We start from the raw sequence: 57,429 nt of genomic DNA, 5'->3' as shown, positions 1-57,429 counted from the left end.
ACCACGCAGTTTGTTTACGACCAGTGTAGCGAGTGCTTCCCCTTCGAGATCTTCAGAAATGATCACAAGCGGACGGCCACCCTGCGCAACTTTTTCAAGAATGTGCAGGATATCCTTCATAGCACCGATCTTCTTGTCGTAGATCAGGATATAGGGATTCTGCAATTCTGCCTCCATTTTCTCGCTGTTTGTAACGAAATAGGGAGAGATATATCCGCGGTCGAATTGCATACCTTCAACCACTTCAACTGTAGTGTCAGTTCCTTTTGCTTCTTCAACGGTGATAACCCCGTCTTTGCCCACTTTAGCCATTGCCTCAGCAATCAGCTTTCCGATCTCGGGATCGTTATTGGCAGAGATTGTAGCTACAGCTTCGATCTTCTTGGTATCGTTACCGATTTTCTGGCTTTGTGCCTGAAGCGCTTCAACCACTTTTTCTACTGCCTTGTCAATACCACGTTTCAGGTCCATCGGATTGGCACCTGCTGCTACGTTCTTGAGTCCTTCAGTGATGATTGCCTGAGCCAGAACAGTAGCTGTTGTAGTACCGTCACCGGCAACGTCAGCAGTTTTGCTCGCAACTTCTTTCACCATCTGGGCACCCATATTCTCGATCGGGTCTTCCAGTTCGATTTCTTTAGCTACGGTAACACCGTCCTTGGTTACAGCAGGTGCTCCGAATTTCTTTTCGATCACCACGTTACGGCCTTTGGGTCCGAGGGTTACTTTAACCGCGTTGGCCAAAGTGTCCACCCCTTTCTTCATCCGGTTCCTGGCTTCGATGTCGAAATAAATCTGTTTTGCCATTGTATAGCTGTTTTGTAGTTGTTGTTAGGAAAAATTAAACGATTGCGAGGATGTCGCTCTCCCGCATGATCAGGTAGTCGCCGCCCTCGAGCTGAAGCTCAGTTCCGGCATATTTGCCATAAAGTACGGTGTCGCCCACTTTCACAAGTGTCGGCTCATCTTTCTTGCCAGGACCGGCGGCTACTACTGTGCCACGTTGCGGCTTTTCTTTGGCAGTATCGGGAATGATGATGCCTCCCGCAGTTTTCTCTTCGGCAGGTGCAGGTTTCACCACCACCCTGTCGTGCAAAGGAGTAATGTTTAACTTCTTGGCCATATTGATTGGTTTTAATTAATGAAAAATGATCAGGAGCTTGAGCTCCGAAGGCTCGCAAAGCTAAACGAAATACATGCCAATCCAATATTTCAGCCTTTTTAAGGTCATTTTTTCAGTCGGAATGCGTATTAAGACCCATTCGGCTCCCGACAACAAGCCGAAATGTCAATTTTTCAGCCAGTGACTACCATTGTTCGGCCATTTTGTACCAAACCTGCTCCCAGAGGTTTTAACTACCGTCCTTTTGGCTACCCCCCTGAAATCCTGTAGCTTTGCCGACTCAACAAAGTTCTTGGAGGCATGCTCAGCAGACGAATCATCCGGGTCAAAGTAATGCAAACGCTCTATTCTCTTGACGCTTTGGACCAGGCCGTGAAACCCGGAGAACCCACTAAATTATTGAACAAACAGTTTGACAACACCCGTCAACTGCTGTCTTATATCCTTTTTTTCCTGACGGAAGTACTCCGTTACGCCGAAACCGATGCCAAAAACCGGGCAGCTAAACACCTGCCGTCTGCAGAAGATCTTAGTGTAAACATCAAAATCGCCGGAAACACCCTTCTCTGGAAAATGCTGGAGGATATCTCCCTCCAGGGTGCTATCCGGGATGGATTAGTAGATCGTTACCTGGATAAGGAATTGGTGCGAAAGCTCTACCTCGAACTCGTCGCTACACCTGTTTACCAGCATTATATTCATCAGGAAGGCCGTGATCAAAAGACGGAAAATGAGATTGTAGAATATATATATGCAAACCTGATGATCTCCAATGAGGCTTTTACCAGCCACCTGGAAGAACATTTCAACAACTGGGACGACGACTGCGAAATGGTCAACCAGCTGGTGCAACAATACCTGAATAAGCCCGGGTCCTTTGATTTTTCCAAAATCCTCAGCAGTGAAAAATCCCAGTTTGCAAAGGAACTGCTGCTTACAGTGCTTGACAAAAAAGAGGAAACCCTCGACCTGATCAAACCCAAATTGAAGAACTGGGATCCGGAACGCATTGCTACCCTGGATATGATCCTGATGCAAATGGGCGTATGCGAATTCCTCTATTTTGAAACGATTCCACCCAAGGTCACGATCAATGAGTATATCGACCTTGCAAAAGAATACAGTACGAACCAAAGCGGCCAGTTCGTAAATGGCATCCTGGACAATATTCACAAGGACCTGCAGCGCGACGACCGGCTGCATAAAGTGAGTTATAAAAAATAAGGCATGACTGGTAAATTATTAGTTGCTATAATGGCGTTTGCAGTTATGGCCTGCCAAAACGGCCCGGACACCAAGGCAAATACACTCCCGAACAGCCCCAAAGCCGATGCGGGGATGGCGGTGACCGACACACAGGACAGTTCAAAATTTACCCGGATCGAATGGCTGGATAAAGATCTGAACCTCGGTCAAATTACTGAAGGAACGGATCAGCCGGTTGCTTTCCGCTTCCGCAATACCGGCGATAAGCCCCTGATCATTGCTTCGGTGCGGCCAGGCTGCGGATGCACGGTAGCTGAACCACCGAAAGAACCTATCATGCCAGGAAAAGAGGGGGTGATCAAAGGCACGTTCCAGTCCGGTGGCCGGGTGGGTGTCAACAATAAGTCTATTGTCGTCAATGCCAATACCTTTGGTGGCACTTCCCATGAATTGCATTTCAAGGTGGTAGTAGTAGAGCCCTGATAATCATTTTTTCAAACCATAACAACATGAATCATCTCGTATTTCTTCAGGCCCCCGCAGGCGGTGCCGGCAGCACTTACTCTCTTCTGCTGCTGGGTGGCATGATCCTCGTTTTCTGGCTGTTCATGATCCGTCCCCAGGCTAAAAAAGCCAAGCAAGCCAAACAATTCCAGGACAATATGCAGAAGGGTGACCGGATCGTTACCATCGCCGGTATCCACGGAAAAGTGAATAAGGTAAATGAAGACGGTACCATCGAAATGGAAGTTAGTCCGGGTTCTTACATGAAAATTGAGCGTTCTGCCGTGTCGCTGGAATGGACACAAAACGTGAACAAAGCAGCCGCCAACATTGCGGATAAAAAATAATGCTACGTTTAGGGATAACCGGCGGTATCGGCAGTGGTAAATCAATCGTGGCAAGGGTTTTTAGTACCCTTGGCATTCCGGTTTATCATGCAGATACTGCCGCTAAAACATTAATATCAGCTGACCCTGCCCTTCGTACAGCCATCATTGGATTATTAGGTGAAGCTGCCTACCAGAACAACCTTCCCAATAAAGCTTTCATTGCTACCAAAATTTTCGGCGACCAGGCGCTCCTGGCGGCCTATAATGCTATTGTTCATCCCGCTGTGATTGCCTTTGGCGAAAACTGGTTTGACCAGCAGGAGAAAGCCGGCCATCCCTATGCCATCAAGGAAGCGGCACTGTTTTTTGAAACCGGCAGCACTTCCGGCCTTGACAAAATCATTGGTGTTTTTGCTCCAGATTCATTGCGATTGCACCGTGCCATGAAAAGAGATGGCGTAACAAAAGAAGAGGTAATCCGGCGGATGTCAAACCAGCTGGATGAATCGCTGAAAATGAAGTTGTGCGATTATGTTATTACCAATGACGACCAGCACCTGGTTACGCCGCAGGTGCTCCGTCTTCACATGCAATTTCTCAACAAATCTCCGCAGGTTTATTCTGAAAACTGATACAACCAGCCATCACTGGAACTATCAGAAAACGGGTTGATTACTTCATTTCCATTTCCCTGGGTTGTTGCGAGAACGGCGTACTTGCCTGGTTTGGTTTCCAAAATCCTGAATCCAATATCTGATGCATTGGTGCCCAGATTTCGCGCCCATAAAATATCGCCGTCGGCATTTAACTTGAGGACAAATACATCCTCTCCCCCCCTTGCACTACTATTTGGTGTGACAGGACCCGTTACCCTACCTGTCATCAGAAAATTGCCATCACTGCAATGAGTCATTGCAATGCAACTGCCGCTGTTCGGCGGTAAAGTCTTCATCCAGATAATTTGTCCTTCTGAATTTGCTTTCGCGTACCATACAGAGCCATTTCTCTCGAAACCGCCGGCCAATAAAAACGTCCCGTCCGGCAAATATTCTATTGACGTTCCCGCATAGGCTCCTGGCAAAGTTCTATGCCACAACAATTTGCCATCACGGCTGACTTTAACCAAAGTAAGGCCGGTATAGTCTGTTCTATAACCAATTGCTACATACCCATCCGGTGCTGCAGCCAGGTCCAGAATAATTGACATATCAAGAATTTCAATTGCCCACACACTGTCACCCTCACCGGTCAGTTTACAAACATATTTTCCGCCTCCATATGCCTTTTGGCCAATACCGGTATAGGTATTATTTCCTTCTGAAAACACATCTGTATTAAAAAAACGAATCGAAGGTGCCGGGTAACCAGCTACCAATTGGCCATCAATAGTAAATTCCAGAATTTTTTGAATATTTCCTTCACAGCCATGAACTAAAATGTTTCCGTTGTCCTTCCTGTAGATACAGGGCAACAGGAACGCTATTGCCTTTGAGTTGTCTCTAAAAGTTTTCTGCCACAGAATTTTACCGTCCTTATCCGTCCGCAATATCCAATTTGAACTGATGTACCCCCTATCATTGAAATTCAGTCCCGTAAGATCGTCATCCGTACTTTCAGTTACTCCCGCTATAATAAATCCACCATCGTCCATCGGTACGAAATTGTAAAAATCATCAAACCCCGAACCTCCATATGAATTCCGGACAATATCTTTCTCCATTCGTGGTTGTACAACGTCAGCATATACAGATTTATCAAACGAGTCGTCCAGCGAATACACCTTAACTCTGGCAATACGGTCAGCATTCCCTGTATTCATTTCAAGCACCTTAAACCCAATGGAATCGTGATCCTCCCCAAAATAAAATCCCTCAAGTTGTAACCATTTTTTGTCTTCCTCGGCCAACATTACCTGCCAGGCAACATTCGAGCGTACAGCCATGTAGACAATTGACGACCGGTTGGATTTTGAAATAGCAACATTATCGGCTTCCAGAAAATTTGGGTTATCAACATCGCGCCTGCAGGAAAGGAAAGCAAGCATGACAAGAACTAGGCATAAAAGCTTGTTCATAGGTATATAAGGTTTTGTGTCAGATGTAGTTTAACGAAAATAAGCAGGCTGCAAGTATACTCCCCGAAAGAATTTACCGCGCCGGCCGGAAACTAAAAAGCCGTCCCAAAAAGTCGGGACGGCTTCACTATGTCGGCTGACAGTTATTTCAATTTTGCCAGTACAGCTTTGATCCTGGCCATGCCCTCCTCAATCTTAGACAGGCTGTTGGTATAAGCAATGCGGATGCATTTGTCTTCACCGAATGCCTTACCGGTAACAGTCGTTACATAGGCATTCTCCAGGATATAGAAACAAAGTTCATCTGCCCCATTGATCGTGGTAGTACCATCAGACTTACCGAAGTAAGCCGAAACATCAGGAAACACGTAAAACGCGCCGTCAGGTTCATTGCAGGTAACACCAGGAAGCTCAGCCAGCAGCTTCATGATCGCCTTCTTCCTTTGTTCAAACTCCTTCACCATCTCAATACTTGGAGTAAGATCAGTTGTCAGTGCAGTGATGGCTGCCCTTTGCGTTACCGCATTGGCGCCGCTGGTGATCTGCCCCTGGATCTTCTCACAGGCTTTCACGATTTCCGGAGACCCGGCAATATAACCCAGGCGATAACCGGTCATGGCAAAACCTTTGCTCAGCCCGTTGATAATCACCACCCTGTCTTTGATATCGGCAAACTGCGCAATGCTTTCATGCTTGCCGTTGTAGTTGATATATTCATAGATCTCATCACTCATGATGTAAACCTGCGGGTGACGGCGGAAAACTTCAGCCAGTGAGGCCAGTTCTTCCTTCGTATAAACAGCCCCGGTAGGATTGGAAGGCGACGAAAACATAAAAAGTTTTGTTTTCGGCGTGATGGCAGCTTCCACTTCCGCAGCTTTTACCTTATATCCCGAAGCAGCACTGGTACGGATCATCACAGGGCTACCCTCCGACATCTTTACGATCTCAGAATAGGAAACCCAGTAAGGTGTCGGGATCACCACTTCATCGTCTTTGTCGATCAGGGCCATGATGAGGTTTGCAATACTCTGTTTGGCACCTGTGGAAACCAGGATATTTTCAGGCTTATAATCCAGGTTGTTGTCACGTTTGAGCTTGGTACATATCGCTTCACGCAGATCGGGATAACCGGCTACCGGAGGATAATGACTCCAGTTTTCTTCCACGGCCTTCTTGGCCGCTTCCTTAATGTGTTGTGGAGTATCGAAATCGGGCTCACCAAGGCTGAGGTCGATCACATCAAATCCTTTTGCCCGCAATTCCCGGCCCATTTTGGCCATCCGGAGTGTTTCCGGTTCACTGAATCGTTGAAGACGCGCAGATAGAGACATTTTAATTGATTCTGATAATTGGTTCTAAAATCGTTTGCTTGACAATCGGTAAAAATAGGTCATTTCGGCTGTAACACCAGCTTCACCTGCGGTGATTTCGCACCCGTCCCTCCTGTTTCTCCGATACCAACAAACGTGTACATCTGTTTGGACTGGAAGGTAAGCGTATCCCGAAAGAGGATCGTACTGTCGCGGGAAAGCAATTGAAGCCAATATTCTTTTGGCTGTATGGTGGCATTGTAGGCACCGTTGATGTTGTTGGAAGTGTTGGAAAAGCCGAGCCAAACCTGCTTGCTCGCCACCCTGGTCGTATCGTTGCGGGTTGCGTTCAGAGGCCGGATGAGCCACAGCGTCAGGCTGTCAGACCCGGCAACACAATTGATAAACCGCCCTTTGCCCACGCTGTCATTGGGTTGCGGATCATCATTCAGTATTAAAATGGGGGCAACACCATTCACTGCCGTGTCATAATGGATCATGGTATAGTACTTCCCCGGTGACCAGGCCAGAAATTTATTATCGGCCACAATGCTTTCTCCCACTTTCCAGGTAGTGGTACGAACCCCCGGCCCCGTCGGCAGATAGGCATTTTCTGCCGTTCCGCTGGCTTCTCCAAAGGATACCGGTACCTCGTTCAGCGGCTGATCGTCAAGCAATAATGAAATAGGCTCACTGTCCAGCGCAGCGTTGATCAGCGCAATGCGGGCCTTCGGACCTTCTGTGGTTTCATCTTTCTGACAGGCAGCCATGAAAACGAGTGCAAAAACAAGGGCAAAAGAAAAATTCCTCATCATAATCAATAAAATATACCGTAACCGCCGCAAAGGTACCGGTTTAAAGGTCACGTCCGCAGCTATACCATATGACAAAAAGTTTACATAACCGCTGCAAAACCCCTGTAATCAGTGCCTGCCGGGGGTCTTTGGGTACTGGCTGTTACACATATTATAAACTTCCATACCATTGCGGAAAACCCTTACCCTGCCAATATTTCATCCGAAATACTATATTTGCCACTCTTTAAAAAATAACAAAAAACGAAACAAGAACGCGATGAGAAGTCTGGTAAGCATTTTTGCTGCTATCCTGATCCTGATTTCCTTGTACCAGCTTTCCTTCACCTGGTTTGTGAACAAACACGAAAAAGCCATAGAAGAAAAGGCCCGGAAGTATGTGTCTGCCATCCCTACACCCGAGCAAAAGTATCCCGGAAACAACGAATTGCAGGCTGCCTATCGGGATAGCCTGGCCGAAATTAAAAAAGACCGCGTGAGACAGCTGCAGGACAGCACACGCAACGAAAAAATTACCTGGTGGGGACACACTTACCAAAAAGCCAAAGAAAGCGAACTGCTGCTGGGTCTCGACCTGCAGGGCGGTATCAACGTTACAATGGATGTAGCGCTCGATGGACTAATCCGCGGCCTCAGCAATAATCCCCAGGATGCCAACCTGAAAAAGGCAATCGAGGAAGCACTGAAGCGTAAGGTAAACTCTGACGCTGACTTCATTACTTTGTTCTCCCAGTCGTTCAGAGATGTAAACCCGGGTGCCAAAATGGCTCCCCTGTTTGCCAACAGCTCCCGTAACAAACTGAAGATTGATGCCAGCGACGAGTCTGTCATTGCATACATCCGTGATCAGGCGAATGCTGCCATGAAACAGACCTATGACGTACTAACCAAAAGGATCGACAAGTTTGGTGTAGCACAACCGAATATCAGCCTTGACGAAAACAAAGGCATCATCACGGTTGAACTGGCCGGCGCTACCGATCCCGAGCGTGTGCGGAAATACCTTCAGTCATCAGCCAACCTTCAGTTCTTCGAAGTTTATAATATCGGTGAACTCGATAAGAGCCTTGAAGCAGCTGACAAAGAACTGGCCCTGTTGCTGAAAGGTGGCGATACTTCAAAAGCTGCTGTTATCGACACGACCAAATCTGCAGCAGCTGGAGACACTACCAATAAGTCACTTGCTGATGTGCTCAAAGGAAACAAAGACACCAGCAAAACTGCTATGGCGGCCAAGTCAGCAGAAGAAGTGCGTAAGGATCACCCGCTCCTTGCTTCTATCTCTTTCGTAACGCCACAGGATGCCAACAAAGACGGCCGTCCTGAATTTGCACCATATCTTGGTTTCGTTCCTACAAAAGATACCAACCTGGTATCCTCTTACCTGCATAATCCTGCCGTAACCAACAATATGCCCGGGGATGTGAAATTCCTGTACGGCATGCCGGAAAAAGACAAAGACGGAAAAGAACTTGACTTCGTACCGCTGTATGCTATCAAAAAGCAGCAGGGAACAGAAAAAGCCAAGCTTGAAGGTGAATATATCACAGACGCATTCCAGGATTTCAACTCCCTTACCAACCAGGTCACTGTTAACATGGTGATGAACAAACAGGGTGAGAAGATCTGGGCCAAAATGACCGGTGACAACGTTGGCCGTGCGATTGCCATCGTACTGGATGATATTGTTTATTCTGCTCCGAACGTTAACGAGCCCATTACCGGCGGCAATTCCCAGATCAGTGGTTCATTCTCCGTTCAGGAAGGTCAGGATCTGAGCAATATCCTGAAGAGCGGTAAACTGGATGCTCCTGCGAAAATCGTTCAGGAAACAGTGGTTGGACCAACCCTTGGTCAGGAAGCTGTGAAAGGCGGTACACTTGCCTTCATCATCGCTTTTGCAATCATTTTCGTCCTGATGCTGGTTTATTACAACACAGCAGGATGGGTGGCCAATATCGCTCTTATTCTTAACCTCCTCTTCACCATTGGTGTACTGAGTGCGCTGAATGCCACGCTGACTGCTCCGGGTATCGCAGGTCTCGTTCTGACCATCGGTATGGCGGTTGATACCAACGTAATCATTTTTGAAAGAATTAAAGACGAACTTACCCGCGGTAAGAGTTACCAGCAGGCCGTGAATGACGGTTACCGCAGGTCGCTGGCGCCGGTACTGGATGGTCACATCACTACCCTCCTTACCGCGATCATCCTGTTCTACTTCGGGCTTGGTCCGGTTCTTGGTTTTGCCACAACGCAGATCCTGGGTATCCTGCTCAGCCTTTTCTGCGGTATCCTGGTAAGCCGGTTGATTACAGATTTCTACACCAACAAGAACCGCCACTTCAATTATTTCACCAACCTCAGCCGCAGCATCTTCAAACATGCGAAATACAATTTCGTACAGTATCGCAAGGTGACTTACATTATCTCCGGAGTTGTACTGTTGCTGGGTATTGCAGCCATTTTCAACGGCTTCAATGAAGGTGTGGAATTCAGCGGTGGCCGTTCCTATATCGTTAAATTCCCGAACGCCGTTAAGCAGCAGGAAGTAGGTGATGCGCTGGATAAAGTTTTTGGCAAGTACCCCGTAATCAAAACCTATGGCGGTCCAACTCAGCTGGATATTACTACCGATTACATGGTTGAGCAAACCAGCCCGGAAGCCGATGCAAAAGTTCAGGCGACCCTGTTTGAGGGACTGAAACCATTCCTGCCAGCCAACACTACACCCGAAGTATTCAATACCAAGTACAAGCAGGCGAGCAAACGCGTTGACCCTACCATCTCCGATGACCTGAAAGCAGGCGCCAAATGGGCAACATTCTGGTCACTGCTCGCGATCGCCCTGTATATCTTCATTCGCTTCCGCGACTGGAGATACTCCCTGGGAACCATTGTGGCGTTGTTGCACGACGTTTTGGTAACCCTTGCTGTTTTCTCATTCTTCAAGAACATCGTTCCCTTCCCCCTGGAGATAGACCAGCACTTTATTGCTGCGATCCTGACAGTGATCGGCTTCTCCATGAATGATACGGTGATTGTATTTGACAGGGTGCGTGAGAACAGCCACCTGATGAAAGGAGCAAGCAAAGCCGAAATCATCAACAAATCAATCAATGATACCCTGACCCGTACGATCATGACCTCCGTTACCGTATTCCTGACCATCCTGGTATTGTTCCTGGTGGGCGGAGAAGTAACAAAAGGGTTCGCATTCGCGATGCTGATCGGTGTATTTACAGGTTGTTACTCTTCCATCTTTGTTGCTGCCCCCATCCTCGTGGATTTCGCCAAAGACCGCCCGCTGGGTGAGTCCAAAATCGAAACTGCCACCAGCAGCACAACCAACAACACTGCTGTAGCAAAAGGATAATTTCCAGCCTATTCCAATAGAAAGAGCCCGATCAATGATCGGGCTCTTATAATTTCTGACTAACCTATAGGTTCAAACGGCAAAGCTGGTTCCGCAACCGCAGGTCTTGCTCGCGTTCGGATTCCGGAACGTAAAACCGCGGGAATTGAGGCCATCCTGCCAGTCGATTTCCATTCCCATCAGGTAAATACCATGTGATTTGTTCATGATACAAGGCACACCATCTACCTCAAACCGGTCGTCGGACTCCTGCGGCGCATCAAAACCCAGGATATAACTGAGCCCGGAACAACCGCCTCCCTTCACACCCACCCTGAGCTGCTGACTGGCATCAAACCCCGGGGCCGCCATTAAATTTCTGATCTCTTCTATTGCACCGGGAGTGAAAGAAACCGGCGCCTGAACCAAAGTTTCCATTGAATACATTTTTACAAAAATACTAAAAACATCAAACCGCTATATTTGTTGGCAAATCGCCCTAAAAAAATGGATACTACCACGATGCTCCTGATTGCTTTTGGCCTGCTGGTGATCATAGCCGGACTTTATTTCTTTTTCTACATGAAGGATAAAAAGACCGAAAACAAGGCAGCAGGCGCTGCCCCTGACCAATTGAATGCCAAACAACTGAAACTCCAGGCCTATGAAAGACTGGTGATACTTGCCGAAAGAATTGCATTGCCCAACCTGATCAGCCGGAGCAATGAACCCGGGCTGAACCTGCGCGACATGCAGGCGCTGCTCACACAAACGATCCGCCAGGAGTATGATTATAACCTTTCGCAGCAGATTTATGTTTCCAATGAAGCCTGGGAAGCCGTCCGCAGTCTCAAGGAACAGAATATCCATATCATCAATCAGATTGCGTCTATCATGCCGCCTGAAACTACCGGCCCTGAACTGAACAGGAAGATTGTAGAATTCATCATGAATCAACCACAGGGATCCATGCATTCCTTGGTACAGGAAGCCCTGAGCCATGAAGCGCGGAAACTGATGGCCTAAATAAAGGCCCATGTCTGAAAAAAAGATTTTCACCGATAGCGGCATAGAGATCAAAAAGATCTATCATGCCAGCGACGTTCCCCTGCACGTGCCGGATGAACCCGATGCCGGTCATTTTCCGTTTACCCGCGGGGTCCAGGAAGACATGTACCGCGGCAAAACCTGGACGATGCGCCAGTATGCGGGATTCAGCACCGCCGAGGCATCCAACCAACGATACCGTTACCTGCTGTCACAAGGGGTTATGGGCCTGAGCGTGGCTTTCGATCTTCCCACACAGATTGGTTACGACAGTGACCACGCGCTTGCCGAAGGAGAGGTAGGGAAGGTTGGCGTTGCCATTGACAGTATCATGGACATGCATGCCCTTTTTGACGGCATCAACCTGGAAACGGTCAGCACCTCAATGACCATCAATGCTACAGGTTTCATACTGCTGGGACTATACGTCGCCATGGCGAAAGAACAGGGTGCCAACCTGTCGAAACTTTCCGGCACTATACAAAACGACATCCTGAAAGAATACGCGGCACGTGGTACTTTTATCTACCCGCCCAAAGCATCCATGCGGATCATTACCGATGTCTTTGAGTGGTGCAGTAATGAAGTACCCAAATGGAACACCATCTCTATTTCGGGTTACCATATCCGCGAGGCGGGTTCCACAGCAGTTCAGGAACTTGCATTTACCCTGAGTAACGGGAAAGCCTATGTACAGGCAGCGCTTGAAAAAGGACTCGATATCAATACACTCGGAAAACGGTTGTCATTTTTCTTTAACGCCCATAATAACCTGTTTGAAGAAGTTGCAAAATTCAGGGCGGCACGGCGCATGTGGGCACAAATCATGCAATCGATGGGGGCCACTGATCCACGCGCAATGATGCTGCGCTTCCATAGCCAGACCGGAGGCAGCACACTAACCGCCCAGCAACCCATGAATAATATCAGCCGTGTTACGGTGCAGTCACTCGCAGCAGTTCTAGGAGGTACGCAGTCACTGCACACCAATGGCTTCGATGAAGCACTGAGTCTTCCTACTGAAGATGCAGCCCGCATTGCCCTGAGAACCCAGCAGGTGATAGCATTCGAAAGCGGGGTTGCAGACACGATTGATCCATTGGCAGGATCTTATTTCGTCGAAGCGTTGACAAACGAAGTGGAACAGCAGGCCTGGGACCTTATCGCGAAAATTGACGCTATGGGTGGAAGCGTATCAGCCCTGGAGGAAGGTTTTATCCAGGAAGAGATCGCCCGTAGTGCCTTTGCCTATCAGCGCCAGATTGAGACCGGAGACAAGATAGTGGTAGGCGTTAATCGTTTTAAGATCGAAGGGAAGGAAGACATTCCTGTTTTTAAAGTGGATGACAGTATCCGCCAGGTACAGATCCAAAAACTTGCTGAATTAAGGAAGCAAAGAGATCCGGCCCAGGTAGACCGTGTTCTCCAGGAACTTAACGACAAAGCAGCCGGAGGGGAAAACCTCATGCCGACAGTTATTGAAGCAATTGAGAAAAAATGTACACTCGGAGAAATCGCTGACGAGTTGCGGGGAGTATTCGGGGAGCACCACCAGGGATAGTTTTACCGGATAATTCCGTCAACTACCAGCATCACCCCATTATCAGCAACGATAGGATTACCAATTACCTTTATCCCATTCAAATTGACAGGCCTGCCGTTAACGCTGACCAGTTTTGATGAGTCAAGAGAAGCTATAGTATGCTTTCCCTGTAAAATATGACCGGAAAGCACGGCAGAAAGTTTTTCAAGACCACTTTTGTTTGCGGTCAAAGCCAGCAGCGTATCCTGGCCCAATGCAGCAATTGCTTCATTGCTCGGAGCCAGCACGGTAATCATCTTTTTTCCTCCGAGATACTTGCCCACTTTCGGTACCTTATTCAGTAACCCTTCAAATGCCACCAGTTCTGCGTGGTTGCCCAGCTTACCCAAAAGGTTGCTGTTTGTTTCCAAAGATCGAAGGGAGGGCTGACAACCGGTCACCATCATGATCATCAACAACAACCCGCCCACGAATTTTCGCATATCCTTTTTATTAATTCCCTAATTTACTGCAACAATCCCCAAGCATGAAATTTACCGCAAGCCTGTTGGTCCTGTTGCTGGGAAGCGCTGTACAGGTTACTGTTGCGCAATCAACCATTAACCAGCAGATTCAAACAAAAGCAACCGCGATGCTGCCTAAACTGATAGAATGGCGCAGGTACATCCACCAGCATCCGGAGTTGTCGAACCGCGAGGTCAACACCATGACTATGGTGGCTGATCACCTTCGGTCTTTGGGAATTGAAGTACAAACCAAAGTTGCCCTTACCGGTGTTATCGGACTGCTGAAAGGTGATAAGCCCGGCCCCGTTATTGCGCTGAGAGCAGATATGGATGCCCTGCCGGTTGAAGAACGCAACACACTTCCGTTTAAATCCACAGTAAAAGCTGATTACCTGGGACAGGAAGTTCCGGTAATGCACGCCTGCGGCCACGACAGTCATGTGGCAATTCTCATGGCCACTGCCGAAGTTCTTGCGTCCATGAAAAAAGAGATCAGGGGAACTGTCAAATTCATCTTCCAGCCGGCAGAAGAAGGCCCTCCGGGAACAGAAGAAGGCGGTGCTCCGTTGATGGTAAAGGAAGGCGTGATGGACAATCCGAAAGTGGATGCGATCTTCGGACTTCATATTTCCAGTGCCCTCGAAACCGGTAATCTCCGGTATAAACCAGGCGCATTCATGGCATCTTCAGATTGGTTTACGATTCGGATCAAAGGCAAACAGGCACATGGCTCAGCACCCTGGAACAGCATTGATCCCATTGTAATCGGTACACAAATTATCAATGGCCTGCAGACCATTGTAAGCCGGCAGGAGAATATTGTAAGGGCTCCCGTAGTGATCACCGTGGGCAAATTTCACAGTGGCGTACGCAACAATATCATCCCTGAAGAAGCTGTGCTCGAAGGCACGATCCGCACGCTGGATGCCCAGATGCAACGTGAGGTGCATGAACGCCTGAAGAAGACCGCAGAAAAGATTGCTGAAGCTTCTGGTGCTACTGTAGAGGTTTCCATAGATAACAAAACATTGGTAACCTACAATGATTCAACCTTGACACGCCTGATGATTCCTTCGCTGGTCAGGGCGGCCGGAAAAGACAAAGTTGCTGCCCAGAACTGGACTACCGGATCGGAAGATTTTTCTTTTTTCGGAACGAAGGCACCAGCACTATTCTTCAACCTGGGGGGTATGCCAAAAGGAATGGATCCTTCCAAAGCCGGTGGGCATCATACACCGGATTTTTATATCGATGACAGTCAACTGGATGTTGGTGTAAAAGCCTTCTGCCAGTTGGTATTCGACTATCCCACAGTGGTACAGGAAGCGTCCGGCCAGCAATCCAGGAAAGGATTCTGACTGGCCGGCACGCCGCTATGATCAGGATTTTTTCTGCTCTTTCGCCCAGGCATCTTTCAGTGTGACTGTCCTGTTGAACACCAGGTTTTCCTCGCTGCTGTCTTTGTCCAGCACAAAATATCCCTTGCGGAGAAACTGGTAACGCTCGTCAAATTTGCTTTGCAGCAATGCCGGCTCAGCGTAGGCGTGACTGATGGTCTCCAGGGAATCCGGATTGATGAAATCCTTGAAATCGCCTTCTTCATTCCCCGGATCTTCCACGCGGAACAGCCGGTCATAAAGCCTCACTTCAGCACTGACTGCATGAGGTACGCTCACCCAGTGCAAAGTTCCTTTCACATTAATACCTGATGTATCCGATCCACTCCTGCTTTCAGGAATGTAACTGCAGTGAAGGGCAGTGATTTTTCCGGAAGGATCTTTCACTACCTCGTCGCAACGAATAATATAGGCACTTTTCAATCGAACCATCTGTCCCGGAGCCAGCCGGAAGAATTTTTTTGGCGGTTGCTCCAGGAAATCCTCACGCTCGATATACAATTCACGGCTGAAGGGGACATCTCGTACTGCACCTTCCGCAGCTTCCGGATTCTCTTCGCTGGACATATGCTCCACCTTGCCTTCCGGATAATTGGTTATGATCACTTTCAGAGGATCAAAAACAACCATCCTGCGCAACGCGATTTTATTGAGATGCTCTCGCACACAGAACTCCAGAAGCGACACATCATCAAGATTGTCTCGCTTGGCAATGCCTATCCTGTCACAATAATTCCTGATGCTTTCCGGCGTATAGCCGCGACGGCGCATGGCAGAAATTGTTGGCATCCTCGGATCATCCCACCCTGTAACATGTTTCTCGGTGACCAGCTGGAGCAGTTTACGTTTGCTGGTGACGGTATAGCTGAGGTTGCGACGGGCAAACTCATATTGATGGGACGGATAAATGCCCAGCATTTCAATCAACCAGTCATACAACTCACGGTGCGGCACAAATTCCAGTGTACAGAGGGAATGGGTAATATGCTCAATGGAATCACTCTGCCCATGGGCAAAATCATACATCGGGTAGATGCACCATTCGTTACCCGTACGGTGATGATGGGCATGTTTGATGCGGTAAAGAATCGGATCCCGCATCAGCATATTGGGATGCGCCATGTCGATTTTGGCACGAAGCGTCTTACTGCCATCGGGGAACTCCCCTGCTTTCATCCTGCGGAAAAGATCCAGGTTCTCGTCGATCGAGCGCGACCTGAAAGGGCTGTTCACACCCGGATGGGTAGGTGTACCTTTTAATTCGGCAATCGCTTCCGACGTTGAATCATCCACATAAGCCAGGTCCTTCCGGATCAACAATTCGGCAAACTCAAACAATTGTCCGAAATAGTCCGATGCATACAATTCATTTTTCCAGGTAAATCCCAGCCAGCGGATATCTCCCTTAATGCTTTCCACATACTCCGTATCCTCCGTCACCGGATTGGTATCGTCGAACCTGAGATTAGTATAACCAGGGTATTTCGCTGTCAGTCCGAAATTCAGGCAGATGCTCGACGCATGCCCGATATGCAGGTACCCGTTAGGTTCCGGGGGAAACCGGGTTACAATCTGCTTATATTTACCCGACTCCAGGTCGGATTCAATGATCTCTTCAATAAAATTGAGGCTTTTCTCTTCTTCCTTCTTGATTTCCGTCATATTGGGTAAAATCCTTTGAGGGACGAATTTACTATCTTTTCAAAAATTTCCCCCTTAACAGCTTCTCCAATAACTGGTCTTTCTCCTGCCTGCTTACAGGAACCGGGTGCCCTTTTAACCGCAATTCATTCCCCTCAATGCTGTCTACCTTATCAAGGGCCACCAGGTAAGACTTGTGAGTACGCGCAAACTGATCGGCAGGCAGGAATTCCTCAACAGACCGGAACGTCAGATATGTAATGTATTTCCCATCTGTTGTATGAATGACAACATAGTTTTGAAGTGCTTCTACAAACAGGATGGCATCAAACCGGATCCTTACCAGTTTATTATCCGCTTTTACGAAGAATCCGTCAGTTGCCGCCTGTGCAGGGCTGCCACTATTTTCCTGGCGCCAGTCATAATATTCCTTAGCCCTTAAGGCTGACTGAAGAAAGCGTTCAAACGATACAGGTTTTACCAGATAATCGAGGGCATGCAGTTCAAATCCTTCCAGGGCATACTGCGGGTAAGCCGTTACCAGGATGACCGGTGGCACTTGTTTTAGGCTGCGCAGAAAGTCCAGACCGGTGATCCTTGGCATCTGGATATCCAGGAAGATCAGCTTCACCTCCCCTGATTCCAATGCCTCCATCGCCTTCAGGGCCTGATCGTAAACACCTATCAGCCGCAGGAAATCGACTTCTGCAATATATTCCGCCAGACCTTGCCTGGCGAGCGGTTCGTCATCTATCACGATACAGTTGATCATACCGGGATTTCCATTTGAATTCTGAAACGATCTGGCTGGTCGTCAACCAGCAACCTGTGTTTACCGGGATACAATAGCTGCAACCGTCGCTGTACGTTCGCAAGACCAATACCTCCCGCCGACCCGTTTGCAGCAATCGCCTCACGGGTATTCTCCACTGTGAACAACAGATTCCCGTCACGGCAGGAAAGATCCAGTGAAATTTCATTCAGCTGTTCCGGTCCGAAATGCGACAGATGTTTAAAAGCATTTTCCACCAGTGGCAGCAACAGGAAGGGTTCCAGTTTATAACCCGTCAGGCCGGGTGATTTGTGAAAGGCAATCCTGTTGTTTTCATTTAATCGAAGCCGTTGCAAGGCAATATAATCTTCCAGGTAGGCGATCTCCTGCTCGATCGATATCCGGTCTTCACCAGTTCCGTATAATTGAAAACGGAGCATATCAGAAAAAGTGTGCAGCGCTTTCCTGGCGTCGGTATTGTCTTTATTGATCAGGAAATACACTGCATTCAGCGAATTGAAAAGGAAATGAGGATTGATCTGGGATTTCAGAAAATGTAACTCAGCTTCCGCTTTTTCACGGGCAAGATCCGCCATGCGTTTTTGCATACGGTTATGATCAAACCAGAGCTTTAAGGCGGCACCTGCCGTCACCAGGAAAAAATGCGGCAGGAAATTGTCATAAATCCTTGCCTTCAGATTTCCGGCAATGTCAAATACATCCGGATGATGCATCAATACACCGATGGCCTTCATTTTAAACAGGCTGCTCGCCACAATCATTCCCAGGTAAGACAGAAAAAACAGCAGGTATTTCTTCCTGTAAAGCAGTTTGGGAAGCAGCAGGTAGTTGGTGATGTAGACCATAATGGCCAGGTCTGCAACCTTCAGAAGCGTGATGCGGAATGCCAGGCCCGGGCTGGAAAAATCTTCGTAACGCAAAAAGTACCAGACAGCAAGCAATAATAGCCAGCCCGACAGATGCAGGGCAACCTGTTTTTTATTTATCGTTCCCGGAAACATGCCCGAATTAAAGGTACGAATTGCAGGTCGCAAACAATATTCCACAACCGGCACTGAATGCTTGACCAACTGCAGCAATATCCATTCGTCAACAAATACCCTCCGGGCGTGTAAACAATTTTCCCGGCCGCCCGGGATCTGCCAGCTTTGAGAAAAATTAACCGCCATGATCAGATATATTGCCATCCCCGCAGCCATTGTAGGCTTTATCTCCTGGTTATTCCTGCTGCCGGTCAGAGATCAGCAGGCGGCTACGAATGAGCCCGATCCCCGGGACAAGAAGGTAGGTGGCCGCTGTGAAGGATGTGATGCTATTTATGAATGCCCTTTACCTTTCCGGCTATTGGATGCGATTGATACACTTCCGGATTTTCAATCCGCAGGGCCCAGGCTTCTGGTCACCGGCCGGGTAGTTCATGCCGACCGCCAGACACCGGCTCCGGGTATAGTCATTTATATCTATCACACCAATCAACAGGGTGTTTATCCCAATGCCGGAAAAAGAAAGGGAGAAGGCAGCCGGCATGGTGATTTACGGGGTTGGGTACGGACGGACAACCAGGGGCACTATTCATTTTACACGCTGAAGCCTGCACCCTATCCTGAAAGCAATAATCCGGCACATATTCATATCACCATTAAGGAGCCGGGGTTAACTGCTTACTGGATAGACGAATTTCTCTTTACTGGTGACCCTTATTTACCAGGCCCGGACAGCAGGGAAAGAACCCTGCCAAAAGGTGGCAATGGCATCATCACCCTGTCAGGCAAAGATGGTATGCTGCTGGCAAAAAGAGATATTGTACTGGGTGAAAATATTGACGGATATCCGAATAAATAGCTCTACCGGGTACCAAAGAGCATACTGCCGATGCGCAACATATTGCTTCCTTCTTCCAATGCGAGCCGGTAGTCGCCGCTCATGCCCATTGACAAAATGGGGCCTGCAGGATATCGCAACGAAAGTTCTTTCAGGGTACGGAATTCTTTTCGCACCACCGACTCATCATCACTGAATGATGCCATTCCCATCAGGCCGCTGATCTCAACATGCGCAAACATTTCCGGCCGCTCCCTGACCTGCTGCAGGCATGCTGACAGTTCCGTTTCATCCATACCAAATTTGGTGTCTTCGGCTGCTATGTGCACCTGCAAAAGGCATTTTATTTTTTTGCTCAGTTTTGCCGCCTGCCTGTTCACTTCTTCCAGCAAACGCAAACTGTCAATCCCATGAATCAGGTAAACAAATGGTGCGATCAGCTTCACCTTGTTCGATTGCAGGTGACCGATAAAATGCCACCGTATATCCGGTGACAATAACCCATGTTTGCTAACCAGTTCCTGCACATAGTTCTCACCAAAATCGCGCTGACCGGCATCAAAAAGTTCCTGTATGAGTTCAACCGGTTTGGTTTTGCTCACAGCAACCAGTTGTGCGTCGTTTTTATTACAGGCTTCGCGGATCAGATGGTAGGCTTCAAGATCAATAGGCATGAAACAAAGCTATAGCATAACTTTAGAACATGTTGCATATCCTTTACATCATCGCCATTACAGTTGAAGCTATGACAGCCGCCATTTCTGCAGGCCGCAGGGAAATGGATTGGGTTGGCGTCTGCATTATCGCCTGGGTTACTGCCCTTGGCGGTGGCACCATCAGAAATATTATCCTTGGGCACTACCCGATGAGTTGGGTCGAGCATCCGGAGTACCTGTACATCACCGCGGGAGGTGCCATATTCGCTGGTATCATCGCCGGATATATGAAAAAGCTGCGTTTCATTTTTTTATTGCTGGATGCCATCGGCCTGGTTGTCTTTACCATCATCGGATGCCGGCTGGCGCAGGAAATGCAATTGCCTGTAACAATCGTGCTGCTCAGTGGTATGATCACGGGCTGCGCAGGCGGCGTGTTAAGGGATGTGTTGTGTAACGATATTCCGCTGCTGTTCAGAAAGGAGCTTTATGCCAGCGCATCCATACTTACCGGCGCTGTATACCTGTTACTTGAACATGTTGAAGTGAGCAGCCATGTCGCCACCATCACTGCCTGCCTTGCAGGTCTGGCGCTCCGCCTGCTGGCGATCCGCTATGAATGGCAGATGCCGCGTTTTGTGTATCACGAAGAGTGGGAGTAGGAAAGTTTGGAGTTTGGGGGTTGCTTTGCCAGCCGAAACTTTAGGGAAGGTAGGGGTTTGAGGGTAATTGCAACCATCACTCAACCCTTCAGGACGAAGGGGATTTTTTCCAGTACGTTTTCTGCTTAATCCCAGCACGTTTGCAGTATATTTCCAGCACAGTTCCAGCATCTTTCCAGCATCTTTCCAGCATCTTTCCAGCATGTTTCCAGCATCTTTCCAGCATGTTTCCAGCATCTTTCCAGCTTCTTCACGGCCTCTTCACGGCTTCTTCATAGCTTATTTCCGGCATCAACTACAAACCCAACTTCAAACCTCAAACCCCAAACCTCAAACCTCACTTCTCTAACTACTTCAACACACCACGACCAATCACGATGCGTTGCACTTCAGACGTACCTTCATAAATCTGGGTGATCTTAGCATCCCGCATCAGCCGCTCAACGTGGTATTCTTTCACATAACCATAGCCTCCATGAACCTGAACAGCTTCGGTAGACACCCACATGGCAGCTTCTGAAGCAAATACTTTTGCCATTGAACTGCTCAGCGTATAATCCATACCGTTATCTTTTTCCCATGCAGCTTTGAGGCAAAGCAAGCGGGCCGCCTCAACTCTTGTGGCCATATCCGCCAGCTTAAACTGGATGGCCTGATGGTTCATAATTTCCTTACCGAAGGCCTTCCTTTGCTTCGCATACTGCAAAGACAATTCAAGTGCGCCACTGGCAATTCCCAGCGCCTGAGAGGCAATACCTATCCTTCCACCCGCCAGTGTTTTCATGGCGAACTTAAAGCCGAAGCCCTCCTCTCCTATGCGGTTTTCTTTAGGAACCCTTACGTCATTGAAGGAAATACTATGTGTATCGCTGCCGCGTATTCCCATTTTATTCTCTTTGGCGCCAACGGTTACCCCCGGCCAGTTTTTTTCAACGATGAACACATTGATACCATGTGACCCCATGCTCCTGTCAGTCTGGGCGATCACCAGGTATACGGAAGCACTGGAACCATTGGTTATCCAGTTTTTAATACCATTCAGCAGGTAATAATCGCCTTTATCTTCGGCTGTAGTCCGCTGTGAGGTTGCATCACTTCCCGCTTCAGGTTCGCTTAATAAAAAAGCTCCGATATACAACTGGCCATCTTTCTTGCCCCTGGCCAGCGGTGCCAGGTATTGCTGTTTCTGTGCTTCTGACCCGTATTGATCAAGCCCCCAGCAAACCAGGCTGTTGTTCACACTCATACAAACACTCACACTCGCGTCCACCTTGCTGATTTCCTCCATTGCCAGTACATAACTCATCGTATCCAGGCCGCTGCCTCCATATAACGGGTCCACCATCATCCCCATAAATCCAAGATCTGCCAGCTGGCTGATCTGCTCCAGGGGAAATTTTTGATGTTCATCCCGGTCAATAACCCCCGGCAAACACTGCTGCTGTGCAAAATCACGGGCCGCACGCTGGATCATGAGTTGTTCTTCATTCAATTGGAACTGCATGGTAAAGGATTGAGTGGGCAAAAATAATAGATTTATAACCACACTAACAATTGTTAGCAAAATTTCGCCGATTAATTGGTTGCATTCGTAACTATCTCATAATCAACTGTTGCAATTCAGTTATTTCTGGCTAGTTTGTGTAAAATACAAAGTATGGATACTGTTCTGGACAAATCTTTCTGGGATGGCCTGTACCGCAATAACGAAACCAAATGGGATCTCGGAACGGTCTCCGGCCCTATTCAGTCGTACATCGACCAGCTTACTGATAAATCTCTCCGGATCCTCATTCCAGGCTGCGGCAACGCCTATGAAGCCGGATACTTTCTTGAACGGGGATTTGAAAATGTAACGGTGGTGGACATCTCTGAATTGGCCGTGAATGCCGTCAGATCCAGGCTGAAGCAATATTTGGGTAATTCTCTTACGGTGATCAATGATGACTTTTTCTCACTGACCGGCCAATATGACCTGGTAGTTGAGCAGACATTTTTCTGTGCGCTCAACCCGCAATTACGGCCTGATTATGTGCGCAAAATGGCTTCTCTGCTCCCGCCCGGAGGCAAATTGGCAGGAGTTCTTTTTAATTGTGAATTCGAAGCTGAAGGCCCGCCTTTTGGAGGTAATCAGGCAGCATACGAAGAGCTCTTCTGCCCGGCGTTCAAAATCCTGACTATGGCACCCTGTTTCAATTCCATTCTGCCGCGGCAGGGTAACGAGTTGTTTATCCGGCTGACCAGTAAGGCTTAATCTACATTACACTGGGCTCCTGCTGGCTAAGGCAATGAAATGACCCCAGTCCCCAGATGATTTCAGTGGAATCGATGCCCACCACCTTACGGTCGGGAAAACAACCCTGGATGATTGACAGCGCCCTGTCATCTTTGGCACTTCGGAAAGTAGGAACGATCACAGCGTTATTGGCAATGTAAAAATTGGCGTAGGAAGCAGGTAACCGCTGATCCTCATAAACAACAGCATCCGGCATCGGAAGCTCAACAATGTTGAGCTGTTTACCATTCAGCAGCCGCATCTTCTTCAGTTGCCGAAGATTGATTTCAAGCAGTTCATGATTTTCATCCTGCTTATCCGGTTCAATTACAGTAAGCACGGTGTCTTCATTAACAAACCGGACGGTATCGTCAATATGTCCATCGGTATCATCGCCCACGATTCCTTCATCAATCCAGAGTACCTGCTCCATGCCATAATAGTCGAAAAGGAACTGTTCGATCTCCCGTTGGCTCAGGTGGGGATTCCTGTTGGGATTCAGCAGGCAGGCTGTAGAGGTCAGTACTGTACCTGCACCATTGAATTCTACAGATCCTCCCTCCATCACGATTCCCGGGTTATAAACAGGATATCCGTAATGGTTGGCGATCAGGGTAGGAATCACATCGTCCAGGTCAAACGGAGGATATTTTCCACCCCAGGCATTGTATCCCCAGTCAACCACTACTTTGGGAACTGCAGCTGTCGGATTGATCAGAAAAGCCGGACCGTGATCACGGCACCAGGCATCATTCGTCGGATGATAAAAAAAAGAAACCCTCGACAAATCAGCACCAGCGGCACGAAGAAAGGTCTTCGCCACCTGTTCCATGTGCTGATCTGCTACATTGATGCATACCCGTTCACTGGCTGCCAGTACAGCAATGAATTGAGCATAATAGGGGTAAATGGTCTGTATTTTGCCGGGCCATGATGCTTCTTTGTGTGGCCAGCTCAGCCAGGTAGCATCATGCGGTGCAAATTCTGCCGGAAAATAATAGCCGGCAGCTTTGGGCGTACTCATTCGTCAATGTATCTTTTGGTAATGGGCTGATAGGAGTCGATCCTGCGGTCACGAAGAAACGGCCAGTGGGTCCGGTAACGGTCAGTCTTATTCAGATCAAGTTCCAGTACTTTCACTTCTTCCTCGTCATGTGACGCTTTATACAGCAGGCTGCCAAACGGGTTGGCTACAAATGACCCGCCCCAGAACTGCATAGCGCCGTCCTGCTCAAGCCCAACGCGGTTAACGCTCACCACATGTACGCCATTGGCAACGGCATGGCTGCGTTGAATGGTTTGCCACGCATTATACTGCTCCGTATTGGTGGCTTCGTCCTGCGATGTTGCCCATCCGATAGCCGTTGGATAGAAAAGTATTTCGGCACCCATCAGGGCAGTTATCCGTGACGCTTCGGGATACCATTGATCCCAGCAGATCAACACACCGATAGTGGCGAATTTGGTTTTAAACACCTTATAACCAAGATCCCCGGGCGTAAAGTAGAATTTCTCATAATACGCAGGGTCATCAGGAATATGCATCTTTCGATACTTGCCCAGGTAACTGCCATCGGCATCCAGTATCGCGGTAGTGTTATGATAAATTCCCTGGGTACGTTTTTCAAAGAGAGACGCAATAATTACTACACCAAGCTCCTTTGCCACCCCAGCAAGACTTTCCGTCGAAGGACCTGGTATGGGTTCCGCCAGCTTGAAATTGTCATAATCCTCTACATCACAGAAATACAGGGAGGTAAACAGTTCCTGCAGGCAAACGATCTGGGCACCTGCAGCAGCTGCCTCACGCACTTTTGCGATCGCCTTCCGGAGATTATCTTCTTTGGAGGCCGTGCAACTCATCTGCACCAGCCCCACCCGTACAGTTGACATGTTTGACGTGGTTTAATCAGGCCCTGCCCATTTGTTTCAGAAAGGATACATGCGAGGCAATGGCATATCGCGTCTTCGCATACTCAATATAGGGAATGCCATATTCCTCACAGGCTTTGCGGATAATCTTGCTGATGGCAGGATAATGCACATGCGAGATTTTGGGAAACAGGTGATGCTCGATCTGAAAGTTCAACCCCCCGACCAGCCAGCAGACCAGTTTGTTATTGGTAGCAAAGTTGGCTGTGGTTTTTAACTGATGGATAGCCCATTCGTCTTCGAGACGGCCGCTGTTTTCGTCAGGCACCGGAAATGAAGTATGTTCAACCGTATGTGCGAGCTGGAACACAATGCTCAATACGAATCCTGCAAATGTGGTAAAGATCACGAAACCGATCAGCCAATCCACAAAGCCCAGCATATAAATAGGCAACCCCACATACAGGAACAGGTTCAGCACCTTGAAGAACCAGAAATTGACATGGTCCCAGAGTTTCATTTTTTTCAGGGGCATGCTGCCAATCCTGCTGGTAAAATATTTAGTGTAATCCAGCACGAAGATCCACATGATATACAACAGTGAATACAGGAACCAGAAATACAGGTGCTGGTACTTGTGCAGGCGATATTTCTTCTGGGTGGAACTCATGCGCATCCAGGGCTGAATATCAATATCATCATCCACGCCGTCAACATTGGTATAGGCATGGTGGATCACATTGTGCTTTACATTCCACATAAAGCTGCTGCCACCCAGCACGTTGAGTGAAAACGCCGCCAGTCCGTTGATCCACTTGTACTTGCTGAAGCTGCCATGGGCGCCGTCATGCATCACATTGAAACCGATGGCCGCCACGATGCCACCCAGGAGGACACATTCCAGAACAGCCAGCCAGGTGACCGGTGTAAAGAATACCAGGTGAACATACACGCCGATAAAAGCTACGAGAAGGATGGCCGCCTTGCTGTACAAGGTCAGGTTACCAGTCATAGCAGCGCCTTTTTCTTCAAAATAAAGGCTGATTCTCTTTTTTAGCTCCGTGTGGAAGGATTGCGCAGTTTGCGCAAACTTAGGTGTGGCCATAAGAAATAATGGGTTCAGTTTTACGACACGCAAAATTAAGGGATTCCCGCATCGCGTGATGCCATTGCCCAGAAATTAACATTCAGGTTTCAACCTGGATAAGTGCATCCAAACTGCTGATTCCTAATGATTTCTGTGAATTATACCCCTCCCCGTATTTAACACCGATACGTTTACCAAGCATCCTTGCCCTGGCTACCACACTATCCCGGAAATCGGGGGTGGAAATATAGGTCTGCGGGCCGCCGTTATCCCCATTTGACTGGTAGAACTGGGTGGTATAAGCCTCTACCGACAGCATTTTCTGTTCAAAAACCTCCGAAATATCAATGATCAGGTCGGGCTCATGCAGCTTATCCTGGATGTAATGAAGTATGTATTTGGGCCGCCAACGCTCCTGCGGCTGCCCGGTTTCGTCTTCCGTCACAATTTTTACCAGGCCGGCAAGAAAAGCCGAATCGGCTATAAGTTTACCCGCCCGCCCATGATCCGGGTGCCGGTCATCCAGTGAATTGGCCAGGATGATATCCGGCTGGTATTTGCGGATGGCCCTGATCAGTAGCAGCTGATGCGCCTCATCATTGGCAAAAAACCCATCCCGCATTTTCAGGTTTTCCCTCACCGTTACACCCATGATCGCCGCAGCAGTGGCCGCTTCCGTATAACGGGTCTCCACCGTTCCCCGCGTTCCCAGCTCGCCCTGGGTAAGATCAAGTATACCCGCCTTTTTACCCCTTTTGATCTCCTTGATTATGGTGCCAGAACAGCCAAGTTCTACATCATCAGGATGTACGCCAATGGCCAGTATATCCAGTTTCATGCTATGGTTTGGGTGCAAATGTACTGGGTTTATTATCCTACCTTTGCGCAAATTTTAGATATGATAACATTTGAAGAGCTGGGACTTGATGAGCGATTGGTTAAAGCGACGACAGCACTGGGCTTTGTTAACCCCACCCCAATTCAGGAGAAGGCGATCCCCATCCTGTTAAACGGAACTACCGATATAGTCGGACTGGCGCAAACCGGTACCGGTAAAACTGCAGCTTTCGGGCTGCCCCTCCTCCACCTGATCCAGGCTACCAATAAAACCCCACAGGCACTCATTGTGTGCCCTACACGGGAGTTGTGTATGCAGATTGTGAAGGAAATCGAATTGTTCAAGAAATTCCTTACCGGCATCCAGGTGGTTGCTGTATATGGGGGAACATCTATAAGTGCACAAATCCGCGATATCAAACGCGGCGTTCAGATCGTGGTGGCTACCCCCGGTCGCCTGATTGATCTCATCGAACGGAAAGCCGTAAACCTGGAACAGATTAAATATGTCGTGCTCGATGAAGCCGATGAAATGCTGAATATGGGTTTCCAGGATGACATTGAATTCATCCTCGGAAACACTCCCAACCGCGAAAGCACCTGGCTGTTCAGCGCCACCATGCCTCCTGAAATCAGGAAAGTGAGTAAAAAATACATGCGTGACCCTAAAGAGGTTCAGGTAGGCAAGGTGAATACTACAAACAAAAACATCGATCACCAGTATTATGTGACCAGCGCCCAGCACCGGTATGAAACCCTGAAACGCCTGATTGATTTCAACCCCGGCATGTATGGTATCATCTTTACTAAAACCAAGGCCGACGCACAGGAAATTGCCGAAAAACTCACCCGTGAAGGATACGATATTGATGCACTGCATGGCGATCTGACACAGGTGCAACGGGACAGGGTAATGGGACAGTTCCGTAACAAAACTCTGCAACTGCTCATCGCCACTGATGTTGCTGCCCGCGGTATCGATGTATCGGGCATCACCCATGTCATCAACTATGAACTGCCCGATGATATCGAAGTATATACACACCGTAGTGGCCGGACCGGGCGGGCAGGAAACACCGGTATCTGTATGTCTATTGTTCACAGCAGGGAAATGTACCGGCTCCGCCAGATCGAAAAGATTGCACAGACCACCCTCAACAAACTTGAGATTCCTACCGGCAAGGATGTATGCCGCAAACAGTTTTTCAGCTTTATGGACAAACTGCTGCAGACAGATATCAGTCATGGTAATTATGAAACCTATGTACCCATGCTGACAGAAAAGTTTGCCGATGTCAGCAAAGAAGAAATTCTGCAAAAAGTAATGGCAGCAGAATTCGATCGTTTCCTGAAATATTATGACAACGCTGAAGACCTGAATATCCGGGAAGATAAAAAGCAACGCGGCGCCACAAGAGACCGCGACCTGGGCAGGGATCAGGGTCGGGTCAGGGACCAGCGCAACGGAAGGTATGACGCACCCTCCTCTGGCAACCTCACCAAACTTTTTGTCAACCTTGGTACAAAGGACGGCTTCTACAAAGCCAGCTTCCTCCAGTTCATTCTCGACATGAGCGATCTCCGGAAAGAAGTACTTGGACGGATTGATATGAAAGAAATGAACAGCTGGATCGAAATCGAGAAAGGTTCAGCCAACAAAATGATAAAAGCGATCGACGGTAAAAGTTATAAAGGCAGGAAGATCAGGATGAATGACGCTAACCGCTAGGGGTTTGGTCATGTCAGCGGTGCAGCGTAGTTTCGTCCCGCTTATTCGAACCGATCATTATTTAAATTGAATACAATATGGCATACGATGTTCTGGTGATAGGCAGTGGACCTGGCGGCTATGTAGCTGCTATCCGCGCATCACAGCTGGGATTCAAAACAGCTATCATTGAAAAAGAAAGCCTGGGTGGAATTTGTCTGAACTGGGGTTGTATCCCCACCAAGGCACTACTGAAAAGTGCACAGGTGATGGAATATATCAAGCATGCAGGCAATTATGGTCTGGAAGCAACTGGTTCTGCCAACTTTGAAGCCGTTATCAAACGCAGCCGTGGTGTAGCCGATAAAATGAGCAAGGGTGTCCAGTTCCTGATGAAAAAGAACAAGATCGATGTGATCATGGGCTTTGGTGCCATCAGGGGAAAAGGCAAAGTTGAAGTAACAAAAGCAGACAACAGCAAAGAGACTGTTGAAGCCAAACATATCATTATCGCTACAGGCGGCCGCAGCCGCGAACTGCCAAGCCTGAAACAGGATGGCAAAAAAGTGATTGGATATCGCGAAGCGATGTCATTGCCTTCCCAGCCGAAAAGCATGATCGTGGTAGGCAGTGGTGCTATCGGTGTGGAATTTGCCTATTTCTACAACGCACTGGGTACGAAAGTGACGGTTGTTGAATTCATGCCGCGCGTTGTACCAGTTGAAGATGACGACATCTCCAAAGAGCTGGAGAAACAATACAAGAAGCAGGGTATTGAGATCATGACCAATGCCAATGTGGAAAGTGTTGATACCAGTGGAAACGGTGTAAAAGCCAAAGTGAAAACTGCCAGTGGTGATGTTGTTCTGGAAGCAGATATCCTGTTAAGTGCTGTTGGTGTTTCTGCCAATATCGAAGGTATCGGACTGGAAGAAAACGGTATTAAGACTGATAAGGGACGCATTGTGGTGGATAAGTTCTATCAGACCAGTGTTCCGGGATTTTATGCCATCGGTGATTGCGTACCTGGCCAGGCCCTTGCCCACGTTGCTTCGAAAGAAGGTATCATCTGTGTGGAGAACATTGCCTACGCTGAAAAGAAGTACGGACATCAACCGGAATCTCTCGACTACAACAACGTTCCGGGCTGTACTTACTGTACGCCGGAAATTGCGTCAGTCGGTTTCACAGAGAAAGCTGCAAAAGATGCCGGTTACGAAATCAAAGTCGGAAAATTCCCGCTTAGCGCATCCGGCAAAGCCTCCGCTGCCGGCGCTACTGAAGGTTTCGTGAAAGTTATCTTTGACGCCAAATACGGTGAGTGGCTGGGTACTCACATGATCGGCTACAATGTAACGGAAATTATAGCTGAAACTGTCGTTGGCCGCAAACTTGAAACTACCTACCATGAGGTGCTGAACAGCATTCATCCCCACCCCACTATCAGCGAAAGCGTTAAAGACGCTATCGAAGTGGCCTACGGTGAAGCAATCCATCTCTAGTGATACATTGATTTTTCTACAAAGCTGTACCTTAACGGTACAGCTTTTTTTATTGGTATAACTGCACCCCTATAGTTTGGTGAAAATCAGCGGCCTTACACCGGGCTGATCGCCCTTCACTACATACTGTCCCTTTTGCAACCTGGAAACATCGAGCTGTGCAGTTCCACCTTTCATTTGAGCAACCATTACCGGCTGCCCCATCATGTTGAAGATGGTAAGATCTTTAAGCGCTGCCTGATCCTTTCCGGTAATGGTGATCTTCAAAACATCGTTTGCGGGAACGGGATATGCTTTCATCCCGATAGTAGCCACCACGGGCTGCACTTTATCAGCCTGCCATCCCGGTTCGATTGGCGTCCCATCGTTCACCAGCCCTCCTGACGAAAGCAGGGGATGGCGGAGCTGGCCAGGTTCAAACAGCGAACGCATCCGCGCCACCTGCCCCCGGGTAAATAAACTCATGCAATGGTCGTTGGTGCGATCCATATAGTTCATATACATATCTCCGGTAGTATTTCCTTCACAGGAAAAAATCTGCCCCTGTGGACACCCAAGATGGTAACTCTTTTGTTTTGGCGTATCGTCGATGCCATCATCACCACAATAAGAATCGCCCCAGATATGCTTAAGTCCCAGCCAATGGCCTGCTTCATGTACCGCAATCCTGCCCATGTTATGTTCAGGGTTATTGATACCGTTGCCGAAAACCGAACGGTTCAGCACGATGCCGTCCAATTCGGCAGCATCATCAGGAGAACTCGTATACCCGGATATACCCCCGATGAGGTTGCCAACCCATATATTCAGGTAATGATCTCTTGGCCAGGCATCGTCTCCACCTTTATTGCTGAACTTGATCCGGTTATCTGTACTGAAAACCCCGATGCCGGTTGCTTTGTAAACAATACCGCTGGTGGAATTTCCACCCGGATCTGTTTTGGCCAGCTGAAAGCTTATTGATGCATTTCCGGCAACCTGTTTGAAATAATCCGGCAGCTGGGCTAGCTCCACATTCTCCGCATTAAAATCGCGGTTCAGCGCTTCGATCTGATCGTGTACCCGTTCTTCCGTAACACGGGAAGTTGCATCCGAATACAGGATGTGTACTACAACAGGAATAGTGATGGAACTTCTTTTCTCCTGGGCCGGCAATGCAGGAGCCAGGCCGATCAGGCAGATAAGTGATAAGAAAATGATCCGTCGCATTAAAGGTCGATTTAAGTGGACGGTCATTCATAGCGTGGATCGTTTCTTCCGGGTACGAAAGAATGCTATGCCTTGCAAAGGATATTGCAATAAAAGGGAACACAATCAACGGTCAACAATAAACTTAGACGGGAAATCGGCAGGTGGGAAAGGATTTGGACGGCGCAGTTTTCATCCGGTAAGTGACTGTAAAAAAAGGCGAATTTCTTTAGATTTCAAAGCGTTATAACAATAATTTTTTGTGGCAAATTGTACATTTGGCCCAATTGAACCACATGAAATCACTCATTTCCATCTCATTCGGCTTACTGGTTGCCGTCGTGATGACGGGTTGCAATAACACCGGGAACACTGATTCTGCAGCAACCTCCACGACGGAAACCGGTGGCGCCCCGGCTCCGGCCAGCCTTCAGTACACCGTCACTAAAGTATACCCGCATGATACTTTATCCTATACCCAGGGTTTACTGGTTTTCGAAGGCCAATTGATGGAATCTACCGGTGGTAGCCCTGAATACAACCCCTATCATTCCTGGGTCGGCAAGGTAGACCTGGCGACCGGTAAAGTGTCCCAGAAAGTGCCGCTAGACAGTGTTTACTTCGGTGAAGGCATTACCATACTCAATGGTAAACTGTATCAGCTCACCTGGAAAGGTCGCAAAGGCTTTGTATATGATGCGAAAACCCTGAAACGGATTCAGGAATTCCCGTTAAAAACTGAAGGCTGGGGAATTACCAATGACAGCACCAACCTGATTGTTTCAGACGGCAGCAGTAACCTCTATTTTCTCAATCCAACTGATTTCAGCACCCGGAGAATCGTCAGTGTGACCGACAACAACGGTCCTGTCAACAATATCAATGAACTGGAATTTATCCATGGATTCATCTATGCCAATAAATACCAGAGTGATTATATTCTGAAAATTGATCCCGCAAACGGACAGGTTGCAGGCATCGCAAACCTCAGCGGTTTGCTCTCCAATCATACCAAAGAAAACACCCGCCAGCAGAAATATACTGATGGTGAAGCTGTCCTGAATGGCATTGCCTTCGACGCTGGTACAGGGAAAATATATGTTACGGGCAAACTGTGGCCGAACCTATTTGAAATCTCATTCCAATAACACCTACAAACTGCAGATGTAAATAACGGAGCTGGCTTTCTCCGGACTTTTCCAGGCAGCAACGTCCGAAATCATTCCGTTCCAGGCTGCGGGAAAATATCTCGTTTTACCGTGCTGGTATTTTTCGCTGAGCATAGCGATATAAAATGGGTCAAACCACATCGGCTGCATCCTGTTCAAACGAAACCCATTCCGCTGCAGTAATTGCTTAACAGCTGCAGGCGAAAAATGGTAAAGGTGTCGCGGAACATCATATGCGGCCCAATCGCTGCCATAATGTGCAGCATCAGCAGACTGCCAGTTCGGTAATGCGAGAAACAGGCGTCCGCCGGGTTTCAGGAGGGTCTTGAACCGCCCCATGTAAGCCTGAAGGTCATGTACGTGCTCCAACACATGCCAAAGCGTAATGGCGTCAAAGCCGGCGGGTTCCAGCTGATACAGCTTATCGGGAACCTCCAGCCTGATACCATAGTTTGCTTCCGCTACTGCCCTGGCACCGGGATCGGGCTCAAGTCCCGTTACCGACCAGCCGGCTGATTTCATCACATTTGCAAAGGCTCCGGTTCCCGCACCAATGTCCAGCAAAGTACCGGTTTTCCGCCTGCATTCCCTTTCAATCAGTTTGCGCTTGGACTGCAACGTGATCTTCCGCACCTGGTGATAAAGGCGGTTGACGACTCCCGTACGGGTATCGCTATGGGAAATATAATTTTCAGTCTGATAATACTGGCCTATTGTAAACTGATCAGGAATATCCTGGGTAAACCGAAGGGAACAAACACCACATTCCCAGATACTGAAAACTTTTCGTGAAACAGACCGGTCGATGGCTTCCAGAACGGGTTGAATGGAAGAAGCCCCGCAAACCGGGCAGGCATTTCGATGTATAACAGACATGTTCAGGCGCTGAAAATCATTGTTTAGTGGCAGGCATTTCAATTACGGGCGTTGTTTGGCTGTTCCCCATGGACGATATCCGCATACCATTGCGGAAAAACTGGAAGAAGCAGATGCTCAGCGCAACTGCAGCAATAATGATCGCATAGGTCCACCAGGATTCTCTTTCAACATGGGTGGAAGACAGCAATTCAGGCATTTCTGAAGTTACCCGCTCCTGGTCACCCACAAGGAGCTGGTGTGATATGTTATCACGGATCACGCGCACTGCTGCTACTGGCCGGTTTGCCGGAATTATCTGGGGAGCTGCCTCAAAATAGATCTCACCATTATCATCAGCATAGAATTTCCCCAACCCTTCCCAACTCGCATCCTCATGATTCCGGATTTTGGCACGCAGCGAATAAGCATACTCATTGTACCAGCGAATTACCTCAAAATCGGGCAATTGCATTTTGGAAGACAGGTATCCGAAGAACTCCTTATCAGGGGCATCAAAATATTTGTCAAAACGAAAGGCAAATCCCGGAGGAAGTAACTGACGGTTGACAAAATCCGTCCGTGCGGGCACCCGGTCCATATGGAGCGTCCCCATTCCCGGAATACTGATATTCCTGTGCTGGAACAGGTACTGGTTGAGAATGTCCATGCCGCGAAGGTAGGGTTTTACTTGGGCAGCCGCAAAATCACACCGCCCAGCACCTGGAAACCATACACTTCATATTGGTTCCAGCGCTGATAACGATTGTTGAACACATTATTCATCTGGAAGAATAGGTCCAGGTTCGGCAACACTTTGAATTCAAGACCCGCATTCAGGTCAAATGCCTTGTCGCCTTTGAATGCTTCACCGTCTTTGGTCCTGTAAGCGGGTCCATCCCATGCATATAGGTCAGCTTTCAGGAACAGGTCTTTCATGATCCTCCAGCGCAGGTTTCCATTGATTTCCATGGGAAGCAATCCCCAGGCCCGGGTCTGGCCTTCCACCCTGGTGAAATTGGTATAGGTGATGCCGGCTTTAAAATTGAAGGCTTCACCCAGCATATAGCCGATTTCCCCGTGTAGTTGAAGCATCGTGATTTCCGGAGAATATACAGTCTGAAATGTTTTGCCATCCACCTGGTCATTCACAAACAGATTCTCGTTGAAATGCTTCGCAAAGGCCACTTTGGCACTGTAGGTGAAATGATTGGCCAGGGACCCTTTGAAACCTGCATAAAACTCCGTAACCCTGGTGTTCATGAGTGTATCCGGCTGATAGATCCAGGGATTGATGCCTGCAAATCGCTGATAACTGCCCCGGTTAAAGTAGCCAATCCATCCGGCCTGCAGGGTAAAGCGCTGGTCATTGGTGATGAACTCAGCCATGATATTGGGCAGCAGGTGGAAAATCTTATTGTCCCATGATGGCAGTATTCCCACCTGGAGAAATACATTCGGTGTCTTCAGGAGTAATGCCGGATCCACGAGAAAGAGATTGTTCTTCACGTCCTGTTTTCCGGGCGGAGAATACCTGGTAATGTCCGCCGTAACACCAAGGTTAAAGCCGAAACTTTTACCAAAAGTCTTCTGCAATGGCAATCTCACCACGACATTGTTTTCTGTTCCTTTCTGCCAGTAGTTCTTTCCGGAAAAAGAACTGATGGCAACACTTGGCTGATAACTCAGGCCATATGCGGTAGGCGCTGTATTTCTTAATGTAAATACCCCGTCAACCGTCTGAAAAGTCTGTTTCAGTTCAGACTTGGTGAATTTCAGGGTATCGGGACTAAACCCATAGAAAAAATAATCCTGTCCCTTAAAGCCAACCTTAACATTCAATTCATGCTTTTCACCCAGCCCGATATTTCCGCGAAGCTGAACATCAGCAAGATTGTTTTTCTGAAAATCCAGCCTTCCTTTTGCGCGGTACAGTTCAGCATATATACCTACATTATTTCTCGCATCTCCGAGAGAGAACGCTCCCTGGATATAAGGCAGGTGAACATTGCCGATCCCGACTTTCAGGTACTGGCTGTTCTGCCAGGGCAATACAGAATCCACCTGCAGGGCAACAGGACTCAGGGTGCCCGGTAAAAAAGGAATGGTTACATGCTGTTCCGGAATCTTGTACTGCAGATTCGGCCTGATGGAATCCGGTGAAGGAAGCGAAGCAGCAAACTGCTGTTTGACTGCTTCCCGCAGAACGGGTTTAAAAGTAGAGGTGATCTCAATTGCTTTCTTCTTTGTCGAATCCTGGGCGGTCAATGCTTGCACCGCCAGCAGTCCGGCAACTAAAACAGGTATATATCTTGATGTACGCATGAATTCCAGTTCGTGGGTTGGTTCAGTTTTTTGTTCCGGCTTGTTGTTTTTCCGCAGTACTTACCTCATTCAGCTTTCGCTGCGCTTCCTCCTTGATTTCAGCAATGTCTGAATTCTCCAGTACGCTCTGGTAGGTAGCTTTGGCATTAAACAGGTCACCCTGTTTCATGTAGATGTCACCCAGTAACAGGTAAGATCGGGTAACCCATAATTCGTAAGAACCATTCTTATTAACGACCTCAAATGCGCTTTTTTCTGCCTCCTTGAATTTCCCCTGCTGGAACAGGCACCAGGCGATTCCATACCGCGCTTCTGCACTCATTTCCCCTTTGCTCGTTCCTGCGGCTGCTTTGAAATAACTGATGGCAAGATCGTATTGACCAGCATCCTGGGCTGCTCTCGCAAGTACCATATTGGCCAGTAGTTTGTCATCAACGCCCGCACCTTTCGCATCCATCAGCTCCTTCGCATTCGGCGTCGCGTCAGCCCATTTGTTCAGCTGGTACTGGCTACGCAACAACCCGCGCATTGCCTCGAGTTTATTTTCCTCGGTCGTTGAGAACTCTTTCAAACGGCTGTACAGTTCAGCGGACTTGTCATAATTCTTCAGATCAAAAAAGTTGAGTCTTGCTGCCTGCAACAATGACTTCTCTCCAAATTTGTTGGGTACCCGGGCTGCAACTGCCTCATAACCTGCAGCGGCATTTGTCCAGTCCTTCCGGCTCATATAAATCTCGGCCTTGTAATAATTTGCCTCCACTGCATAACGGCCTTCCGGGTACTTTGACAAATAAGCATCATAGCGCTGCAACGCATTATTGAAATTGCCATTGCTCAATTGCAACTCCGCTTCCGCATATGCCAGGGAGTCCTGTTGCGCACTGGAGATATCACGTCCCATTTTTTTGGAGAAAGCAACATACTCGCTGCTTTTTCCTTCCTCAAGGTATATGGCGCGGGCATTGTCCAGCGCCTCATCTGCTTCAGGTGAATGCGGATAAAGCTGGAGCAGCTCATTGAACTGTTTTAATGCCTCCGCATTATTGTCGAGATTAAAATAAGCAATACCCGCACTCAGGTATGCTTTTGGCTTGTATCCCCCACTGCCGGGGTCACGCACAATGGCGTTCAGGAAAGGCAATGCCTCCCTGAATTTTTCATCTGCCAGGTAAGTGTTCGCGATCTCCATATTGGCGTCCGGAATCAATGACGACTGACCATATTGCTTCTGAAGCTGCTGGAGCAACCTTATCTTTTCAGCTGGTTTGCTGATACCTGCGATCATCGCTTTCTGGAAACCGGCATAATCACTGGCCGGCCAGGCATTCAGGATGATCTGGTCATAATAAAACCCTGCTTTCGGATAGTTCCGCTGCATATAGTAACAATCCGCCACACGTGCATACGCATCCTGTTCAACAGATCCTGTTCTTGGTGTTGGTTTGCCGGCAACCTTCTCAAATTCACCCATTGCCTGCTGGTATTGTTCTTTCTTCAGATAGGCATAGCCTAAATTATAGTGAGCATGCGCCGGATTTACCTCACTGTTCACTTTTGGGGCAGCGAGATATTCGCTGTAATACCGGATGGCATCATCAAAACGGTTGCTGCGGAAGGCAATCTCACCTTTCCAGAAATAGGCAAGTGGCAAAACCTGCTGGTTATAGGAAGCCTTAATCGTCCGGTCAAGCAAAGCATCGGCCTCCGGCAGCCTGCCATCATTCACCAGCTCTGTTGCCCGGCCATACAGGATCGCCGGAAAGAACTGCTTTGCCTGCTCAGAAGGATTTTTGATACCATCCAGCAACACCAGCGCGTCTTTGTAATTGCTGGTCCTGGCCATTACACCGATCAGCAATTCTCTTGCTTCTGCCTGATTTGCTCCGTTCGGATACTTTTCCAGGTACTGTTGCAATTCCGTCAGGGCAATATCAGTAAACCCCAGTTCGTAGGAAAGTTTCCCGTAATTGAACTTCGATACCTCCTGTTGCGCAGGATTACTGCTGTTGATGGAACAGAACAAAAATGCATTCCGGGCATTTGCTTTCTGACCTGTTTTAAGATAAGCATCACCCAGCAGGTACATGGCATTCTGTGCGAGAGAATCTTCTTTTCCGCTCAGTTGCTTGAAACCGGCGATCGCCTTAGTATAATTTCCTGTCTGATAATAGCTGTGGGCCAGCTCATAAAGATCCTGCCGCTGTGGAGTTTTAGATTTCGATGCATAATTCTCCAGGTATGGAAGGGCTTTTGCAGCATCACCTTTTTCAAACCAGGCATGCCCGATCAACCGCTGCAATTCCAGTTGATAATATCCGGACCCCTTCTTCTGGTTTGTCTCAGCATATTGCAACGCCTTGTCCTTATCCCCGGTTATATAGTAAATGGTTGCAATATAATAGGGCACCACGTCGCGGTAAACCGGATCATTTTCAACTTCTTTAAAGGCGTTCAGCGCTTCCCTGTATTGCTTGTCCCGGAACGCTATAAACCCGTAATAATAGTTTGCAGCTGCATAGTCAGCGCTGCCTTTTGTCTGGCGCACCGCATCAAGTAACGGTTTGGCCTGTTCGAAACGCTGCAGGTTGAAATAACTGTATCCCTGGTGAAACTTCAGGGAAGCCACCTCCTCATTGCTGAGATGCTCAACCGAAGTTTTCTCGTAATACCTGACTGCTTCATAGTAGTTCTGGTGACGGAAATAATACTCACCAAGATAAAAGCTCATCAGCTCTACCCTGCTCTGGTTGTCATCCAGCGCTACAAATTCATTGGCTTCTTCAAGAACACCCTTTTCATTTTCACGCAGGCCGCAGACCAGGGTATAATACCTGATCTCCGCATAGTCAAGCGCGTGACTGGTCCGGTCAACGGGCCTTAACTGCGCGTACAGCTCTTTGAAGATCGGATAGGCCAGGCTGTATTCCTCATGCTGATAAAATTCTTTGGCAAGTTTGAAACCCTGCTTCGGGTCGGTGAAAATGGCCGTCTGCTGGGCGCGAAGTCCTTGCAGGGTAGCCAAACAAATGAGCGTACAAACGACTCTGTTCACTGGTGCTGATTTTACTTTCAAAGGTCCTTTTGAAACGGAGTAAAGTTTTTAATTATTTTCTGTGCTACCAAATAACGTTCCAAACAACTGTGGATAATTGAAATGATTAACAATTCTTTGCATTCATGTACTAATTTTGAAAAAAATCTGTGCATGAAAAAACTGCTTTCCACCAGCTACCAGGAATGGGCTTTTGATACCGCAATGTTTTTGATCAGAATTTGCGCCGGAGGTTTAATGCTGGCCAACCATGGCTTTCAGAAACTGGTTAAGTTTTCCAGCCTGCAGCACAAATTCGGAGACCCTCTCCATATCGGCACAAGGAACTCTTTGCTGCTGGTACTGTTTGCCGAGGTGTTCTGCTCCCTCCTGATCATTGCGGGACTGTTCACCCGCCTGGCCGCCATTCCCCTGGTGATCGCCATGCTGGTGGCATTTTTCATCGCACACAACCACAATTTTGAACAGGGGGAAATGGCCGCACTCTATCTCACTGCATTTACTGCAATTCTCCTTTGCGGACCCGGTCGTGCCAGCATCGACAGGATGACAGGAAGATAAACGCTCAATACCGGAAGTATGTATGTAACGGAAACAACAGTCAGGGTCCGCTACGCGGAAACAGACCAGATGAATGTCGTCTACCACGGCAACTACGCGCAGTATTTTGAAGTAGCTCGGGTCGAAGGCATCCGCGCCCTAGGCCTTTCCTACAAAGACATTGAAGCCATGGGGATCCTGATGCCATTGGTTGAACTGCATACCAAATTTCTTCGGCCTGCGCATTATGACGACCTGCTGACCATTCGCACCACGCTGAAGGAACTTCCCACAGACCATCGCATTGAATACCACCACGAAGTGTTCAATGAAACCGGAAAGCTTCTCACGATCGGGCGGGTAGTGCTGTATTTTATCCTTGCCGGCACCCGCGAAAAGACGGGTATGCCGCCCGCCCTGCTGGAAAAAATCGCACCTTACTTCAGCTGATCCAGCAATTCAAACATTTTCCTGACGATCTGCGAAGAACTGCAGGAATAATTGTTGGCAACCACCGCCAACACATATTCCCTGCCGTTAGCCGAACGGTGATATCCGGCAAAAGCCCTCGATCCGCTGATGGATCCGCTTTTCAACCGCATGCCGTTATACACGGGCATCGACGCATAGAAACCCGGAAACCAGGGTTGCTTAGCAGCATAAAGCAAGGCACTCACCAGGCTGCGGCACGTGATCCTGTTTTGGGGAGAAAGGCCGCTGCCATCGATCACCATGATGGCATGCTGATCGATACCCTGTTGCTGCCAGAAATTTCTGAGTACCTCCACTCCCGATGCAGTCGATGCTGTATGTCCTGCTTTCCCGGCGATAGCCTTCAGCAATGCTTCACCATACAGGTTGATGCTCTTCCGGAGAAACCAGTAATTGAGGCTGTCCAGCGGCGGACTTCTATACGTCCATAGTGTTGTTTGCTGGTCCGATGCAGGACCCCCCTCCTGCAATACAGGAACGCCGTTCCTGTTCAGCTGTTGCCGTAGCTCGGCAAGAAACTGCCTTTCCGGATCAGGCAATGAACCGGAAACTTCAAACCCTTTCTCGCGAACCGGAATGGTACCGGATACCCAACCGGAATCTGCCCCTGGTGCGAGATAGATTATTGAATTATCACCGGACCCTGCTGCACCCGACAATACTTCATTCCTGACTCCGAATCCCTCCAGGAATGCCGGCCTGGTACTGATGACTTTTGTTTGTTCTCCAATTTTATCCGGAGATTCAAATACCAGGTCGAATTGATTCTCCCGCCAGTTGAGGGCATATGCACCGGCGCCGTAATAATTGCCGATATCCTGCCAGATCCAACCATCGGGAATGGAATTCTCCCACCGGATATGCATTATGCGCAGCTTCCCGGTGACCCGCACGATCCCCGCTTTCTTAACGGCTGCAACAAGGCTGTCCAGTATCACCTCAGGCCTGCTGCCTGCGTAACGCCAGCTGCCGAAAGAAGGATCACCGGAAGGCATCAGCACAAGATCACCCGACAACACACCATCCCTGATATTTCCTGTATAACCCCATTTCGTTTCAAACTGATATTGCCTGCCCAGCAAAGCATACGCAGCAATACTCGTAAAGATCTTTTGGGTGCTTGCTGCAGGCAGACCAAGATCACCCTGCCTTTCTGTTAAAATTTTTCCGGTATTCGCATCTGCCACTACAACTGACCAGCCGGCATAACGCAATGCCGTATCGTGTGAAAAAACATCAATGGCCTTTTGCCAGCCGGCAGGCATCCCCGTCTGAGCAGCTCCTGTTAATGTCAGACTTGTGAACACCAGCAACAAGATGTACGCGCATAAAAGCTTCATCTGTGAAATATAATTCATTTGCGATTACCTTTAGTACTTCACGGATATTTATGGAAATCATTACCAGCAGTATTATTACCATCGGAGATGAATTGCTTATCGGGCAGGTTGTAGATACCAATAGCGCCTGGATGGCGCAGGAGCTGAATCAGGTAGGCATTTCCGTTAGCCGCCGTGTCGCCGTGGGTGACGATTGGCAGGCCATCTGGAATGCAATCGATCAGGAGATGGCCGGAAGCCATATAGTACTGGTGACCGGTGGATTGGGTCCAACAGCAGACGACATCACAAAACCCCTGCTCAATGAATATTTCGGAGGAAAACTGGTGTTGAACCAAAAGGTGTTGGAGCATGTGCGCTACCTGTTTGATAAAGTCTACAAACGACCGATGATTCCACGGAATGAAAAACAGGCAGAAGTTCCGGATACCTGCACGGTGATTCATAATGCGAATGGCACCGCACCGGGAATGTGGTTCGAAAAGAACGGTCGGATCCTTGTCAGCATGCCGGGCGTTCCATTCGAAATGAAAGGCATGATGAAAGATAGCGTCATTCCGGAACTGGTCGGCCGGTACAAACTTCCATTGATCCTGCACCGGACAATGCTCACTGCCGGCATTGGCGAATCATTCCTGGCAGACCGGATCAGCGCATTCGAAAATGCATTGCCCTCCCATGTCAAACTGGCCTACCTGCCACATTACGGCATGGTTCGGCTTCGCCTGAGCGCAACTGGTTTCAACAGGGAAGAACTGATCATGCAGATGGATAGCCTGTTTGAAACCTTGCAGGAACAACTGGCTGATGTGGTCGCTACCAGCAGGGATGAACCGATGGAAGCGGCCGTCGCGCGGTTATTGCTGGAGCGGAACGCTACACTCGCTACGGCAGAAAGTTGTACCGGTGGATATATTGCCCACCTGATCACTTCACGGGCCGGTTCCAGCCAATATTTCAACGGTTCCGTGATCAGCTATGCCAATGCTGTTAAAACTGACCTCCTGGGCGTTCCTGAAGCGACACTTCAAAGTGATGGTGCAGTAAGTGAAGCTACCGTAACGCAAATGGTGAAAGGTGCCCTGGCCTCCTTCAAAAGTGATTATGCCATTGCAACAAGTGGCATTATGGGTCCGGGAGGGGGCTCTGAAGAAAAGCCCGTCGGAACAGTGTGGATCGCAGCGGGGAATAAAAACGGCGTCAGGGCCATGCGGTTCCAGTTCCGTTTTGACCGGATGAGAAATATAGAGCTGGCTTCCTTCAATGCACTTAATTTTCTGCGCAAATTCATGCTGGATCAGTCTTTCCATCCAAAAAACTAACAGTCATTAACATTAGGCCTGAATCCTTACCTTTGGCCACAAATCAAAAGACATTATGGCGATTGTTGACCTGGTTATGCCGAAAATGGGAGAAAGCATCATGGAGGCGACCATCCTGAAATGGTTAAAGAATCCGGGAGACGTTGTAAAACTGGAAGAAAGCGTTCTGGAAATTGCAACAGACAAGGTGGACAGCGAAGTTCCCAGCACTGCTGCAGGCATCCTCGAGGAGCAGCTTTTTTCCGTGGATGCTGTTGTTCCTGTAGGCGCTGTCATCGCAAGGATCAGGACTGCTGTCGGGGAAAACACAGGCAGTACTTCCCCTGTTACATCGCCCCAACCGGCCAAAGATCCTTCACCTGTCTACACCCAACCAGCTGAATCGTCCAATATGTCTGCAACAACAGCTTTACCCGCTTCCCCAGGTGCACCCGCTGCGCTCTCCGGAAATGGTAACCGGTTTTATAGCCCTTTGGTGCTGAACATCGCGAACAGTGAAGGCGTATCCATGAGTGAACTGGAGCATATTACCGGAACCGGCAATGAAGGCAGGGTTACCAAAAAAGATATCCTGCAATTCGTGGAAAACCGGAAATCAGGTCTGCCCTCTCCTGTTACAGCGCCAACACCGGCAACAACCGTCCCTGCCGTTACGCCCCCCCCTGCACCGGTTGAAAAAGCCGATACCAGTCTGACACCTGCCCCATCAGTAACTGGCACTGCCACTACCGGCAACGTTGAAATAATCGAAATGGACAGAATGCGCCGGCTGATCGCTGACCATATGGTGAAGTCCAAACACGTGAGTCCCCATGTGACCAGTTTTTCAGAAGCAGACGTGACCAACCTCGTGCTGTGGCGTGACCGTGTGAAAGACAAGTTCTTCAAACAGGAAGGTACCAAAATCACTTTCACCCCACTCTTCATTGAAGCCATTGTACGCTGCATCAAGAAATACCCCCTTGTAAACAGCAGCCTTGACGGTAACCAGATCATTATTAAGAAAGATATCAATATCGGTATGGCAACTGCACTGCCTACCGGCAACCTTATCGTTCCGGTGATTAAAAACGCTGACCAGCTCAATCTTGTGGGACTTGCCCGCCAGGTGAACAACCTGGCAGATAGCGCCAGGAACAATAAACTGAAGCCGGAAGATACCCAGGGTGGAACTTTTACCCTTACCAATGTCGGAACTTTCGGAAGCCTTATGGGCACTCCTATCATTAATCAGCCCCAGGTAGCCATTCTCGCCGTGGGCGCGATCAAGAAAAGGCCTGTGGTGATTGAAACAGCGCAGGGCGATTCCATAGCGATCCGGCACATGATGTACCTCAGCATGAGCTACGACCACCGGATCGTTGACGGCAGCCTTGGTGCCACCTTCCTGTCGGCAGTAGCCCGTGAACTGGAACAGTTCGATCCCGAAAAACAGTTCTGAAACCTGTTACTCTGAAGGTGCGCCGTAGTGCTGATGGATCAGCTGAAAGCGCTTTCCTCTTCGCTTTACAATGAAGAGATTATCATAGGAAGTTTCCGGCAAATCGGTAAGTTTTGCACCGGGCACGAGGCCATTTACAATATCATCAACGGTGTTGCTATGGCCTACGATGAGCACATTGTCCTTAATGGATCTGATCTTGTTGAGAAAAGCCGTATCTACCTTGTCATATTCCTGGATGGGAAGACCGAAATTGGTAGCAACGGGTTGCGCAGTAGCCTTGGTTCGTATGGTTCGCGTGCTGAAAACCTGGCCGATCCGCTCATCTTTCAGGCGCCCGAGCAATGCCATCGCCCGGTCTGTACCCGCCTCGCTCAAAGCCGGATCTTTTGCCGTCTGAGCATCAGCATTTTGCGTTACAGCCTTCTCCCCGTGGCGAACAATATAATATTTGTGCGTGCAGCCCGTTATCATAACGACGAGTGCAAATACAACCAACCGGCTAAGCATACGAAAGGTTTTATACAATTTCAGTAAATTATAGTAAAATTCTTTCGCCATGAAAACTTTGTCCCAAACCTGGTTCGCTGAAGGTTTCATCGATTTCGAATTAAAGAAATATACACTCCTCGCCTACCTCCAGGAAATCAACAAATATTTTGACCAGAATATGCTCTATCCGCAGCTGGCAGACATTATTTTCCATTACAACAACATCATCAAACTGCGCGACAACAAAAAGATCATGCAGGATCAGTTTCCTAAAAAACTGACCGGGATCCAGATCGAAAACCTGCAGTTGTTGTATGAACAGATGATCGCTGACGATGAAATAATGGAAGAACTGGAAAGCATTATTCATTTTGCAGAAAAAGCCATCAAGGTATCCATCCGGAATGGAACGGAGATCTATGAAACGGTCGAGAACAGTATTCATATCGAACCGGTCGGCCTCGTGCCGCTGGATAACAAGGAAGGGTATTTTTTCCTGGCCTCCGGGCAGACCAAAACCACGTTGGTATATTATTACCGGCTAAGCTTTTTTGAAAAATATGATGAACAGTTCCGCGCCATCCGAACCACTTTCCTGACCCGCTGGCAGCGAAGCATTGCCAACAGTTATGAAAACATGAAGGTGTCCCTTATCCGGGAAAAAAAGGAATTGCCGAACCCTGCAGTGTACACCATAAACGCCGAACTGGCCTTCCCGGTGGAAGAAACGTTGTTGCCTATTGCCAAACGCTGCCTGGTCCGTTATATATCATAAACCCCAGTCAACGCCCTTTTTCATCGCCGGAATGCCACGCTCCATCCATGCCGGAGCCGGTTTACCTTTCAGGTAATGATCAAAGAACTGTGACATCCGGATGGTCCAGTCTTTTCGGTTACGCCTTTCCGATATGCCGTGCAACTCATCATTGTAATTCACCAGCCAGGTCGTGCGGCCCAACCGCTTCAGCGCCGTAAATAATTCTATACCCTGGTACCAGGGCACAGCATCATCTTTGTCATTATGCAGGATCAGCAGCGGTGTTTTGATCCTATCCGCCCGGAAAAGCGGTGAATTCTTCAGATAACGATCCCGGTTCTCCCACAATGTGGCACCGAGTCTGCTCTGTGTCCTTTCATACTGAAATTGCCGGCTGATCCCCGTTCCCCACCTGATCCCCCCATAGGCACTGGTCATATTGCTAACAGGGGCACCAGCCTCTGCAGCAGCGAACATATTGGTACGGGTAACAAGGTAAGCTACCTGGTAGCCGCCCCAGCTATGTCCCTGGATTCCCATTTTCGTACTGTCCACCCACGGAAATTTTGTTAACCATTTTGCTGCGCTGACCACTGCATTGTAGGCATCCTCTCCCGGCTGACCGGTTTTATAACTGATATCGGGATCAAACACGATATAGCCATTGCTGGTGTAATATGCAATATTGATCGATGCCCGCACAGGTGCAGGTTCAATATAGTTGTAGCGGCGCCCGGCATCCTTTTCATAGAAATAAAGAATGACGGGATACTTTTTTGCCGGGTCAAAATTTTCCGGCTTGTACAGCAGGCCTTCACTCATTTTGCCGTCAAATTGTTTCCACTGTCGAAGTTCTACGGTGAACCAGTTATAGAACGCCTGCTGTGGATTCAGGCTGCTCAGCTTTACTGAAGCAGCCGGATCTCCTGCGACCGGCAAGGTCGTGGCATAAATATCATTACTGGATGGCGTCTGGCGCTGGTAAATCAGGTTGTCAGCATCCCGCGCCTTAACGGGAGACAACACCACTGCTGCTGTTACCAATGAATACGGAAGCGCTGCTGCGCGCCCGTCCGGACCGAAATTTCCGCCTGGCGCATAGCTATACCAGTTATACCCTTTCGTTGTATTGCTGAAGAGACTGAACAGCATTGGCTTGTTTTCAGGAATACCATCATGTTCCCTGTCAAGTTCCTCGTACCGGATCGTAACATTCGCCCGGCGGCCATCGCCAGCTGTAAAATTCAGGGGAGCTGCAACTCCGGAAAGATCACATTTCCACACATCAAAACGATCATATACAAATGCAAACCGGTCATCATCCTGCCAACCCATAAAGCCATATGGTGGAGGATCGTCAGGATGGTCATCTTCTTCGTCAAACAACGGGTGGTTGATACTTTTTGAGAGTTCCCTGCGAACCCCTGTAGCCGTTTCATAGCTCATCCACCGCCGGCCTTTCATGTCATACCAGGAGATATACTTCCCTCCCGGTGAAATAAAACCCTGGTTGCCGCGAACACCGGTTGCAACAAGGCGCCGGCTGCCGTCATGTAGATTTACTGCATAAATATCCCTGCTCCCATCCTGCGTCCATTGCTGCCTTACCCGGTAGGCTTTGTTACTGGTACCAAGCGCAAAAAGCTGATCACCCTTACCGGCAGGCACAACCACTTCACAGGAATCATCCGCCAGTGGTGTTTCCGTTCCGTTTACCGGATCAATCAGGGTGAGCCAGGACCTGTTCTTTTCAGCTGTCAGTTGGACCAGCTGCTGTGGCTGCAGGTATTCATCACGATAATGCCAGAGGTCAAGGCGCGCAGTCTCAAAATCAACAAGACTGGTGTCCTTTACCGGCCATTCCCGGCATACACCAACAAACAGCCTCCGGCCATCTTTACTGTACCAGGGGGTATATTCCGGTTGAAAGATCAGCATTCCGGTAAGTGGTTTTGCAGCCAGCAGTTTGGCACTGTCACCTCCCTTGCTGTATTGCCAGATCTTATAGTACTTGTGTTGTGATTTCGTACTGCTGTCCCGTTCTGCCAGAAATGCCAGCCGGTCTCCCGTAGCGGAGAATGCCAGCCCCTTTATTTCATTAAAATTGCGCATCACCGTATCCGTGCTGCTTTTGCCGAGATCCCGGCGAAGTAAAAGAGGCTTCGATTCAATTGCAAGGGCGCTTCCGTTCCGGTCAAAGATATAGTCGGTCACCTGTTGGAAATGGAGCTCATTGCCATCGGTCAGCCTGAATAAAACCAACTCAGTGCCGTCTTCAGCGGCACTACTTTCTTTTTTGGCTGCAGGGGTGACCGGTTTCAGCGCTTTCAATCCTTCCTGCCTGGCCTGCGTTACCTTATTCCGCAGGCTATCCGCCACCTTGTACAACGAATCAGCCGTGCGGAGTATTTGCTGCAAACGCAAGGCAGAATCCGGCGTCGCTGCAGGAGACGCTACCGGCTTTTCATTCAGCCATGCCAGCCACGGCCCCTTACCGAATTCCGGCATTTTATACGATTTCACCGCCGGTACGATCCGGATACTGTCAGTTCCCAGCAATACGATTGCCAGCGAGTCTTTGGGCATTTCCGCCGGTGATTTCTTTTTGATTTTCGCCTCCCTCGTTTCGCGGAACAATGGTTTTATCTTACAAACCAGGTAATGCCCGTCATCGGAAAATGATGCCTGGTAACCCCTCGGTACGATCCGCTGCCATTTTCCCTGCAACGCTTTTATCTCAAGTGTACCATCGCCTTCCTGTACTCCTACTGCATAGGCAGCATACCGGCCATCTGCAGTCACCAGCTGCTGTCCCACACTTTGCCAGCTGTCATAGGCCTGGTGGTTCAAAGGCTGTTTTTGGGCAACAACAACTGCTACTGCCAGCAGGCAGCAAAACAACAGTAGAGATTTCATGTGTCTGTATTTTACGGATTGAACCTGGCTACCTGGTTTTTGCGATACACACGAACCATCTGAAGGCTGACAGCCAGTACAATCAACGCCAGCCCAATATAAAAATTCCAGCTGAGGTAACGATTCTCCTGGTACACAAAAAATGCCAGCAATATCCCATAAACCGGCTCAAGGTTATAAGAAAGGTTTACCGTGAATGCCGAAATATATTTCAGGGCATATGCGGACAACTGAAATGCCCATACGGTACAGAACCAGCTCAGGAACAGCAGCCAACCAAGATCCTGCCACCCGGGAAGAATAGTAGCCACCGGAAAAAAATGAAGGTAAAAGGGCAAAAGGATGGACAGCGTAAGAAAACCACCGGTCAGTTCGTAAGTAGTAAGCGTTTCAACGGAAACATACCGCAGCAGTTGCCGGTTGAGTACCGGAAAAATTGCTGCCAGTACGGATGACACCAGGCCAATTCCGATACCGAGTTTATACCGGGGATCAAAATGAAATATGATGGCAATGCCCAGAATAACAAGGAGACCAAGCAGGATCTCCGGCAACACCGGCTTTTTCCGGAGGATCAGTGGTTCGAAAATGGCTGTAAAAAAACCAAGCGCCGAAAAACAAACCAGTGCAACCGAAACATTGGCATATTTGATCGATGCATAGAAGGTCACCCAGTGCAGGGCTGCGATCAGGCCGGTTGCCGTAATGGCACCTATCATCACCAGCGGAATGCGCTCCACTTTTTTCTGCCAGCCGAAGAATGCCCATAATGTCACCGCACTGAACAACAACCGGTACCATACAAGCAACCCTTCATTTAGTGTGATAAGTCTTCCCAGTATACCCGTGAATCCGGCGAGGAATACCGCGATATGGAGCTTTACGAATGCCGTTTTCATGCAGCGGCTTCCTCTCCTTCGGTATTTTTGATCCTGGCGTGATAATCTTTGAAAATACTTTCCCAGCGGAGTTTCAGTACGCCGAGAATACCTTCCTTAACAATGCCTTTATGCATTTTCGAAACGCCGTATTTTCTGTCCTCAAACGTGATCGGTACTTCTTTGATTTTGAATCCCAGCTTCCAGGACGCAAACTTCATTTCGATCTGGAATGCATACCCCAGGAACCGGATGGCATCAAGATTGATGGCTTCCAGCACTTCTTTCCGGTAACAGACAAACCCGGCCGTCGTATCATGAACCGGCATCCAGGTGATGATCCTGGTATACAGGCTGCCCCCCTTGGATAATGCAATGCGGTCCCAGGGCCAGTTGACCGTGCCCCCTCCCTTCACCCAGCGCGATCCGATCGCAACATCTGCACCACCTGATTTGCAGGCTTCATACAACCGCTGAAGATCAGCGGGATTATGCGAAAAGTCGGCGTCCATTTCGAACACAAAATGATATCCCCTGGCAATCGCCCATTTGAATCCGTGGATATAGGCAGTGCCTAATCCCAGTTTCCCGGAACGTTCTTCGAGAAATAGGCTGTCAGGGTACTTTTCCTGCAGGCCTTTTACTAGCCCGGCAGTGCCGTCCGGCGATCCGTCATCGATTACCAGGACATGAAAATCCTGCCGGAGGGAAAAGATGGCATCCAGGATGTTCGTTATATTCTCCCGCTCATTATAGGTCGGTATGATTACAATCTTCTCCATGCTTGTTAACCCTTCCGCAGAAATGTCCGGTTAAAAATTTCGGTCAGCTTCTGTTTCGTATGCAGTGGAAAATCGCCCTTCATCATCCAGTCATAATACTGAGGCTCTGCTTTCAGTACATCCACCACCGGCTTACCCTTATGTTTCCCGAAATTGAAAACTTCAACGCCATTGCTCAGCACAAACCGGCGTGCAAAATCAACAACCTGGTCTTCTCCGGTGAATTTTACAATACTGTCAATATTGTCACCCAACTGGGGATAGCGGATCAGCTGCGCTTCCAGCACTTCCCAGGTAGCCTGGGCATCTGCTTCTGCACTATGGGCACCGTCAAGGTTCTTATTGCAATAAAATTTGTAAGCGGCGCTGAGCGTCCGTTGCTCCATCAGGTGGAAAATACGTTGCACATCCAGCAGTTTGCGGTTGTTCATGTCGAACTCGAGCCCGCTGCGCAGAAACTCCTCAACGAGCAGCGGAATATCAAATCGATTGGAATTATACCCACCCAGGTCACAATTGTCCAGGAACTGTTTCAGCTCGTTTGCCACCTGCCGGAACGCAGGCGCATCTTTTACCACTTCGTCGGTAATCCCGTGAATTTCTGAGGCTGCCGGCGGAATGGGCATTTCGGGGTTAATCAGCTTTCTTTTTACCTGGCGGGAAAAGTCCTTGTTAATTTTAACAATTGCAATTTCCACAACCCGGTCGGTTCCGAGGTTCGTGCCTGTAGTTTCCAGATCGATGAAAGCCAGTGGTTTCTGTAGTTGTAACGCCATGTTTAACAATGTCTAAAGGCCTATGCCGGTGGCAAATGTACGGTTAATGGCTTTTATAGGGATGTTATGATCGTTGCGGAAAAAATAAATTATGGTAATTTCGCATATTATTTTCAATTGATCACCATGAAGAAAACTGTTATCGCTCTTTTTGTAGCTGCGTTGCTCGCAGCCGGTTTAACCTCCTGCACGACGTCAAAAAGCGGCTGTAATGCATCAGCCGGAATGGTAGGCTACAAATAAATCAGCAAATCCGTACCGAATAATGAATTGGATCGACCTTACTGCCAGTACACAACTGGGAGAAATAAAAGCACGTTCTTTTCAGCAACCCCAGGTAATCTTTAAACATAGTACACGGTGCTCCATCAGTTCGATGGCCAAATCCCGGCTGGAAAGATCAACCCCGCCTGAAGGTGCTGACTTCTATTATCTCGACCTCATCCGTTACCGGGAAGTTTCAAATGAGACTGCAGAAACATTCCGTGTATGGCATGAATCGCCACAGGTGATCGTGCTCCGCAATGGCGAAGTGCTTTACGATGAAAGTCACTCCGGCATCAATATGGATGAGATCGCTGAAACGATCGGTCGGACAGCAGTCTGACGTACATTTCCCTTCGGGTGCCGATGTTTACGGAATAAGCGGGTGAAAGGAATTTCTAAGATTAATTATTGTAATTTTTCTGCAAATACCTTTCCTGATGATTTTCCGCGGGCTGTCATGGCTGTTCGTCTTCAACCTGGTGCTGCATACAGCAGCTTATGGTCAGCACAATACAAGGGATTCTGTTCTGGTATGCTCCCTGATCGATAAGGCCGAATCTTTTTTTACCCGGTCAGCGTATGATTCCGCATTGCACTACTGTAACGAAGCTGAGCAATATGCCAGGAAAAGACAGTATCCGAAAGGAATTGCTTTTGCCATAATCGAGAAGACAGATATCCTGATCGATAAGAATGACCTCACCGCGGCTGACCTCCTGACACCACAGACCTTTGGAATCGGCAAACAATTAAATGACTCGCTGATCACGGCAATTGCCTGGATGCAAATGGCGCAGGTCAGGATGTATGGACAACGTCCGGAAGAAGCGGTAACCTACTTCAGAAGAGCAATTGATCATCACTTCGCCGCACATCCCGGTCGTTATGCCGCACTGGCCTTTAATGATTTCGGTTATACCTGCGGAGTACTCGGCGACCTCGAAGGAAAAGCCCGGAACCTCCTGCTGGCGCTGAACGCTTATGAAACCCTGGAAGGATATTTCGGAGAAAAAGCGGCCGTCCTGAATAACCTGGCTACACTCTATCACGAACTGAAACAAAGGGACAAAGCCATCGACTATGCCAGGCAATCTCTCAGTTACAGGGAAAAAGCAGGTGACCCCGGCAGGCTCGCGCTGGGATGCTGCAACCTCAGCCAGTTCTACCTGGGTGTAAACGATAGTGCTGCCGGCGTATACCAGCTGCGTTGCCTGAAGTATGCAGAGCAGTCAGGGGAAGAAGACAGAATACTCCATGCACTGGCTACCAGTTCGCTCGTTGCAACAAGCAGAAAAGACACCAGCGCCGCCCTTCATTACGAATTGAAAAGCGTAGCACTGATGGAAAAATCAGGCCGTCAGCAAAATATGCTGGCAAAACGATACATTTCCGTAGGAATGGCCTACCGGAATTCGGATTCCCTGCTGGCAGAACGGTATTTCAATAAAGCAGCCACTCTTGCCGGAACACTGCGCGACAAATACACCCTGAGGGATCTGCAATGGCAACTGGCAGGTTTCTATAAAAGCAGGGGCAATTACCAGCTTGCCTATCAGGCTTACAACCAGTATATCCTGTATCGCGACAGCATTGTGCAGGACAATACCGCTGCTACCATTGCAGCCCTGGAAACGCGGTTTGAAAGTCAGAAAAAAGACAATGAGATTTCCAGGCTGAAAGCAGCGCAGGACATAAGAGGCTTGCAGATAGAAAAGCAGGAAGCTGTTATCGCTGGCAACCTGCTGGAGGCAAAACGACAGGAAGATCAGATCGAATTGCTGTCTCAGGCAAAGGAGCTGCAGGAACTGAAATACGCAGCGCAACGGGAACAACTCGAAAAGCAAATACTTCAGGCCAGCAATAATGCGCAGAAGCTGATGCTGTCTGATAAAGAAAAACTGCTACGGGGAAGGTTACTGAAAACTACCCAGCTTACACGCAATCTTTTATATGCCGGGATCATCATATTGCTGCTTTCCGGATACTTCCTGTTCAGCCGCTACCAGCTAAAGCGAAAGATCCAGGAACAGCAAGCCATGATGGCAATAAGAAACAATATTGCAAAAGACCTTCATGATGAGATCGGATCTGCCCTAACCAGTATTCGCATCCTCTCGGAAGTTTCCGGCAGGAATCTCTCAGGCGATTCCAATAAAACACATGCTTATCTGCAACAGATCACCGAACAGTCTGCAGCAGCGCAGCAGGGCATGAGTGATATTGTATGGGCCGTACGCCCTGAAAATGACACACTTGAAAATATGGTCATCCGCATGCGGGAATACGCAGCGGCGACACTGGAATCAAAAGACGTAATTACCAGTATCCGCATTGATGAATCACTCCTTGAAAAAACACTGGATATGCATCAGCGGCGCGACTTCCTGCTTTTATACAAAGAAGCGATCAACAATATTGCAAAACATGCCGAAGCCCGCAATGTCGACATCACGCTTCGCAGGCAGGCTGATCAACTGGAGATGATCATAATGGATGATGGCCGCGGTTTTGATCCGTCAGGATCAACATCTTCCAATGGTCTGAGGAATATGGAAGCCAGGGCGCAATTGCTGGGTGGAAGATTATCAGTTCAGACTGCAACCGGCAACGGCACCAGTATTACTTTATACCTGCCAGCTGTCACCCGCTACATGAACATGTAGCAGCTTTAGCATAACCCTGTTTATATTTATGCCATGATCGTGAAAGTACTGATGTATGACGACAACGCGGCTATCAGGCTTAGCCTGGAGGTCCTGATGCAGGCTGAACCGGAGTTTGAGTTGATGGCCATTATGCCCAATGCTGAAACTGTGCTGGCGGACATTGATACTTTCCGGCCTGATGTTGTACTGATGGATATCGATATGCCGGTAGTGAACGGTGTTGAAGCTGTGCGGACCATCCACCGTCAATATCCCTCGCTGCCCGTCATCATGCTTACTGTATTTGATGACAACGATAATATTTTCAATGCCATTTGTGCCGGTGCGGCCGGCTATCTGCTGAAGCGGGCCGTTGCTGAGGAAATTCATGGCGCCATCAGGATGGTGCTGGCAGGTGGCGCTCCCATGACCGGCTCCGTGGCGCGCAAAGTGCTGCATATGGTGCCTGCTGCAAAAAATACAGCACAGGAAAACACCAGCCTGTCCTCCCGTGAAACGCGTATCCTGCAATTGCTGGTGAATGGTTACAGTTATAAGATGATCGCAGCCGAAGAAGGTATCAGCATCGATACCGTCCGGTTTCACATCAAGAAGATCTACGAAAAACTCCAGGTGCATTCAGCTACCGAAGCGGTTTCAAAGGCATATAAAGACAAGCTTATCTGAATGTTTACATGACTGACTTTGTCGGCTGACGGCTGGCGAAGGCTGTAGCTTTAGCGAAGGAGCGAGCTGTTTTTTTTGAAAACGGGAAATTAGTAAACCCGAGTGAATTAAGTCTTCCGGTTAATAAGTCTTCCGGTTAATAAGTTTCCCGGTTAATAAGTCTCCCGTTAAACAATGTACCCGTTTAAAGAACGCTTTGGAAACGATTAAGACACATACGGATATAAAACGCAGTGTGGTGGCTCATTTCACTCAATTTTACAAATTGCACCATTTTGAAAATAGAGAGTCCTCTCTCATCCGGGTAAATCAATATGACCGCGTCCCAACTTCTAAACTCACAAACATCCAAACTACCAAACTATTTGTACTACATAGTCATGTAGTTGCGCCCTCCTTTTTCCCGGGCTAGGTTTGAAGAAAAAATCAATGAACAAGTTCCTTGCTGCTTTCTGCGTTTCACTTGCCCTGTTGCTAATCGGCATCTATGCTTCTGCACAACTGGCTACCCTCCCTCCCAACATTCAAAAAAATATTTCGGTATCCACCATACCTGGTGATATCAAATTATCGCCCGAGGTCGCTGAACGGGTCAGGATTAAAAAAATAGACCTCACCGCTAAAGACATTGTATTCAGTATGGTCAAATGTTACAGTGCCACGAACGGAGTAGTGAAAATTGAAGGTGTACTGAAAAACACAGGTGGCCTTGCCTACAGTACTGCTGTGAATCAGCAATCGTTGCTGCTGTATGAAAACAGCGGAAGCGGCCCGCGACTGGTGGCAACAAAGGTTTTTCAAAATCTTGCACCCGGCGCTGAAGTACGCGTTTCCTTTACACGGAACTGGAACAAATCATCTCCCGCCGAAGGTGAATTCCCTCCTGTATATACCGTAGTCGTATCCTTTGATCCCGATATCTATATCGACGGCAACGACAATAATGACGACAGCAATGCAGCCAATAACCGTCTTGAAAAATCCGGATCCTTTATCAATAAAACAACCTGGACCTGCAAATAATACTGCCATGAACAAACCAATATTGCTGATGGCACTGCTTACCGCCAACCTCACCATCAGCGCCCAGAACCTGCCGAAAAGAGCAGAACAACGGGCAAAAGACAAAACCGCCGGCAAAGTAGATGAATCTGTCGACAAAGGGATTGACTCCGCCTTTAGTAAAACAGGGCGGGCCATATCAGGCATCTTCAGCAAAAAAGACAAATCCGCCAAAGAAACCTCCCCTGCAGCTGACAACAGCGCGCAGGGCAATTCAGGTACATCCACCGGAATTGGATCAGGTAAAACATCCGGCACTGCGGTAAAAGGGGAAAGCGACTTTATACCCGGCGTTGCCGTGATTTTTGAAGACCGGTTTTCCCAGGATGCCATGGGTGACTTTCCGGCAAAATGGAATACCAATGGCAGTGGTAAAGTGGTGACACTTACCACAGAAAAGTTTAAATGGCTGGAAGTGGTCCATAATTCGATTGTAGCGCCCGTGCTGGACAAATCCCTTCCGGAGAACTGCACCATCGAATTTGACCTGTTTCTGCGCGCAGACGGCGATCACAGTACGCCCTTCATTCAATTTGGATTAAGTGAGGTCCGTGACGTGTTGAAAGAAGACATGGGATACCGCGACCGCTTCTTTATCAACCTGCACCGGTATGCTGAAACAGATGGCAAAACACTGGAATACGGTTTCCGCAATGATATCGTAGGCAACAAAAGTGATTTTCCACTCACCAGTTATGTCAACAACACCCTGCATGTCGCCATTGCCATCAACAAAACCAGGATCAGGCTCTACCTCGACGATAAAAAGATTATCGATCTGCCCAAAGCCCTCACCCCCGGTATGCGCAACACATTTTTCATCAATAACAACCAGACCATTCCGGCATCCGAGATTGGCCTGCTGGTCACCAATATCCGTATCGCAAATGCGGATACTGATGCAAGGAGCCTGCTGCTGAAACAACTGATGGAAACAGGATCCGCCGTGACTAATGAGATTCTTTTTGACGTAAACAGTGACCACATCAAAAAAGAGTCATTCCCCATTATTGACCAGATCGGTAACGGCCTGGTGCAAAATGCCGCACTGAAAATCAGCATTGTTGGTCATACAGACAATGACGGAGCAGATCTCGACAACCTGGTGCTGTCACAAAAAAGAGCAGCCGCCGTAAAACTTTATCTCACTGAAAACTTCGCTGTTGCCGGTTCCAGGATAATTACGGAAGGAAGAGGAGAAAAACAACCGGTCGCGCCGAATACAACTGCAGAAGGTAAAGCCAAAAACAGGCGGGTTGAATTTATAAAACGCTGACCATGACACGTTCAAAATCTATCACAACCCTGGTCTTTCTACTGCTCGCCACATGGTCAGATGCCCAGACAGGGGGTCGTGGTGAAGACCATCGAGATACCGTCTGGGGAAGCCGGACGGCCACCATCATGCGCGCACCGGTGCTGATCGGCGAAACCACACCTCAGGTAATACGTCCAAATATTCCACCTGTCTGTTTCAGTGTGGAATTCGATCTCAAAATCACGGCCAACGGAAGGGTCTATGAACAGTGCCTTTTCTTCAACACCGGGATGGGCCTGATCGGATACCTGCCGCCAAGCTCCGATGGTTTGCAGAATATGCTCTTCCCGGAACTGCCGGATTTCAATTTCACCATTATCGGAATGAAAGGCAACGTCTACCAGTACACGACAAGCAAAGGAAAAGGCGGCCGCCTAGACCGCTGGGTGAGCACGGCAAACTCTGAGGAATACTTGCACAGGCAAACTAATATGGTGTTCACTTCCGGAACTACGTTGGCCCGGAAAGGTTATTTACGTGAGTATTGCCGGGGGAACATGCGGGCAATGGCCTACCGGTTGCCGGACAACCCAACCGTCACTTTTTATATTTATGGCGACCACTTCCCCGAAGTGCTCCATCCCGAAAAATTCCTCGGAAATTTCGGTACGGGATACCTGAAAACAAGCGAGGGCCTGATGCTTGTGCTGGAAACCGAATCTGATGGTTACCAGTCAAAAGTGACCGATATACAAAACACCAATACCTGCCTCCATACCGACCAGTTCCTGGTCAAGGAAGTGGAATACCGGTCCAAACGCTCGGAAGACATCGCCCGTAAACGGCAACAGCTTTCCAGGCAGGCTGAACACATCAGCGGCGACTGTGTTCCGGAACAAGTGGCACTCAACCGGTTCCGCCAGGATAAACTCCGTAAGGAAGAAGAAGGCCTTGCACGGAGTGCTCAGGGCAACACGCATGAAGACCAGGCAGCACAGGCCGGGTTATTGGTCCAGATGGATCCGCTGATGCTGGTGAGAGAAGATATACTGTCTACCGAACTGGAGATTTGCAGGATTATTAAAAACAGGGAACGGAGCGGTTCAGCCAGCGCAACCT

52 protein-coding genes (2 of these 52 cut by a window edge) are annotated in these 57,429 nt (G+C 48.6%); 25 read left to right on the top strand and 27 right to left on the bottom strand.

Annotated elements, in window-relative coordinates; all coding sequences use genetic code 11:
• Together groL and FPE01S_RS17115 are read right to left on the bottom strand one after the other, a co-directional pair.
• Nucleotides 1–807, bottom strand: the 5' portion of a protein-coding gene (gene groL / locus FPE01S_RS17120; protein WP_046370258.1) for a chaperonin GroEL. The gene continues 828 nt to the left of window position 1, outside the view; the window shows 807 of its 1,635 coding nt (coding positions 1–807); it begins with the start codon at nucleotides 805–807; its stop codon lies beyond the left edge, outside the window.
• Between the two features lie 34 nt (nucleotides 808–841).
• A complete protein-coding gene (locus FPE01S_RS17115; protein WP_046370257.1) occupies nucleotides 842–1,123 on the bottom strand; it encodes a co-chaperone GroES in 282 nt (93 codons plus the stop codon).
• Between the two features lie 300 nt (nucleotides 1,124–1,423).
• Between FPE01S_RS17115 and nusB the strand changes: the two genes are divergently transcribed.
• From nusB to coaE, 4 genes are read left to right on the top strand one after another with little or no spacing between them, the layout of a single operon-like run.
• Nucleotides 1,424–2,347 carry a transcription antitermination factor NusB gene (gene nusB, locus FPE01S_RS17110; RefSeq protein WP_046370256.1) on the top strand — a complete coding sequence of 308 codons (924 nt, stop codon included), beginning with the start codon at nucleotides 1,424–1,426 and terminating at the stop codon, nucleotides 2,345–2,347.
• 30 nt (nucleotides 2,348–2,377) lie between these two features.
• The gene (locus FPE01S_RS17105; protein ID WP_052955937.1) at nucleotides 2,378–2,812 is read left to right on the top strand and encodes a DUF1573 domain-containing protein; all 435 of its coding nucleotides are present in this window, start codon (nucleotides 2,378–2,380) and stop codon (nucleotides 2,810–2,812) included.
• 26 nt (nucleotides 2,813–2,838) lie between these two features.
• Nucleotides 2,839–3,180, top strand: a complete 342-nt coding sequence (gene yajC, locus FPE01S_RS17100) for a preprotein translocase subunit YajC (RefSeq protein ID WP_046370255.1) — start codon at nucleotides 2,839–2,841, stop codon at nucleotides 3,178–3,180.
• Nucleotides 3,180–3,794, top strand: a complete 615-nt coding sequence (gene coaE, locus FPE01S_RS17095; protein ID WP_046370254.1) for a dephospho-CoA kinase — start codon at nucleotides 3,180–3,182, stop codon at nucleotides 3,792–3,794. Before yajC ends, coaE begins: the two co-directional genes overlap by 1 nt.
• On the opposite strand, the gene FPE01S_RS17090 is transcribed toward coaE, so the two are convergent.
• From FPE01S_RS17090 to FPE01S_RS17080, 3 genes are all read right to left on the bottom strand, one after another.
• Complete coding sequence (locus FPE01S_RS17090; RefSeq protein WP_157474073.1) at nucleotides 3,779–5,236, bottom strand: WD40 repeat domain-containing protein; 1,458 nt, start codon at nucleotides 5,234–5,236, stop codon at nucleotides 3,779–3,781. The genes coaE and FPE01S_RS17090 overlap by 16 nt on opposite strands.
• 143 nt (nucleotides 5,237–5,379) lie before the next feature.
• Entirely contained in the window at nucleotides 5,380–6,570 is a 1,191-nt protein-coding gene (locus tag FPE01S_RS17085) for a pyridoxal phosphate-dependent aminotransferase (RefSeq protein WP_046370252.1), read from the bottom strand.
• Between the two features lie 59 nt (nucleotides 6,571–6,629).
• A complete protein-coding gene (locus FPE01S_RS17080) occupies nucleotides 6,630–7,364 on the bottom strand; it encodes a DUF4397 domain-containing protein (RefSeq protein ID WP_046370251.1) in 735 nt (244 codons plus the stop codon).
• A gap of 259 nt (nucleotides 7,365–7,623) precedes the next feature.
• Here FPE01S_RS17080 and secDF point away from each other — a divergent pair, with 259 nt between their 5' ends.
• A complete protein-coding gene (gene secDF, locus FPE01S_RS17075; protein WP_046370250.1) occupies nucleotides 7,624–10,740 on the top strand; it encodes a protein translocase subunit SecDF in 3,117 nt (1,038 codons plus the stop codon).
• A gap of 72 nt (nucleotides 10,741–10,812) precedes the next feature.
• Here secDF and FPE01S_RS17070 read toward each other — a convergent pair whose 3' ends face one another.
• Entirely contained in the window at nucleotides 10,813–11,157 is a 345-nt protein-coding gene (locus FPE01S_RS17070) for a HesB/IscA family protein (RefSeq protein WP_046370686.1), read from the bottom strand.
• Nucleotides 11,158–11,226: 69 nt separating this feature from the next.
• On the opposite strand from FPE01S_RS17070, the gene FPE01S_RS17065 reads away from it, so the two are divergent.
• Together FPE01S_RS17065 and FPE01S_RS17060 are read left to right on the top strand one after the other, a co-directional pair.
• Complete coding sequence (locus FPE01S_RS17065; protein ID WP_046370249.1) at nucleotides 11,227–11,745, top strand: DUF7935 family protein; 519 nt, start codon at nucleotides 11,227–11,229, stop codon at nucleotides 11,743–11,745.
• A 10-nt stretch (nucleotides 11,746–11,755) separates the two neighbouring features.
• Nucleotides 11,756–13,327 (top strand): acyl-CoA mutase large subunit family protein, encoded by a 1,572-nt coding sequence (locus FPE01S_RS17060; RefSeq protein ID WP_046370248.1) that lies wholly within the window; start codon nucleotides 11,756–11,758, stop codon nucleotides 13,325–13,327.
• 2 nt (nucleotides 13,328–13,329) lie between these two features.
• Here the strand turns inward: FPE01S_RS17060 and FPE01S_RS17055 are convergent, their stop codons facing one another.
• Complete coding sequence (locus tag FPE01S_RS17055) at nucleotides 13,330–13,791, bottom strand: fasciclin domain-containing protein (RefSeq protein WP_046370247.1); 462 nt, start codon at nucleotides 13,789–13,791, stop codon at nucleotides 13,330–13,332.
• Nucleotides 13,792–13,835: 44 nt separating this feature from the next.
• On the opposite strand from FPE01S_RS17055, the gene FPE01S_RS17050 reads away from it, so the two are divergent.
• A complete protein-coding gene (locus FPE01S_RS17050) occupies nucleotides 13,836–15,173 on the top strand; it encodes an amidohydrolase (protein ID WP_046370246.1) in 1,338 nt (445 codons plus the stop codon).
• Between the two features lie 21 nt (nucleotides 15,174–15,194).
• On the opposite strand, the gene FPE01S_RS17045 is transcribed toward FPE01S_RS17050, so the two are convergent.
• Genes FPE01S_RS17045 through FPE01S_RS17035 form a run of 3 tightly spaced genes read right to left on the bottom strand, consistent with a single transcriptional unit; the run spans nucleotide 15,195 to nucleotide 18,647 of the window.
• The gene (locus FPE01S_RS17045) at nucleotides 15,195–16,874 is read right to left on the bottom strand and encodes a glutamine--tRNA ligase/YqeY domain fusion protein (RefSeq protein ID WP_046370245.1); all 1,680 of its coding nucleotides are present in this window, start codon (nucleotides 16,872–16,874) and stop codon (nucleotides 15,195–15,197) included.
• A gap of 31 nt (nucleotides 16,875–16,905) precedes the next feature.
• Nucleotides 16,906–17,625, bottom strand: coding sequence for a LytR/AlgR family response regulator transcription factor (locus FPE01S_RS17040; RefSeq protein WP_046370244.1), 720 nt, complete (start codon nucleotides 17,623–17,625; stop codon nucleotides 16,906–16,908).
• Complete coding sequence (locus FPE01S_RS17035) at nucleotides 17,622–18,647, bottom strand: sensor histidine kinase (RefSeq protein ID WP_169749187.1); 1,026 nt, start codon at nucleotides 18,645–18,647, stop codon at nucleotides 17,622–17,624. Before FPE01S_RS17035 ends, FPE01S_RS17040 begins: the two co-directional genes overlap by 4 nt.
• 166 nt (nucleotides 18,648–18,813) lie before the next feature.
• On the opposite strand from FPE01S_RS17035, the gene FPE01S_RS17030 reads away from it, so the two are divergent.
• Complete coding sequence (locus tag FPE01S_RS17030) at nucleotides 18,814–19,488, top strand: dioxygenase family protein (RefSeq protein ID WP_052955936.1); 675 nt, start codon at nucleotides 18,814–18,816, stop codon at nucleotides 19,486–19,488.
• 2 nt (nucleotides 19,489–19,490) lie between these two features.
• Here FPE01S_RS17030 and FPE01S_RS17025 read toward each other — a convergent pair whose 3' ends face one another.
• The gene (locus FPE01S_RS17025; RefSeq protein ID WP_046370242.1) at nucleotides 19,491–20,141 is read right to left on the bottom strand and encodes a YggS family pyridoxal phosphate-dependent enzyme; all 651 of its coding nucleotides are present in this window, start codon (nucleotides 20,139–20,141) and stop codon (nucleotides 19,491–19,493) included.
• A 29-nt stretch (nucleotides 20,142–20,170) separates the two neighbouring features.
• Between FPE01S_RS17025 and FPE01S_RS17020 the strand changes: the two genes are divergently transcribed.
• Complete coding sequence (locus tag FPE01S_RS17020) at nucleotides 20,171–20,785, top strand: trimeric intracellular cation channel family protein (protein ID WP_046370241.1); 615 nt, start codon at nucleotides 20,171–20,173, stop codon at nucleotides 20,783–20,785.
• Nucleotides 20,786–21,134: 349 nt separating this feature from the next.
• Here the strand turns inward: FPE01S_RS17020 and FPE01S_RS17015 are convergent, their stop codons facing one another.
• On the bottom strand, nucleotides 21,135–22,289 hold the full coding sequence (locus FPE01S_RS17015) for an acyl-CoA dehydrogenase (RefSeq protein WP_046370240.1): 1,155 nt from the start codon (nucleotides 22,287–22,289) through the stop codon (nucleotides 21,135–21,137).
• A 153-nt stretch (nucleotides 22,290–22,442) separates the two neighbouring features.
• Here FPE01S_RS17015 and FPE01S_RS17010 point away from each other — a divergent pair, with 153 nt between their 5' ends.
• Nucleotides 22,443–23,039 carry a methyltransferase domain-containing protein gene (locus FPE01S_RS17010; RefSeq protein WP_046370239.1) on the top strand — a complete coding sequence of 199 codons (597 nt, stop codon included), beginning with the start codon at nucleotides 22,443–22,445 and terminating at the stop codon, nucleotides 23,037–23,039.
• Nucleotide 23,040: 1 nt separating this feature from the next.
• Here FPE01S_RS17010 and FPE01S_RS17005 read toward each other — a convergent pair whose 3' ends face one another.
• The 4 genes from FPE01S_RS17005 to bshB1 form a co-directional block, all read right to left on the bottom strand.
• Nucleotides 23,041–24,084: an agmatine deiminase family protein gene (locus FPE01S_RS17005; RefSeq protein WP_046370238.1), complete on the bottom strand. Its 1,044-nt coding sequence runs from the start codon at nucleotides 24,082–24,084 to the stop codon at nucleotides 23,041–23,043.
• Entirely contained in the window at nucleotides 24,081–24,953 is an 873-nt protein-coding gene (locus tag FPE01S_RS17000) for a carbon-nitrogen hydrolase (RefSeq protein WP_046370237.1), read from the bottom strand. Before FPE01S_RS17000 ends, FPE01S_RS17005 begins: the two co-directional genes overlap by 4 nt.
• A gap of 16 nt (nucleotides 24,954–24,969) precedes the next feature.
• On the bottom strand, nucleotides 24,970–26,037 hold the full coding sequence (locus FPE01S_RS16995) for a fatty acid desaturase family protein (RefSeq protein WP_046370236.1): 1,068 nt from the start codon (nucleotides 26,035–26,037) through the stop codon (nucleotides 24,970–24,972).
• Between the two features lie 82 nt (nucleotides 26,038–26,119).
• On the bottom strand, nucleotides 26,120–26,857 hold the full coding sequence (gene bshB1, locus FPE01S_RS16990; protein ID WP_046370235.1) for a bacillithiol biosynthesis deacetylase BshB1: 738 nt from the start codon (nucleotides 26,855–26,857) through the stop codon (nucleotides 26,120–26,122).
• A 60-nt stretch (nucleotides 26,858–26,917) separates the two neighbouring features.
• On the opposite strand from bshB1, the gene FPE01S_RS16985 reads away from it, so the two are divergent.
• Nucleotides 26,918–28,585 (top strand): DEAD/DEAH box helicase, encoded by a 1,668-nt coding sequence (locus FPE01S_RS16985; RefSeq protein ID WP_046370684.1) that lies wholly within the window; start codon nucleotides 26,918–26,920, stop codon nucleotides 28,583–28,585.
• A 77-nt stretch (nucleotides 28,586–28,662) separates the two neighbouring features.
• Nucleotides 28,663–30,066 (top strand): dihydrolipoyl dehydrogenase, encoded by a 1,404-nt coding sequence (lpdA, locus tag FPE01S_RS16980; RefSeq protein WP_046370234.1) that lies wholly within the window; start codon nucleotides 28,663–28,665, stop codon nucleotides 30,064–30,066.
• 69 nt (nucleotides 30,067–30,135) lie between these two features.
• Here the strand turns inward: lpdA and FPE01S_RS25030 are convergent, their stop codons facing one another.
• Nucleotides 30,136–31,275 carry a M43 family zinc metalloprotease gene (locus FPE01S_RS25030; protein WP_052955932.1) on the bottom strand — a complete coding sequence of 380 codons (1,140 nt, stop codon included), beginning with the start codon at nucleotides 31,273–31,275 and terminating at the stop codon, nucleotides 30,136–30,138.
• Nucleotides 31,276–31,550: 275 nt separating this feature from the next.
• On the opposite strand from FPE01S_RS25030, the gene FPE01S_RS16970 reads away from it, so the two are divergent.
• On the top strand, nucleotides 31,551–32,402 hold the full coding sequence (locus tag FPE01S_RS16970) for a glutaminyl-peptide cyclotransferase (protein ID WP_046370233.1): 852 nt from the start codon (nucleotides 31,551–31,553) through the stop codon (nucleotides 32,400–32,402).
• A gap of 3 nt (nucleotides 32,403–32,405) precedes the next feature.
• Here FPE01S_RS16970 and FPE01S_RS16965 read toward each other — a convergent pair whose 3' ends face one another.
• Genes FPE01S_RS16965 through FPE01S_RS16950 form a run of 4 tightly spaced genes read right to left on the bottom strand, consistent with a single transcriptional unit; the run spans nucleotide 32,406 to nucleotide 38,655 of the window.
• Entirely contained in the window at nucleotides 32,406–33,299 is an 894-nt protein-coding gene (locus FPE01S_RS16965; RefSeq protein ID WP_046370232.1) for a class I SAM-dependent methyltransferase, read from the bottom strand.
• A gap of 16 nt (nucleotides 33,300–33,315) precedes the next feature.
• Nucleotides 33,316–33,948 (bottom strand): hypothetical protein, encoded by a 633-nt coding sequence (locus FPE01S_RS16960; protein ID WP_046370231.1) that lies wholly within the window; start codon nucleotides 33,946–33,948, stop codon nucleotides 33,316–33,318.
• A gap of 17 nt (nucleotides 33,949–33,965) precedes the next feature.
• The gene (locus FPE01S_RS16955; RefSeq protein ID WP_046370230.1) at nucleotides 33,966–35,603 is read right to left on the bottom strand and encodes a TonB-dependent receptor; all 1,638 of its coding nucleotides are present in this window, start codon (nucleotides 35,601–35,603) and stop codon (nucleotides 33,966–33,968) included.
• 22 nt (nucleotides 35,604–35,625) lie between these two features.
• Nucleotides 35,626–38,655: a tetratricopeptide repeat protein gene (locus FPE01S_RS16950; RefSeq protein WP_157474072.1), complete on the bottom strand. Its 3,030-nt coding sequence runs from the start codon at nucleotides 38,653–38,655 to the stop codon at nucleotides 35,626–35,628.
• A 153-nt stretch (nucleotides 38,656–38,808) separates the two neighbouring features.
• Between FPE01S_RS16950 and FPE01S_RS16945 the strand changes: the two genes are divergently transcribed.
• Together FPE01S_RS16945 and FPE01S_RS16940 are read left to right on the top strand one after the other, a co-directional pair.
• On the top strand, nucleotides 38,809–39,216 hold the full coding sequence (locus tag FPE01S_RS16945; protein ID WP_046370229.1) for a DoxX family protein: 408 nt from the start codon (nucleotides 38,809–38,811) through the stop codon (nucleotides 39,214–39,216).
• Nucleotides 39,217–39,234: 18 nt separating this feature from the next.
• Nucleotides 39,235–39,645 (top strand): acyl-CoA thioesterase, encoded by a 411-nt coding sequence (locus tag FPE01S_RS16940; protein ID WP_046370228.1) that lies wholly within the window; start codon nucleotides 39,235–39,237, stop codon nucleotides 39,643–39,645.
• Here FPE01S_RS16940 and dacB read toward each other — a convergent pair.
• Nucleotides 39,633–41,027, bottom strand: coding sequence for a D-alanyl-D-alanine carboxypeptidase/D-alanyl-D-alanine endopeptidase (gene dacB, locus FPE01S_RS16935; RefSeq protein WP_046370227.1), 1,395 nt, complete (start codon nucleotides 41,025–41,027; stop codon nucleotides 39,633–39,635). The genes FPE01S_RS16940 and dacB overlap by 13 nt on opposite strands.
• A 50-nt stretch (nucleotides 41,028–41,077) precedes the next feature.
• Between dacB and FPE01S_RS16930 the strand changes: the two genes are divergently transcribed.
• Nucleotides 41,078–42,349 (top strand): CinA family nicotinamide mononucleotide deamidase-related protein, encoded by a 1,272-nt coding sequence (locus tag FPE01S_RS16930; protein ID WP_083990306.1) that lies wholly within the window; start codon nucleotides 41,078–41,080, stop codon nucleotides 42,347–42,349.
• A gap of 55 nt (nucleotides 42,350–42,404) precedes the next feature.
• The gene (locus tag FPE01S_RS16925; RefSeq protein WP_046370226.1) at nucleotides 42,405–43,790 is read left to right on the top strand and encodes a dihydrolipoamide acetyltransferase family protein; all 1,386 of its coding nucleotides are present in this window, start codon (nucleotides 42,405–42,407) and stop codon (nucleotides 43,788–43,790) included.
• A gap of 6 nt (nucleotides 43,791–43,796) precedes the next feature.
• Here FPE01S_RS16925 and FPE01S_RS16920 read toward each other — a convergent pair whose 3' ends face one another.
• A complete protein-coding gene (locus tag FPE01S_RS16920) occupies nucleotides 43,797–44,300 on the bottom strand; it encodes a SixA phosphatase family protein (protein WP_169749186.1) in 504 nt (167 codons plus the stop codon).
• Between the two features lie 49 nt (nucleotides 44,301–44,349).
• Between FPE01S_RS16920 and FPE01S_RS16915 the strand changes: the two genes are divergently transcribed.
• On the top strand, nucleotides 44,350–45,057 hold the full coding sequence (locus tag FPE01S_RS16915; RefSeq protein WP_046370225.1) for a hypothetical protein: 708 nt from the start codon (nucleotides 44,350–44,352) through the stop codon (nucleotides 45,055–45,057).
• Here the strand turns inward: FPE01S_RS16915 and FPE01S_RS16910 are convergent.
• From FPE01S_RS16910 to FPE01S_RS16895, 4 genes are read right to left on the bottom strand one after another with little or no spacing between them, the layout of a single operon-like run.
• Entirely contained in the window at nucleotides 45,052–47,955 is a 2,904-nt protein-coding gene (locus FPE01S_RS16910; protein ID WP_046370224.1) for a S9 family peptidase, read from the bottom strand. The two genes, FPE01S_RS16915 and FPE01S_RS16910, sit on opposite strands and share 6 nt — an antisense overlap.
• Nucleotides 47,956–47,966: 11 nt before the next feature.
• Nucleotides 47,967–48,854 carry a DMT family transporter gene (locus tag FPE01S_RS16905; RefSeq protein ID WP_046370223.1) on the bottom strand — a complete coding sequence of 296 codons (888 nt, stop codon included), beginning with the start codon at nucleotides 48,852–48,854 and terminating at the stop codon, nucleotides 47,967–47,969.
• The gene (locus tag FPE01S_RS16900; protein ID WP_046370222.1) at nucleotides 48,851–49,615 is read right to left on the bottom strand and encodes a polyprenol monophosphomannose synthase; all 765 of its coding nucleotides are present in this window, start codon (nucleotides 49,613–49,615) and stop codon (nucleotides 48,851–48,853) included. The genes FPE01S_RS16905 and FPE01S_RS16900 overlap by 4 nt, the downstream gene beginning before the upstream one ends.
• A 5-nt stretch (nucleotides 49,616–49,620) precedes the next feature.
• Nucleotides 49,621–50,391: a 3'-5' exonuclease gene (locus tag FPE01S_RS16895; RefSeq protein WP_046370221.1), complete on the bottom strand. Its 771-nt coding sequence runs from the start codon at nucleotides 50,389–50,391 to the stop codon at nucleotides 49,621–49,623.
• A gap of 265 nt (nucleotides 50,392–50,656) precedes the next feature.
• Between FPE01S_RS16895 and ytxJ the strand changes: the two genes are divergently transcribed.
• From ytxJ to FPE01S_RS16865, 6 genes are all read left to right on the top strand, one after another.
• Nucleotides 50,657–50,998: a bacillithiol system redox-active protein YtxJ gene (gene ytxJ, locus FPE01S_RS16890; protein WP_046370220.1), complete on the top strand. Its 342-nt coding sequence runs from the start codon at nucleotides 50,657–50,659 to the stop codon at nucleotides 50,996–50,998.
• A 97-nt stretch (nucleotides 50,999–51,095) separates the two neighbouring features.
• Nucleotides 51,096–53,321: a sensor histidine kinase gene (locus FPE01S_RS16885; protein WP_052955929.1), complete on the top strand. Its 2,226-nt coding sequence runs from the start codon at nucleotides 51,096–51,098 to the stop codon at nucleotides 53,319–53,321.
• Nucleotides 53,322–53,354: 33 nt separating this feature from the next.
• On the top strand, nucleotides 53,355–53,990 hold the full coding sequence (locus FPE01S_RS16880; protein WP_046370219.1) for a response regulator transcription factor: 636 nt from the start codon (nucleotides 53,355–53,357) through the stop codon (nucleotides 53,988–53,990).
• Between the two features lie 429 nt (nucleotides 53,991–54,419).
• Complete coding sequence (locus FPE01S_RS16875; protein WP_046370218.1) at nucleotides 54,420–55,013, top strand: hypothetical protein; 594 nt, start codon at nucleotides 54,420–54,422, stop codon at nucleotides 55,011–55,013.
• Between the two features lie 7 nt (nucleotides 55,014–55,020).
• Nucleotides 55,021–56,328, top strand: a complete 1,308-nt coding sequence (locus FPE01S_RS16870) for an OmpA family protein (RefSeq protein ID WP_169749185.1) — start codon at nucleotides 55,021–55,023, stop codon at nucleotides 56,326–56,328.
• Between the two features lie 2 nt (nucleotides 56,329–56,330).
• Nucleotides 56,331–57,429 carry the 5' portion of a hypothetical protein gene (locus FPE01S_RS16865; RefSeq protein WP_046370217.1) on the top strand. It continues 164 nt past the right edge of the window, so only the first 1,099 of its 1,263 coding nucleotides appear in the window; its start codon is at nucleotides 56,331–56,333; its stop codon lies beyond the right edge, outside the window.

Source organism: Flavihumibacter petaseus NBRC 106054 (genome assembly GCF_000974785.1).
GTDB lineage: Bacteria > Bacteroidota > Bacteroidia > Chitinophagales > Chitinophagaceae > Flavihumibacter > Flavihumibacter petaseus.
Note: the sequence above shows the minus strand (reverse complement) of the source record. Positions and strands in the feature narration are given on the sequence as shown.

Excerpts from the sequence above, each read along its gene's own strand:
- FPE01S_RS17065 (WP_046370249.1), top strand. The coding sequence starts at position 11,227 with ATGGATACTACCACGATGCTCCTGATTGCTTTTGGCCTGCTGGTGATC.
- FPE01S_RS17055 (WP_046370247.1), bottom strand. The coding sequence starts at position 13,791 with ATGCGAAAATTCGTGGGCGGGTTGTTGTTGATGATCATGATGGTGACC.
- secDF (WP_046370250.1), top strand. The coding sequence starts at position 7,624 with ATGAGAAGTCTGGTAAGCATTTTTGCTGCTATCCTGATCCTGATTTCC.
- FPE01S_RS17105 (WP_052955937.1), top strand. The coding sequence starts at position 2,378 with ATGGCGTTTGCAGTTATGGCCTGCCAAAACGGCCCGGACACCAAGGCA.
- coaE (WP_046370254.1), top strand. The coding sequence starts at position 3,180 with ATGCTACGTTTAGGGATAACCGGCGGTATCGGCAGTGGTAAATCAATC.
- FPE01S_RS16955 (WP_046370230.1), bottom strand. The coding sequence starts at position 35,603 with ATGCGTACATCAAGATATATACCTGTTTTAGTTGCCGGACTGCTGGCG.
- FPE01S_RS16940 (WP_046370228.1), top strand. The coding sequence starts at position 39,235 with ATGTATGTAACGGAAACAACAGTCAGGGTCCGCTACGCGGAAACAGAC.
- FPE01S_RS16915 (WP_046370225.1), top strand. The coding sequence starts at position 44,350 with ATGAAAACTTTGTCCCAAACCTGGTTCGCTGAAGGTTTCATCGATTTC.
- FPE01S_RS16875 (WP_046370218.1), top strand. The coding sequence starts at position 54,420 with ATGAACAAGTTCCTTGCTGCTTTCTGCGTTTCACTTGCCCTGTTGCTA.
- FPE01S_RS16880 (WP_046370219.1), top strand. The coding sequence starts at position 53,355 with ATGATCGTGAAAGTACTGATGTATGACGACAACGCGGCTATCAGGCTT.
- ytxJ (WP_046370220.1), top strand. The coding sequence starts at position 50,657 with ATGAATTGGATCGACCTTACTGCCAGTACACAACTGGGAGAAATAAAA.
- FPE01S_RS16970 (WP_046370233.1), top strand. The coding sequence starts at position 31,551 with ATGAAATCACTCATTTCCATCTCATTCGGCTTACTGGTTGCCGTCGTG.
- FPE01S_RS16960 (WP_046370231.1), bottom strand. The coding sequence starts at position 33,948 with ATGGACATTCTCAACCAGTACCTGTTCCAGCACAGGAATATCAGTATT.
- FPE01S_RS17030 (WP_052955936.1), top strand. The coding sequence starts at position 18,814 with ATGATCAGATATATTGCCATCCCCGCAGCCATTGTAGGCTTTATCTCC.
- FPE01S_RS25030 (WP_052955932.1), bottom strand. The coding sequence starts at position 31,275 with ATGCGACGGATCATTTTCTTATCACTTATCTGCCTGATCGGCCTGGCT.
- FPE01S_RS16905 (WP_046370223.1), bottom strand. The coding sequence starts at position 48,854 with ATGAAAACGGCATTCGTAAAGCTCCATATCGCGGTATTCCTCGCCGGA.
- FPE01S_RS17060 (WP_046370248.1), top strand. The coding sequence starts at position 11,756 with ATGTCTGAAAAAAAGATTTTCACCGATAGCGGCATAGAGATCAAAAAG.
- FPE01S_RS16985 (WP_046370684.1), top strand. The coding sequence starts at position 26,918 with ATGATAACATTTGAAGAGCTGGGACTTGATGAGCGATTGGTTAAAGCG.
- FPE01S_RS16945 (WP_046370229.1), top strand. The coding sequence starts at position 38,809 with ATGAAAAAACTGCTTTCCACCAGCTACCAGGAATGGGCTTTTGATACC.
- lpdA (WP_046370234.1), top strand. The coding sequence starts at position 28,663 with ATGGCATACGATGTTCTGGTGATAGGCAGTGGACCTGGCGGCTATGTA.
- FPE01S_RS17020 (WP_046370241.1), top strand. The coding sequence starts at position 20,171 with ATGTTGCATATCCTTTACATCATCGCCATTACAGTTGAAGCTATGACA.
- FPE01S_RS17080 (WP_046370251.1), bottom strand. The coding sequence starts at position 7,364 with ATGATGAGGAATTTTTCTTTTGCCCTTGTTTTTGCACTCGTTTTCATG.
- FPE01S_RS17005 (WP_046370238.1), bottom strand. The coding sequence starts at position 24,084 with ATGAGTACGCCCAAAGCTGCCGGCTATTATTTTCCGGCAGAATTTGCA.
- FPE01S_RS17015 (WP_046370240.1), bottom strand. The coding sequence starts at position 22,289 with ATGCAGTTCCAATTGAATGAAGAACAACTCATGATCCAGCGTGCGGCC.
- dacB (WP_046370227.1), bottom strand. The coding sequence starts at position 41,027 with ATGAAGCTTTTATGCGCGTACATCTTGTTGCTGGTGTTCACAAGTCTG.
- FPE01S_RS16920 (WP_169749186.1), bottom strand. The coding sequence starts at position 44,300 with ATGCTTAGCCGGTTGGTTGTATTTGCACTCGTCGTTATGATAACGGGC.
- FPE01S_RS16900 (WP_046370222.1), bottom strand. The coding sequence starts at position 49,615 with ATGGAGAAGATTGTAATCATACCGACCTATAATGAGCGGGAGAATATA.
- FPE01S_RS16870 (WP_169749185.1), top strand. The coding sequence starts at position 55,021 with ATGAACAAACCAATATTGCTGATGGCACTGCTTACCGCCAACCTCACC.
- FPE01S_RS17050 (WP_046370246.1), top strand. The coding sequence starts at position 13,836 with ATGAAATTTACCGCAAGCCTGTTGGTCCTGTTGCTGGGAAGCGCTGTA.
- bshB1 (WP_046370235.1), bottom strand. The coding sequence starts at position 26,857 with ATGAAACTGGATATACTGGCCATTGGCGTACATCCTGATGATGTAGAA.
- nusB (WP_046370256.1), top strand. The coding sequence starts at position 1,424 with ATGCTCAGCAGACGAATCATCCGGGTCAAAGTAATGCAAACGCTCTAT.
- FPE01S_RS16895 (WP_046370221.1), bottom strand. The coding sequence starts at position 50,391 with ATGGCGTTACAACTACAGAAACCACTGGCTTTCATCGATCTGGAAACT.
- FPE01S_RS17025 (WP_046370242.1), bottom strand. The coding sequence starts at position 20,141 with ATGCCTATTGATCTTGAAGCCTACCATCTGATCCGCGAAGCCTGTAAT.
- FPE01S_RS17090 (WP_157474073.1), bottom strand. The coding sequence starts at position 5,236 with ATGAACAAGCTTTTATGCCTAGTTCTTGTCATGCTTGCTTTCCTTTCC.
- FPE01S_RS16925 (WP_046370226.1), top strand. The coding sequence starts at position 42,405 with ATGGCGATTGTTGACCTGGTTATGCCGAAAATGGGAGAAAGCATCATG.
- FPE01S_RS16930 (WP_083990306.1), top strand. The coding sequence starts at position 41,078 with ATGGAAATCATTACCAGCAGTATTATTACCATCGGAGATGAATTGCTT.
- FPE01S_RS16995 (WP_046370236.1), bottom strand. The coding sequence starts at position 26,037 with ATGGCCACACCTAAGTTTGCGCAAACTGCGCAATCCTTCCACACGGAG.
- FPE01S_RS17000 (WP_046370237.1), bottom strand. The coding sequence starts at position 24,953 with ATGTCAACTGTACGGGTGGGGCTGGTGCAGATGAGTTGCACGGCCTCC.
- FPE01S_RS16885 (WP_052955929.1), top strand. The coding sequence starts at position 51,096 with ATGATTTTCCGCGGGCTGTCATGGCTGTTCGTCTTCAACCTGGTGCTG.
- FPE01S_RS17040 (WP_046370244.1), bottom strand. The coding sequence starts at position 17,625 with ATGATCAACTGTATCGTGATAGATGACGAACCGCTCGCCAGGCAAGGT.
- FPE01S_RS16910 (WP_046370224.1), bottom strand. The coding sequence starts at position 47,955 with ATGAAATCTCTACTGTTGTTTTGCTGCCTGCTGGCAGTAGCAGTTGTT.
- FPE01S_RS17085 (WP_046370252.1), bottom strand. The coding sequence starts at position 6,570 with ATGTCTCTATCTGCGCGTCTTCAACGATTCAGTGAACCGGAAACACTC.
- FPE01S_RS17010 (WP_046370239.1), top strand. The coding sequence starts at position 22,443 with ATGGATACTGTTCTGGACAAATCTTTCTGGGATGGCCTGTACCGCAAT.
- yajC (WP_046370255.1), top strand. The coding sequence starts at position 2,839 with ATGAATCATCTCGTATTTCTTCAGGCCCCCGCAGGCGGTGCCGGCAGC.
- FPE01S_RS17115 (WP_046370257.1), bottom strand. The coding sequence starts at position 1,123 with ATGGCCAAGAAGTTAAACATTACTCCTTTGCACGACAGGGTGGTGGTG.
- FPE01S_RS17035 (WP_169749187.1), bottom strand. The coding sequence starts at position 18,647 with ATGTTTCCGGGAACGATAAATAAAAAACAGGTTGCCCTGCATCTGTCG.
- FPE01S_RS16965 (WP_046370232.1), bottom strand. The coding sequence starts at position 33,299 with ATGTCTGTTATACATCGAAATGCCTGCCCGGTTTGCGGGGCTTCTTCC.
- FPE01S_RS17045 (WP_046370245.1), bottom strand. The coding sequence starts at position 16,874 with ATGACGGAAATCAAGAAGGAAGAAGAGAAAAGCCTCAATTTTATTGAA.
- FPE01S_RS17070 (WP_046370686.1), bottom strand. The coding sequence starts at position 11,157 with ATGGAAACTTTGGTTCAGGCGCCGGTTTCTTTCACTCCCGGTGCAATA.